Consider the following 56,557-nt stretch of genomic DNA (forward strand, 5'->3'; position numbering starts at 1 on the left):
CGCCGCTCGTCGGCGCCGACCTGTCGGTGATGGAATCCGACACGCAGCGGATGCGCGGCACCCGGCCGTACGTGTTCGCGTCCCTGCGCGAGGGCGCGGGCGCGGACGCGGTGGCGCGTTTCGTGGAGGAGGCGGGCGGCCTGGGCCGCTGAGTCGACGCGCCGGTCCGGGCGACCGGCGCGTCACGTTTCCTAGCGGCCGGCCTCGGCCGAGCGCGCGCGGACCGACGACCTGCTCGGGGTGCCCATGAGCGCGTCCAGGCGGCTCATCCGCGCGTTGAAATCGTTCAGGACGGTCTGGCGCGCCTTGATCGCGGCGCTGGGCTGCGCCTTGGCGGGGGTGTGCCGCGGGCGGGCCTCCGCTTGGACCGCCGGAACGGCGAGGAGCGCGGCCAGCGCCGCGAAGGTCAGAGTGCGGGTCATCGTGAAATCCTTCGGCGCCCGCCGCGTCGGACGGCGCGACGCTGCGCTGAGGATATGCGCGCCCGGAGCGCGGCCGCGTGCGCGAGCGCACAGCACGCAGACGTGATCGGGATGAGCGCCGTTGGGCCATCGCGGCGTTGACAGCGGTCCGTGACTGATTCAACCCGCGATATCGGGGCCTTCTGAACGGTATCGCGCATGCGAAATCTGCGGTGGCTGGCCGCCCTTCCCTTCCTCGGCATCCTGGTCGGCCCGTTCTTCCTGAACCGGGTCGAGCCCTTCGTGTTCGGCTTGCCGCTGCTCCTCGCCTGGCTGGTGTTCTGCGTGATCGGAACCTCGATCGTGATGGGGGTGATCTACCTGACCGACCCTCAGAACCGCGCGCCGGAGGATCCCCGATGAGCATCGCGCTCGTTATCGTGGCCGCCGGCTTCGCGCTGGCGATCGGCCTCGGACTCTACGCGCGGGTCGGCCGCGAGATGGGGCTGGAGCAGTGGACCGTCGGCGGCCGCGGCTTCGGCACCGCCCTGGTCTTCCTGCTGATGGCCGGGGAGATCTACACGACCTTCACGTTCCTCGGCGGCTCCGGCATCGCCTACGGCAAGGGCGGCCCCGCCTACTACATCCTCTGCTACCTGACGCTCGCCTACGTGACCTCGTACTGGTTGCTGCCGCCGGTCTGGCGCTACGCCAAGCAGCACAACCTCTACACGCAGCCCGACTTCTTCGCGCGCAAGTACGGCAGCCGCGCGCTCGGCATGCTGGTGGCGCTCGTGGGGATCGTCGCCCTCGTTCCCTACCTCGTGCTGCAGTTCAAGGGCCTCGGGATCATCGTCTCGACGGCGTCCTACGGCGCGATCTCGTCGACGACCGCGGTCTGGATCGGCGCGGCCGCGCTCACCGCCTACGTCGTGGTGTCGGGCGTGCACGGCTCCGCCTGGACGGCCGTGATCAAGGACACCAGCATCCTGTTCGTGGTGGTGTTCCTCGGGATCTACCTGCCGGTCCACTATTACGGCGGCTACGAGGGCCTGTTCACGGCGATCGAGGCGGCGAAGCCCGGCTTCCTGGCCCTGCCCGACCGCGGCCAGAGCCCGACCTGGTTCACCACCACGGTCCTGCTGACCGCGCTCGGCGGCTACATGTGGCCCCACACCTTCGCGTCGCTCTACACGGCGCGGGAGCCGGGCGCCTTCCGCCGAAACGCCGTGATCCTGCCGATCTACCAGCTGATCAACCTGTTCGTGTTCGTGATCGGCTTCACCGCCGTGATGCAGGTGCCGGGGCTGACGGGGCCCGACGTCGACCTCTCGCTGTTCAAGCTCTCCCTCGCGACCTTCCCGCCCTGGGTCATCGGGCTGATCGGCGCCACGGGGGTGCTGACCGCCCTCGTCCCGGGCTCCATGATCCTGATCGCGGGCGTCACGCTGGTGGCGAACAACCTCGTCCGGCCGCTGCGCCCCGGCATGGACGACGCCGCGACCGCGCGGCTGTGCAAGATCCTCGTGCCGGTGCTGGCGCTGGTCTGCGTCGGCTTCACCCTGTCGGGCGGCGACACGATCGTGCAGCTCTTGCTCATGGGCTACAACTTCGTGACGCAGCTCTTCCCCTGCTTCATCACCAGCCTGATGCGCCGCAATCCCCTCGACCGCCGCGCCGCCATCGCCGGGATCGTCGAGGGCGTGGCCACCGTGGCGGCGACCGTCCTCTCCGGGTTCAGCTTGGCGAAGCTGCCGCTCCTGGGACCGCTCCAGGACGTGAATGTCGGCATCGTGGCGCTGGTGGTGAACGTCGTCGTGACGGTCGCCGTGGCGCAGATGGTGCGCGCGGGCGCGACCGCCGCGCAGGCCGCGGAGTGATGCCCGCTCAACCCTGTCCGCGGCGGGCGGTCAGCCAGGACGCCAGCAGCACCGCGACGCTCACCAGCCCGACGAGGAGGGTCGAGGCCGCGTTGATCTCCGGATTCACGCCGAGACGGACCTGGCTGTAGAGCCGCATCGGCAGGGTGGTGGAGCCCGGGCCGGAGACGAAGCTCGCGATCACCAGGTCGTCGAGCGACAGGGTGAAGGCGAGGAGCGCGCCGGCCGCGAGGGCGGGCGCGAGCAGCGGCAGCGTCACGGTCATCAGCACGCGCGCCGGCGCCGCGCCGAGATCGGCCGCGGCCTCCTCGAGGGACCGGTCGAGGCCGCGCAGGCGCGCGCCGACCACCACCGCCACGAAGCCGGTGCAGAAGGTTGTGTGCGCGATGACGATCGTCAGGAGGCCGCGGTCTAGCCCGATCCCGATGAACATGAGCAGGAGCGACAGCCCGATAATCACCTCGGGCATCACGATCGGCCCGAAGACGAGACCCGTGAACAGGGCGCGACCGCGGAAGCGGCCCTGCCGCTCCAGGGCGAGCGCGGCCAGCGTCCCCAGGATCGTGGCGAGCAGGCTCGCGAGGAAAGCGACCTTCAGGGAGACCCAGGCGGCCGACAGGAGCGGCGCGTCGGCGAGTAGGGCGCCGTACCAGCGCGTCGAGAACCCGCCCCAGACCGTCACCATCGGCGAGGCGTTGAACGAGTACACGATCAGCACCGCGATCGGCCCGTAGAGGAAGCCCAGGCCGGCCACCAGGGCGGTGCGGGTCACCCAGCTCACGGCGCCTCGCCCTCGCCCGCGCGCAGGCTGTCCCGGAACAGGACCACCGGTCCGATGACGATGGCGAGGATCAGCACGGCGACAGCCGCGGCGAGCGGCCAGTCGCGGTTCGAGAAGAACTCGCTCCAGAGCACCCGGCCGAGCATCAGCGTCTCCGACCCGCCGAGCAGGTCCGGGATCACGAACTCGCCGACCATCGGGATGAAGCAGAGCCCCGCGCCGGCCGCGATCCCGGGCAGGCTGAGCGGCACGGTCACGGTCCAGAACACCCGGCTCGGCGAGGCGCCGAGATCCGCCGCGGCCTCGCGCAGGGTCGGGTCGAGGCGGTTCATCACCGCGTAGAGCGGCAGCACCATGAAGGGCAGGTAGGCGTAGACGAGACCGACGATCACCGCCGCGTCGGTGTTGAGGATCGTCAGCGGCGCGTCGATCAGGCCGAGCCGGCGCAGGGCGAGATTGAGCAGGCCCTCGGGCTTCAGGATCGCGATCCAGGCGTAGATCCGGATCAGGAAGCTCGTCCAGAACGGCACGATCACCAGCGCCACGAGGAGCGGCTGCCAGCGGGCCGGCGCCCGCGCCAGGGCGTAGGCGAGCGGCGTCCCGAGGGCGACGAGGATCAGGCTGGCGACGCCCGCGTAGGTCAGGGAGCCCAGGGCGGCGTCGCGGTAGAGGGGGTCGGCGGCGAGCGTAAGGTAATTGTCGAAGTTCAGGGCCTCGAGGAAGGCCGACCAGCCGTCGAGCCCGCCGCGCCAGTCGAGCAGCGGCAGGTAGGGCGGGATCGCCGTCGCCGGCTCCGAGAGGCTGATCTTCAGGGTGATGACGAAGGGCAGCAGGAAGAACGCCGCCAGCCACAGGAAGGGCGGCAGGCGCGCCAGGCGGTCGAACATCCGGCCGCGCTTGCGGGGGCGCGCGGACCCGGCCTCCGTTCGCCCGGTCGCGCGGTCGGCCTCCGCTCCGGCGGCCCTCATGCCGGCAGGATCACGGCGACGTCGGCGGGGAAGCTGGCCCGTGCGTCCGAGCCCGGCGCCGCGGCGGCCTCCGCGGGCCGCCCGCTCGCCCGCAGCGTGGCGCCGTCGGGCAGGCGCAGCGTCCGGCGCACCCGGTCGCCCAGGAACACGGCGTCGGCGACGACCACCGGCAGCCCTTCCGCGCCCAGCACCACGTCCTCGGGCCGCACCGCCACCACGACCGCGGCCCCTTCCGCGAGCGCGGCCTCCGCGACGCCCCGCACGGGACCGTGCGCGGTCTCGACCGTGCGGACCGTGTCGGCGCCTCCGGCGCCGACACGACCGGGGATGAGGTTCACGTCGCCGAGCAGGCCGGCGACGAAGCGGCTCGCCGGGCGCCGGTAGAGATCGGCCGGCGGCCCGACCTGGATCAGGCGGCCCGCTTCCATGACGCCGATCCGGTCGGCGAGCATCATCGCCTCCTCGGGATCGTGCGTGACGACGACGAAGGCGGTGCCGAGGCGGCGCTGGACCGCGCGCAGCTCGCCCTGGGTCTCCTCGCGCAGGCCGCGGTCGAGCGCGCCGAGCGGCTCGTCGAGTAGCAGCAGCTTCGGCTCCCGGGCGAGCGCCCGGGCCAGGGCGACCCGCTGGCGCTGGCCGCCCGAGAGCGTCTCCGGTCGACGGTCGCCGAACCCGTCCAGGCGCACGAGCTTGAGCAGTTCCGACACGCGCTCCGCCGAGGCGGAGCGGCCGAGGCCCTTCAGCCCGTAGCCGATATTGCCGGCCACGCTCATGTGCGGGAACAGCGCGTAGGACTGGAACATCATATTGACCGGCCGCCGATGGGGCGGCAGCGCGGTCAGGTCCTGTGCGCCCAGCAGGATCCGTCCCGAGGTCGGGCTCTCAAAGCCCGCGATCATGCGCAGGAGTGTGCTCTTGCCGCATCCGGACGGGCCGAGCAGGCAGAAGAACTCCCCCGCCTCGAGGTCGAGGGACACGGCGTCGACGGCCCGATGGGTGCCGAAGCGCTTGGTCAGCTCCTCCAGCCGCAGGCGCGGCGCAGGCCCCTCGGACAACGGATCAGGAATCCTCGCGCAGCGCCTCGGCCACGCGCGCTTCCAGGAGGTCCGGCCGGCGCAGGACCAGGGCGCCGCGGGTGCGGTCGACCAGTCCCTCCGCCGCCATCGCGGTAAACTCCCGGGTCACCTGCTCGCGGCGGCAGCCGATCCGCGCGGCGAGGACGTGGTGGTAGGGCGGCGGCGAGACCACCCGCTCGCCCGCCGTGCCGGCCCGGGGCACGGAGAGACGGAGCAGCTCGGCGTAGAGCCGGTGCTTCAGGTCGAGCAGGGCGTGCTCCATGAGCCGCGTGTTCAGCTCGCGCACGCGCTTGGCCAGGAGCCGGAACAGCCGGTCGGCGATCGCCTCGGAGGCGAACACGATCTGCCGGAAGACCGGCGCCGGCACCACGCAGACCTCGCCGCGGGTCAGCGCCGTGACGTTGGCCGAGCGGCCGATCCCGTCGATGGCGGCGAGCTCGCCGAAGAAGGCCCCGCCCCGCATCTCGCCCAGGATGACTTCCTTGCCGGACTGGGTCCGGTTCAGGATGCGGACCTCGCCGGAGGCGATGAAGTACACGTCGGTGGAGATATCGTCGAAGTCGACGAGGACCTCGTTCTCGTCGAAGCGGCGCCAGTGGCAGCGGGGCTCGTAGGGGCTGAGCTCGATGCCGGGATCCTTGAAGAAAGGTATTGTCCCCAACCGCGCCATCGATCGTGTTCCCTCAACTCCGGCCTCCGTCCCTGCCCTGACGGGGGCCGGCCAGCAGATCTGGGGACGGGAGCAGCCCGCACAGTGAAGCCGCGCCCCGCCGGGGCGGTGCTGGATCAATCGGGCGCCGCAATCGTGACGGTCGCGGGCGGGGCGGTCAAGCCGCGTCCCGATGAACAGGAGTTTATTAGCGTGGATCAGGTATCAGGGCTAAATTCCTGGCCCGCCGAGGCGGGCAGTATCGATGCATCAAGACGTACCTTTCCCGCGCTCGACATCCTCCACCGGTCCCCGCCAGCAGGCGACACTCGCGCGCCCCTTCGAGCGTTCGGGCCGCAGCCTCCATTCCGGGCGGCACGCCACGGTCCGCGTCAGCCCCGCCCCGGCCGGCCACGGCATCGTCTTCCGCCGCCACCTGAAGGACGGACGGGCGGTCGACGTGCCCGCCCACTGGCACTATCGGGAATCGCAGCCGCTCTCCTCGGCGCTGCGACGCGACGGCGTCCTCGTGCGCACGATCGAGCACCTGATGGCGTCGCTCAGCGCGCTGCGGATCGACAACGTGCTGGCCGAGATCGACGCCGACGAGTTGCCGATCTTCGACGGGAGCGCGACGCCCTGGTGTGAGGCGATACGGATCGCCGGCCGGCGCGAGCAGAGCCTGCCCTGCCGTGTGATCCGGCTGCTGCGCACGGTGGCGGTCGAGAACGGGCGGCGCCGCCTCGAGATCGAGCCCGGCCCGGGCCTGCACATCACCGGCCACGTCGCGCTGGCGCATTTCGGATCGATCGACTGGTCGGGCGCGATCACGGCGGACAGCTTCGAGCGGGAGATCGCGCCGGCGCGCAGCTTCGGCCGCTACGCGCGGGCCATGGCGGGCCGCGCCTACGGCTACCTGATGCGGAACGACTTCCTGCAGGGCGTCTCGCCCCACTCGGCAGCGCTGCTGGTGCGCGGGCACGTCCTGGGCGGGATGCGCGTCCCCGGCGAGCCGGTTCGCCACCGGATCCTCGACCTCGTCGGCGACCTCGCGCTGGCGGGCCACCCGGTCGAGGGCCGGATCTCGGCGTTCCACACGGGGCACGAGCTGAACCACGCCCTCGTCACCGCCCTGATGCGGGACGGCAAGGCCTGGGAACTCGTCTGAGGGTCGGGTTCAGGCGAAGGCGCGGCGGGGCGTCTCGCAGGCGACCGCGACCGCTCCGAAGGCGCGGACGAGGTCGGCATCGAGCTTCGCCCTCATCGACTCGAGGATGGCGTAGGCCTCGCGCGGGGCCTTCGGCGCCTTGTAGGGGCGCGCCTCGATCAGCGCGGCGAAGATGTCGGCGATGGTGATCAGGCGGACGAGGTCGGGGATCTGCTGCCCGCGCAGCCCGTCCGGATAGCCCGACCCGTCGAGATACTCGTGGTGCGAGCGGACCACCGACAGGGTCAGCGCGTCGTAGTCGCCCGTGAGCAGCATCTCGTGTCCGAGCGCCGGGTGGCGAGCCATCTCGGCGCGCTCTGTCGGCGTCAGCGGCGCGGGCTTGTTCAGGATCGCGAGGGGGATCTTGGCCTTCCCGATGTCGTGGAGCAGCGCGCCTTTGACGAGGTAGCGGGAATCCGCCTCGTTGAGCCCCAGGACGCGCGCGAACTCGGCCGCGATCCCGGCCACGCTCAGGCAGTGGCGGTGCGTGACGTCGTCGAAGCTCGCCACGACCCTGAGCCATTCGCGCACCTTGGCCTCGCGGATCGCCTGGTTGACCAAGTCGGCGCCGTTCTCGACCAGCGCGGCCGGGGGCGCCTGATCGGCGCGGAACAGGCTGACGAAGGCCGAGCGGGCCTCGTTCACCTGCTCCTGCCAGTTGCCGGTCTGCGGCGGGGCCTTGGCGGTGCCGATCAGGGTCGCGACCGCGTTCAGCAGCATGGCGCTGACCGCGGCGGCCGGCATCGCGCGGGTCGCGCCGAGGGCGGTGGCCTGGATCTCGCCGCGGCCGAGGTTGCCGTGGATCAGGGCCAGGAACGGGATGCCGGGCCCGCGCGCGGTGGACAGCGCCTGGCGCAGCCGGCGCACGGATTCGGAGGTCAGCGCGCTGACGTCGCTGATGATCAGCCCCGCCCCCCGCGGCGGGACGGCGTCGCCGTAGAGGTCGTGCAGCACAACGGGCGTGACGCCGCCGAGATTGCGCGCGAGCCTCTCGGCGCGCTCGACATCGTCGGTCAGGATCAGGGTCTGGCCCAAGATTCCCCCCTGTGGCTCGCCCCCGCCCGGGCGCTTTTCCGGCTCACGCGACGACGTTCTAGAGCCGATGAACGCACTATCAGCGTCTATTTGCGCAGCACTCGCCACAGGTTTGACGGCATTCCGTTAAAAATCCGACAGCCGAAGCTGATGTTTCAAGCTTAAAATAGGCGTCGCGTTGTGTCGGAGGGCGACACGGGGATGCCGGCCTGCCCGCGCGACGGCGGCGCTTGCCTCGCGGCGTCCGGACCGCCAGAACGCCGGCATGCTGCGCGTCAACGACCTCACCTACCGCATCGGCGACCGTCTGATTCTCGATTCCGCGAGCTTCACGATCCCGGAAGGCGCCCGCGTCGGGCTGGTCGGGCGCAACGGGGCCGGCAAGACCACCCTGTTCAAGGCCATTCTCGGCGACCTGCCGGTCGACGCGAAGTCGGTGGCGCTGCCCAAGGGCATGCGGATCGGCGCCGTCGCCCAGGAGGCGCCGGCAGGACCGGAGACGCTGCATGCGGTCGTGCTCGCCGCCGACACGGAGCGCGCCCGCTTGATGGCGGAGGCCGAGCACGCGGACGGTCTGCGCCGGGCCGAGATCGAGACGCGGCTCGTGGATATCGGCGCCCACTCGGCGCCGGCCCGGGCCGCCGCGATCCTGCACGGGCTGGGCTTCGACGCGGCGGCCCAGGCGCGGCCCTGCGCGGACTTCTCCGGCGGCTGGCGGATGCGCGTGGCGCTCGCCGCCGTCCTGTTCTCGGAGCCGGACCTGCTGCTCCTCGACGAGCCGACCAACTACCTCGACATCGAGGGCACGCTCTGGCTGTACGATTACCTGGAACGCTACCCGCGCACCGCGATCATCATCAGCCACGACCGCGACCTGCTCGACACCAGCGTCGACCACATCCTGCACCTCGACCGCGGCAAGCTGGCGATCTACCGCGGCGGCTACACCAGCTTCGCCAAGCAGCTCTCGGAGAAGCGCGTTCTCCAGGCCAAGGCGAAGGCCAAGCAGGATGCCGAGCGCGCGCACCTGCAGAGCTTCATCGACCGCTTCAAGGCCAAGGCCACCAAGGCGCGGCAGGCCCAGTCGCGGATGAAGCGGCTCGCCAAGATGGAGCCGATCGCCGCGCTCCTCGAGGACGACGTGCCGGTGATCCACCTGCCGAGCCCGGAGAAGCCGCTGTCGCCGCCGATCGTCGCCATGGAGCGCGTCAAGGCCGGCTACGGGGACCGGATCGTCCTGACCGGCCTCGACCTCAGCCTCGCGCCGGACGACCGGGTCGCGCTGCTGGGCGCCAACGGCAACGGCAAGTCGACCTTCTGCAAGCTGATCGGCGGCCGGCTCGGGCCGGTCGCCGGCGAGGTGAAGCGCTCCTCCAAGATGGAGGTCGCCTACTTCGCCCAGCACCAGCTCGACGAGCTGCGCCCCGCCGAGAGCGCCTACGCGCATGTCCGGACCCTGATGCCGGATGTCCCCGAGGCGAAGGTCCGCAGCGCGACGGCGCGGCTCGGATTCGGCGCCAACAAGGCCGACACGCCGGTCGAGAAGCTGTCGGGTGGCGAGAAGGCGCGCCTGCTCATGGGGCTCGCCGCCTTCCACGGCCCGCACCTCCTGATCCTCGACGAGCCGACCAATCACCTCGACATCGAGAGCCGGCAGGCCCTCGTGGAGGCGATCAACGACTACGAGGGCGCCGTCATCCTCGTCTCGCACGACCGGTTCCTCGTCGAGGCCTGCGCAGACCGGCTCTGGCTGGTCGCGGACGGCACGGTGAAGACCTTCGACGGCGACATGGACGATTACCGGCGCTTCGTCCTGTCGGGGCCCGAGCGCGAGGTCGAGCGCGAGTCCGAGCCCTCCGGCGGGCAGAAGGCCGAGGCGCGCCGCGCCGGCGTCGAGCGCCGCGCGGCCCTCGCGCCCCTGCGCAAGCGGCTTGAGGCGATCGAGGCACGGATGGCCAAGCTGACCGCGGCGATCCAGAAGATCGACGCCGCCCTGGAGGACGGGTCCGCGTTCCGGGAGAACGCCGCCAAGGCCGGCGAGATCGCCAAGATGCGGTCGGACGCCGCGACCGCGCTCGCCGCCGCCGAGGAGGAGTGGCTGACGGTCAGCGCGGAGATCGAGGCGGCCTGACGGGGCCGCCTCACACCGAGCCTTCGATCGCCCGCTCCAGGATGTCGACCCCGAGGTCGATCTCCGCGTCCGTGGCGGTGAGCGGCGGGGCGATGCGGAACACGCCGCCCATGCCGGGCAGCTGCACGATGTTCATGCTCAGCCCGAGTTCGAGGCAGCGCCGCGTGATCGCGTCGCCCAGCTCCGGGGCTGGCACCTTCGTGTCCCGGTCGGCCACGATCTCCACGCCCTGCAGGAGGCCGCGCCCGCGCACGTCGCCGATGCAGGCGAAGCGCTGCTGCAGCGCCCGCAGCCGCGCCGCGAGCCGCGCGCCGGCCGCCTCGGCCCGGCCGACCAGGGCGTCGCGCCGGACGATCTCCAGCACCTTGAGCCCGACCGCGGCTGGCAGCGGGTCGGAGACGTGCGTCGTGTAGAACAGGAAGCCGCGGGCGTGGCAGAGATCCTCGATCTCCGGCGTGGTCAGGACCGCCGCGAGGGGCAGGCCGGCGCCCAGGGTCTTCGACAGGGTCAGGATGTCGGGCACCACGCCGTCGCGCTCGCAGGCGAACATCAGGCCGGTGCGGCCGATGCCTGTCTGGGCCTCGTCGAGGATCAGCAGCATGCCCCGCTCGGTGCATTTGCGCTTCAGCGCCGCGAGGTAGCCGGGCGGGAGTTCGAGGATGCCGCCGGAACTGAGGATCGGCTCGGCCAGGAAGGCGGCGAGGTTGCCGGTCGACTGCCGGTCCACCAGCGCGAAGGCGTAGTCGAGCTCGGTCTGCCAGTCGTCGGCCCCGTCCCGCGCGAAGGTCGGGCGGTAGGCGTTCGGGGCGGGAATCGCGAAGGATCCGACCGGGGCCGGGCCGTAGCCCTTGCGGCCGGCGCTGTAGGTGGCCGAAGCGGCGCCCGCCGTCATGCCGTGCCACGACTGCGCGAAGCTCACGATCTCCCAGCCGCCTGTGGCGAGCTTGGCCATGCGCAGGGCGGCCTCGTTGGCCTCGGCGCCGGTGGTCAGGAGAAGCGCGCGCTCCAGCCCGCCGGGGGCGAGTCCGGCCAGCGCGGTCGCGAGGTCGACCACCGGCCGGCTCAGCATGCCGCTGAACAGGTGATCCAGGCGCCCGACGTGGTCGGCGACGACGGCGGCGATCTCGGGATGCCCGTGACCCAGGATCGCGCTCATCTGGCCGGAGGTGAAGTCGAGGATCTTCCGGCCGTCCGCGTCGTAGACGAAGCTGCCCTCCGCGCGCTCGATGATGACCGGCGCGAAGGCGCCGCCGTAGCGCACGAGGTGCCGGCGCGCGCGCGTCCAGAAGTCGGGGTCGTCGTTCCGCGTCGTCATCGATCCGGGTCCCGTGGCAGGCCCCGCCATGCTAGGACCGCCCGCAACCCCAGAGAAGCTTATAGTTCTGAACCGAGGGTTCAGCGATCCTGATGGCCCAGAGCCTCGACATCGACCTCCTGCGCAGCTTCGCCACGGTCGCGGAGACGGGCGCGCTGAGCCGGGCCGCGGAGCGGGTCGGGCGCAGCCAAGCCGCCCTCAGCATGCAGATGAAGCGGCTGGAGGATCTGGTCGCGCAGCCGCTGCTGCGACGGACCGGGCGCGGGGTGGTGCTCACGGTGCAGGGCGAGCGCCTCCTCGTCCACGCGCGCCGGATCCTGGCCTCGCACGACGACGCGGTGGCGGAACTGTCCGGCGGCCGCCTCAACGGCACGCTCAGGTTCGGCTGCCCGGACGATTACGCGCAGGCCTTCCTCCCCACCCTGCTGCGCGGCTTCGCGCACCTGCATCCCGACGCGGCGATCGAGGTGGTCTGCGGCGCGACGCCCCGTCTGGAGGAGCGGCTCGCCCGCGGCGGGCTCGATCTGGCCCTCGTCTCGGTCCCGCTGGCGGCCGGGCGGGAGATCCTGCGGCGCGAGGACCTCGTCTGGGTGGCGCCGCGCGGCGCCGAAGCGCCATGGCCCGACCCGTTGCCGCTGGCGCTCGGCGATCCCGACACGCTGGACCACCGGGCGGCGCGGGCCGCCCTCGACGCGGGCGGGCGCGCGTACCGGATCGCCTACGCGAGCGGCAGCCTGTCCGGACTGCTGGCGGTGGCGCGCTCTGCCCAGGCGGTCGCGGTCCTCACCCGCGCCGCGGTCCCGCCCGACCTGCGCATCCTGAACCGCGGCAGCGGCCTGCCCGCGCTGCCGCGGATCGGCCTGACGATCCGCCTGGACGAGGCGCACGCCGCGCCGCTGACCCGCGCCTTCGCCGCCCACCTGCGCGCGGTACTGCCGACGCTCTGATCGGGCGGTCCCGCCGGGCTCCCGTTCGTCCGGGCGGGGTAGCCCTGGTCCGGTCGCGATCGCGGCCGCCCCGAGCCGGTCGGGCCTGTCGCTAGCCCGCCTCGGACGGCTTCCGCCAGACGACGACGATCTCGTCGTTGTCGACGTTGATCCAGTTGATGTGGGTGCGCGGATGGGCTTGGCGGATCGTCTCGAAATGCGCGCTGTTGCAGAGCAGGTAGATGTCGCTCCCCGTGTCGTCCAAACCGGCCTCTGCCTCGCGCAGGACGGAGCGGAGGCTCGGACCCGGCAATTGCACGGCCCGGAACCGCCGGCCGGGCACGTCCGGAAAGGCCAGGCTCCAGGTCGCCGTGACCCGCGGGCTGTCGTACGCCACGACCGTGTCGGCGCCGACGAGCCGGGACGGGCTGTGATCCAATCGGACATCCTCGCTCCAATTGCGATTGGCGGCGCCGATCGTCTTCGTCGTCTCCGGCGACACGACCGGGGTCGTCGCCGTGGCCGTCGCCATCGCGGCGGCAGCGACCTGCGTGCCCCGCCGGTCGGTCACGTCGAGCGCGGCGTCGATCACCTGGATGCGGTTCTCGACGAGCGCGAAGACGGCCCCGGCCGCCTCCGGCGTGAGCGTGTAGATCGACCGCGGATCCGGCGCCGCGACGGGATTCACGTCGCGCGCCGGGGTAAGCACGGTCGCCTCGCCGGGCGGCGCCTTCTGTGCGGCCGCCGCGATCGCGGCCATCGGAGGTACGTAATCCATCGCGCAGTCTCCAGCTTTCGACCCGATGCGGAACCCGGCCTCCGACCCGCGCAGCGCCGTCGCCCGCGCATCGACCGTTTGCCGACGGCCATGCGGGCGTGGATCGACGACCGTCGCGGCGATGCGGAGGGGCGCCACCGCGGGCATGCCGCGGCTGCGCCGTCCGAGCGGCTCGGACCGTGGCCGGTGGTCCAGGCAGGTCGGTCGGAAATGCCCCGCGCCCGTCGGAGCGGCCGCTGACGCGGAAACACGGCGAGAGAGGGGATCCACCTCGGTCATCGGGGGCCTGCCGGTCCTCATGACCGCGAGCGCCCAGTCCGCGAGCTTCATGCTTCGTTGAATCGGATTTGTATCCAACGACTTGACTCTGTCAACAGCGCGCAAGTTGAATCGTCTCCGTGACGGACTTTCTTGGACTTTATATCGTGGCGACATCGTAGGAATTCGGCGGTCCGCTGTACGCGTTGCTTCCGCTCTTCTCAGAAATGGCGGGCGGTGCTCCGAATAATCGGAGATCCCCGAGCGCGTGCTTTCAAGCCTGGGCGATTGACAGGCGGCGCGCGTCGCCGTGTGCTGCGGTTCCGCCGCGCGGGTCGCGCAGTCCGTCCGACGGTCAGCACCGCGAGGGGGCTCCTCCCGATGGGCGCGATCGGCGGTCCCGGCCCGCGGGATCCGCACGGGTGCGGTGTTTGCCCGCGGCCCGCGGACATGCGAGAGAGGCCGGATGTTGACCGTCGATAGCCTCTGGCGCGCGCGGCACCGGCTCGCGCAGTTCGGGAAGAAGCGGACCGGATCGCCGCGCATCCTCGTGATCGGGGTCTGCCAGGCCGGATCCATCGCCAAGACGATGCGCTACCTGCTGCCGCACGCGCAGGTGGATTTCGTCTCGGCCTTCACGGCGTCCCGCCGGTTCCCGCGGCTCGCCGACCTGATGGCGCACGCGGACGGGTACGACCACGTCTTCACCAGCATCTACCTGCCCAAGTTCAAGGGCGGCGGCTCGATCGACACGCTTCGGACGCACCCGAAGGTCCGACTGATCCCGACCATCGTGTTCAGCGCCTACCATCCCGACCTCGTCCACGTGGGCGTTCAGGATCACGTCACGCTGAACGGCCTGATCTCGGGTCCGATGGGGCACTCGCACTCGGCGATCACGCTGTTCGCCTACCTGTCGGGCTTCTCGCAGGCGCAGGCGCTTCGGCTGTTCTCCGAGCCGGTCTTCGAGCGCCTCGGATACTTCAATCTCTGGGACGAGTCGGTCGCGTACCTGCGCGGCCTCGGCGTCCAGGCCGGGTACGATCTCGACACGCACCTCACGCGCTGGGCGCGTCGGGGCTGCTTCATGCACTCGATCAACCACACGAAGCTCTACGTGGTGGCCGACCTCGCCCGCGGCCTGCTGACCCGGGCCGGCGTGCCCTTCGAGGAATGCGACCTCGACGCGTTCCTCCCGGACGATCTCGGCGGCCAGGGCAGCTGGCCGGTCTATCCGGAGATCGCCCAGCATTACGGCGTGCCCGGCAGCGCCCTGTTCTTCAAGGCGGAGACGCGCCGGTCCGGCCCCGCGCGCACGATGAGCCGGCCCGAATTCGTCGCCGCCTCCTACGCGAACTACGACCGGCGCGAGCGGAAGCTCCTGATCTCGCAGCGCGTCCAGGGCTGGCTCAACGACGCGCCGACGGTGGATTTCCTGCGCGAGGCCGCGGGCCGGGGCGACGCGCCGGCGCGGCCGGCGAGCCGGGCCCCGGCGGTGAATGCCGGCAGCCTCGCCGGCCACGCCTCGTAGCGTCCGGAAGGGCACTTCCCCGCGGGCCCGGCGTTGTCGGCCACGGCCCGCCGCCGCGGGAAGGACGTCGAGGTGTTCCGATGAGTTCCGTGTCCCGCCATCGCACCGGTCGCGCCGCGACCGCGGCGGCCCTGACGCTCGCCGGATCGGCGGCGGCGCTGGTCGGCTGGAGCGCGCTGGCCGTGGACCGGCGGATGACCCTGCCGCCTGCCCTGCCGGGCCGCCACGAGCGGATCCGAACCCGCCGCGCCGGCGCGCTGTCGCTCTACGGCTCCGCTGAGGCCGAGGGCGTGCCGCTCCTGCTCATCCACTCGATCAACGCGGCGGCCAACGCCTACGAGGTCCGGCCGCTGTACCTGCGCTACCGCGGCACGCGCCCGGTCTACGCCCTGGAACTCCCGGGTTTCGGCTTCTCGGAGCGCTCGCGCCGCCGCTATACGCCGCGCCTGATGGTGGAGGCGATCCACGCGGCGGTCGACGAGATCCGGAGCCGGCACGGCGGCTGGGCGATCGACGCCCTCGCCCTGTCGCTCTCGTGCTCGTTCCTGGCGCGGGCGAGCCTGGAGCGGTCCGACGCCTATCGCAGCCTCGCGCTGGTGAGCCCGACGGGGTTCGACGCCCGGCTCTCCGGGGAGGGACCGCCGGACGGCCATCGCGGCCGCGACTGGCTGCTCCGCGTCCTCGACCGCCCTCCGCTCGGCCGGCCGCTCTTCGACGCGCTGGTCACGCGGCCGAGCATGCGGTTCTTCCTGGAGAAGACCTTCGGTTCCTCCGAGATCGACGAGGGTCTGCTCGCCTACGATCACGCCTCGGCTCACCAGCCCGGCGCCGAGCACGCCCCGTTCTGCTTCATCGCGGGCCACCTGTTCCCCACCGATGCGACCCGCCTCTACGAGCGCCTGCGCCTCCCGGTCTGGATGGTGCACGGGGAGCGCGGCGACTTCGTCGACTACCGTCGGGTGCCGCGGGTCGCCGACCGGCCGAACTGGCGCGTCGACATCCTGCCGACCGGCGCGTTCCCGCATTTCGAGCGGCCGGAGGCGGTGGCGGCCGGCTACGACGCGTTCCTGGCGAGCATCATCCGCCTGCCGGCCGCGCGACCGGCGTGATCCGTTAGCGGGCCCGCGGGACACCGGCGCGCAGGCGCTCGCAGACCGGCGGGTCGAGCTCGCGCCGGCCGCCGAACGTCGAAGTCGTGTGTCGGAGGCCGCAGCGATCCGCGTCGGTGGACCCGGCGCGCCCCCGTCCGTAAGGATGGAGACGCCGCCCGGAGCGGCGTCCGTGTTGGAATCCGATGATCGACCTGACCCTCGAGGCCGCCCGCACCATCGTCGACACCGCCCTGCGGGAGGCGCGAACCCGCAACCTCAAGCCCCTCGCCGTCGTCGTCTACGATGCCCGCGGCGCGCTCAAGGCGGTCTCGGTCGAGGACGGCACGTCCCTGCGCCGGGCCGAGATCGCGAGCGGCAAGGCCAACGGTGCCCTGGCGCTGGGCCTCGGCTCCCGGGCGATCCACGCGCGGGCCGAGCAGCAGCCCTACTTCGTCGCCGCTGTGACGCACCTCGCCGGGCCCGACGCCCTCGTGCCGGTGCCGGGCGGCGTGCTGATCCGCTCCGGCGAGGGACGCCTTCTCGGCGCGGTCGGCATCTCCGGGGACACCTCCGACAACGACGAGATCTGCGCGGTGGCGGGGATCGAGGCGGCCGGCCTGAAGCCGGATACCGGCGCCTGACCGTGCGCCCGCGCCGGCGCGACTGGCTGGCCGGCGCGTTCGCCCTCGCGGCCGTGCGGCCCGCCCGCGCGGCCGACGCGCTCTACCGCCGCGGCAACGACGCCGATCCCGAGACGCTGGACCCGCACCGCTCGTCCACGGTCGCGGAGGCGCACATCCTGCGCGACCTCTGCGACGGGCTGCTCACCTACGACAACCGGGGCACGATCATCCCGGGCGCGGCGCGCGCCTGGTCGATCTCCGAGGACGGGGTGAGCCTGCATTTCGACCTGCGCCCCGACGGCCGCTGGTCGAACGGCGAGCCGGTCACAGCGAACGACTTCGTCTACGCGTTCCGCCGGATGCTCGACCCGGCCACGGCGGCGAAATACGCCGAGATCCTGTTCCCGATCCGCAACGCCGCCGCCGTGAACCGCGGCGAGCGGCCGGCCGACGCCCTCGGCGTCGCCGCCGAGGCGCCGCTCCGGCTCGCGATCACGCTGGAACAGCCGACGCCCTACATCCTGGAACTCCTGACCCACCAGACCGCGCTTCCGGTCCACCGCGCCTCGGTCGAGCGCTACGGCGACAGCTTCACCCGGCCGGGAAACCTCGTGACCAACGGACCCTACCGGCTCGCCGACCGCGTGCCGGGCGGCGCGATCACGCTGGAGGCCAACCCGCACCATCCGGACGCCGCGAGCCTCGCGATCCGGCGCGTCGCCTTCCTGCCGACGCCCGACATCGCCGCCGCGGTGCGCCGCTACGCCGCCGGGGAGATCGACTCCCTCTCCGACCTGCCCGTCGACCAGATCACCGACCTGCGCCGGCGGTTCGGGCCGCAGGTGGTGCTCGGCCCCTCGCTGGGGCTCGCGGCGCTGGTGGTGAACACTCGCAAGGCGCCGTTCTCGGACCGCCGCGTCCGCCGGGCGCTGTCGCTCGTCATCGACCGTGAGTACCTCGCCGACGGCCTCAACGGCGGCACCATGAGCCCGGCCTACTCCCTGTGCCCACCCGGCCTCGACAATTACCGCACGCCCCCCGAGACCGAGGGCCGCCTCGGCCTGCCGATCGACCACGAGGCGGAGGCGCGCCGGCTCCTCGCGGAGGCGGGGTTCGGCCCGGACCGGCCACTCACCGTGGAGTACCGGTTCAATATCAGCGACAACAACCGCACCATCGCGGTGGCGCTCGGCGAGATGTGGCGCGACCTCGGAATCGTGACGCGCTACGTCTACACGGACGCGAAGACGCATTTCGCCTACCTGCGCGACGGCGGCGACTTCGACGTCGCCCGCTACAGCTGGATCGCCGACTATTCCGATCCGCAGAACTTCCTGTTCCTGCTTCAGAGCGGGAATGACGGCATGAACGCCGGCCACTGGTCGGACGCCGCCTACGACGCCCTGATGGCGCGGGCCGCCACCGAGCGCGACCTCACCCGCCGGGCCGGCCTGCTCTACGACGCCGAGGCGATCGCCCTGCGCGAGCTGCCCTGGATCCCGCTGATGCACTACCGCTCCAAAGCCCTGATCGCGCCGCGGCTGCACGGCTACCACCCGAACCTGCGCAACGCCGCGCCGACCCGCTTCATGAGGCTCGACGCGTGATCCGCTTCATCCTGCGCCGCCTCCTCCAGGCGGTGCCGACGCTGCTCGCCGTGGTGACCGTCAGCTTCTTCCTGATGCGGCTCGCCCCTGGCGGCCCCTTCGATCTGGAGCGGCCGCTGGCGCCCGCCGCCATGGAGAACCTGCGCCGGGTCTACGGCCTCGACCGGCCTCTGATCGCGCAGTTCGGCAGCTACCTCGCGGCGCTGGCGCGGGGCGACCTCGGTCCGTCCTTCTCGTTCCGCGACCAGAGCGTCCTCGGCCTGATCGCGCGGGGCCTGCCGGTCTCGGCGACGCTGGGCGCCCTCGCCCTCGCGCTGGCCACCGCGCTCGGCGTCGGGATCGGGATCGCGGCGGCGCTCCGGCGCGGCGGGCTCGTCGACCGGCTGCTCGGCGTCGGGGCCGCCCTGACCCTCTCGCTGCCGAGCTTCGTCGTCGCGCCCCTGCTGCAGATCGCCTTCGGCCTGACCCTGCGCTGGCTGCCGCTCGGCGGCTGGAACGACGGCGCCCCGAGCCACCTCGTCCTGCCGGTGGTGACCCTGGCCCTGCCGCAGGTCGGTGCCCTGGCCCGGCTGACCCGGACCTCGCTCGCCGAGGCGCTGCTGACGCAGCCCGTCCGCACCATGCGCAGCCTCGGCCTGCCGCCGGCCCGCGTCACCCGGCACGCCCTGCGGGGGGCGCTGCTGCCGGTGGTGGCCTATCTCGGACCGCTGGCGGCGGCCCTGCTCACCGGCTCGGTGGTGGTTGAGACGATCTTCGGGCTTCCGGGGATCGGCCGGTACTTCGTCGAGGGTGCGCTCAACCGCGACTACACGCTGGTGATGGGCACGGTCCTGCTCGTCGCCGGGCTGGTGATCCTGCTCAACCTTGCCGCCGACCTCGCCTGCGCGTGGCTCGACCCGCGCCTCCGGGTGGCGGCGTGACGGCGGTTTCCACGGCGCCGGCCCGGCGCGCCGTCCTCCGGTTCGCGCGGGAGCGGACCGCCGTGGCGGCGCTCGCCGTGCTGGTCCTGATCGCCCTCGCCTGCCTGGTCGGCCCGAACCTCACCGGCCACGACCCCGAGCGCGCCTATCCGGACCTGCGCCAGCTCCCGGCCGGTGTCTCCGCGCAGCCCGACGCCGCGCGTCTCCGGCCGGCGCTCGAGCGTCTGGCCTTCCGCATGCGCGCGCGGCTCGACGCCGTCGAGCGCGACGGCGACACGTTGCGGCTCACCCTCGGCTCCGATGCCGGCGTCGACCGGCGTAGCCTCGTCTACCTGCCGCGCTCGGCCCAGTTCGGGACGCCCGTCGTCGTGGACGAGCGGGACGGCGGCCGCGGCCTCGTCGTGGCGGTGCCGGTCCGGCGCCTGCACTTCCCCCTCGGCACCGACATCCAGGGCCGCGACCTGCTGACCCGCTGCCTCGTCGCCGGCCGGATCTCGCTGGCGATCGGGCTCGCGGCCAGCCTCGTCGCCCTGCTCATCGGCGTCGCCTACGGGGCGATTGCGGGCTTCGTCGGGGGCGCCGTCGACGCCGTGATGATGCGCGCCGTCGACGTGCTCTACGCGCTCCCCTTCGTGTTCTTCGTGATCCTGCTGCTGGTCTTCTTCCGCCCGAGCCTGCTGCTCATGCTGGTGGCGATCGCCGCGGTGGAGTGGCTCGACATGGCCCGGGTGGTGCGCGCCGTGACCCTGTCGCTGCGCGAGCGCGACTTCGTCCGCGCCGCGCGGGCACTCGGCCTCGGGACACCCCGGATCATCCTCCGGCACATCGTGCCGAACACCCTCGGCCCGGTGGCCGTGACCGCGACGCTGCTGGTGCCGCAGGTGATCCTGCTGGAGAGCTTCCTGTCGTTCCTCGGGCTCGGCGTTCAGGAGCCGCAGACCAGTTGGGGCGTCCTGATCGCTGAGGGCGCCCGCTCCATCGAGGCGGCGCCGCACCTGCTCGCGGCCCCGGCCGCGTTCCTGATCGCGACCCTGGTGGCGCTCAACCTGATCGGCGACGGCCTCGCGGACGCGCTGGACCCGCGCCGGGACTGAGCCCGGGTCCGGCAAGCTCCGCGACGTCAGCCCAGTTGCCGGATCGGGGCGCCGGCGAGCCAGGCCTCGATGTCCTCCACCGCCTGGGTGAAGAAGGTCCGGTAGTTGTTGCGCGACACGTAGCCGAGATGCGGCAGCGCCAGCACGTTCGGCAGGCGCCGGAACGGGCTGTCGGCCGGCAGCGGCTCGGTCTCGAACACGTCGAGGCCCGCGCCGGCGATCCAGCCCTCCTCCAGCGCCTGGACCAGCGCGGCCTGATCGATGATCGGCGCGCGCGAGGTGTTCACGAGAAAAGCGTTGCGGCGCATGCGGCGCAGCTCGGCCGCGCCCAGGAGGCCGCGGGTCCGGTCGCCCAGCACGAGGTGGATCGTGACGACGTCGCTCGCCTCCAGCAGGGCTTCCTTCGAGGTCGCCCGCTCCACCCCGGCGGCGGCGGCGCGACCATCGTCGAGGTTCGGGCTCCAGGCGATCACCCGCATGCCGAAGGCGCGCCCGATCTCGGCCACCCGCGTCCCGATCTTCCCCAGGCCCAGAACGCCGAGGGTCGCGCCGGCGAGATCGGTCCCGATCGTGCTCTGCCAGGGGCCGCCCGCGCGCAGGGTCAGGCTCTCCGGCGCCACGTGGCGCGCCAGTCCGAGGATCAGCGCCCAGGTCAGCTCCGTCGGCGGCGTCGGCCTGGAATCGGTGCCGCAGACGACGACGTTGCGCGCGCGGGCCGCCGCGAGGTCGATGGCGAGGTTGCGCATGCCGCTGGTGACGAGGAGCTCCAGCCGTGGCAGCCGTTCCAGCAGAGCCGCCGGGAACGGCGTCCGCTCCCGCATGATCACGAGGATCTCGGCCTGCGCGATCCGCGCCACGAGGTCGTCCGGGTTCGGGATGTGCTGGCTGATCGCGGAGATCGCGACGCGGTCGGAGAGGCGCGCCCAGTCCGCGAGCGCGAGGGCCGCCTGCTGGTAATCGTCGAGGATCAGGCCGGTGCGCATGGGGATGGGGTAGGCCTCGACGGGTGGAGCGTCAACGGATGCCGGGTGACGGCGCGCGGCGCCCAGTTCCTACGCCCCGGCTAGGGCCCCGAACGCCGCCGCGACGCCGGCGGCGCCGGGATCCTGGACACCGGCGAGATCCCCGGCCGCGAGGTAGCTGGAGCGGCCCGCGCCGGCGCGATCCATGCCGGCCGTGGCCTCGGCGCCGGCCCGGGCCGCCGTCGCGGCGGCCGCGAGATCGCCGCCCGTCAGGGCCTCGACGGCGGGGATCAAGGCGTCGAGTAGGGTGCGGTCGCCCGCCCGGGCGCCGCCGTACCCCTGGACGCGCGCCACGCCCTGCCCGAGAGCCTCGGGCCACGCGGCGCCGTCGGCGAGGGCCGAGGCCGTCGCGGCGAAGAAGATCGATCCGAGCACGCCGCTCGATCCGCCGACCGCGCGCCCGATCCGCTCGGCGAGCGCCCGGCACAGGGCCGCGGGCTCCGCCTGCGGCAGCCGGTCGAGATCGGCCAGGACGGCGCGGGCCGCGCCCGCGAAGGTCGTGCCGGCGTCGCCGTCCCCGACCTTGGCATCGAGGCCGTTCAGGGTGTCCTCGGCCCCGATCAGGGCCTCGGCGACGGCCCGGATCCGGCCGGCGGTGACGGCGTCGTGCGACGGCGCGAAGGCCTCGCCCGCGAGTCCCTCGGGCACCGGCCGCAGGATCGGCGGCGCGACCCGCACCGCCGCGGGCCAGGCCGGGACCGGGACTGGCTCCGACAGGGCGCGCTCCAGCGCGTCGTCGAGCGGCAGGACCGACAGCGAGGCACCGTGCATGTCGAGCGCCGTCATCAGCGGCGCGGGCCCGAGCAGCAGGCCGACGCGCCGCCCCAGGTCGGTGGCGAGCACGGCGCGGGTGAGAACCTGCATCTCGAGCGCGGAGGCGGAGCCGAGATTGTTCACGAGCAGCGCCAGCCGGTCCGCACCTTCGACGGCCCGCGCGAGACGATCGGCCATCAGCTCGGCGAGGTCGCTGGCCTTCGGCAGCGCGATGCGCTCCGCGCCGGGCTCGCCGTGGATGCCGAGGCCGAGCTCGGCCTCTCCCTCCGCCAGCCGCTCGCTGCGCGGCGAGCCGGGGATCGTGCAGGTGGAGACCGCGATGCCGAGCGACTTCGCCGCCCCGGCCGCCCGGCGGGCGAGCGACGCCACGGTCTCGAGCGGTTCCCCGGCCTCCGCGGCGTGACCCGCCACCTTGTGGACGAACAGCGTCCCGGCGACGCCGCGCGGCTGCTTGGCGTCCGGCAGCGCGATGTCGTCCGCGACGATCACGGTCTCGACCCTGTGGCCCAGCGCCCGGGCGCGCTCGGCGGCGAGCCCGAAATTCAGCCGGTCACCCGCGTAGTTCTTGATGACGAGCAGGCACCCCGCCGGCCCCGTCACCGCGAGGATCCCGGCCAACACCGCGTCGACGCTCGGCGAGGCGAAGACGTCGCCGCAGACAGCGGCGCTGAGCAGGCCCGGTCCCACGAAGCCCGCATGGGCCGGCTCGTGGCCGGAGCCGCCGCCGGAGATGACCGCGACCTTCCCGGGATCCGGAGCGGCGCGGAGGACGACGCGGATGCCCGGGTCGCCGTCGAGCCGTGCCAGGCGTCCGCCGCTCGCGGCGACGAGGCCGTCGACGGCGTCGTTGACCAGGGTGGAGCGGGCGTCGATGAAGTGGGCCATGGCGTGACCTTAGATGGGGCCGGTCCGCGATTCGGCGCCGGCGGATCCGCGCGCATTCTCGGCGTCGTCGAGCTCTGCTGGCAACGGTCTCCGTCCTCGCGAGCACAGCGCAGCGATCCGGCCCGCGCCACGCCGACCGAGGTCCCGCCGCCCCGGCGCGCTTCGCTGCGCGCGCGACGACGACGGTCCTGCCCGTCCCCTATTCCTTCACGGCGCCGGTGAGCGCGGAGACGTAGTACTCGACGAAGAACGAGTAGAGGATCACCAGCGGCAGAGAGCCGAGCAGCGCGCCGGCCATCAGCGACCCCCACTTGTAGACGTCGCCATCCACGAACTCGCTCACCACGGCGATGGGCACCGTCTTGTTCTGCGTCGAGGACAGGAAGGTTAGCGCGTAGATGAACTCGTTCCAGCACAGGGTCAGCGAGAAGATCCCCGCCGAGATCAGCCCCGGGAAGGCGAGCGGCAGGATGATCTTGGTGAGGATCTGCCACCGGCTGGCGCCGTCCATCAGCGCGCATTCCTCCAGCTCGTAGGGAATGGTCTTGAAGTAGCCCATCAGGAGCCACGTCGAGAACGGGATCAAGATCGTCGGGTAGGCGAGGATCAGGGCGATCGGCGAGTCGAACAGGCCGTAGGCCTGGATGATCGTGGCGAGCGGGATGAACAGGATCGAGGGCGGCACGAGGTAGGCGAGGAAGATCGCCGCCCCGACCCAGCCGGCGCCCCGGTAGCGCACGCGGACGCAGGCGTAGGCGGCGAGCACGCTCGCGAACAGCGACAGCACGGTCGCCGCCACCGACACGTACATCGTGTTCCAGAGCCAGCGCGGATACTGCGTCTCGAAGAGGAGCTTGTTGATGTGCTTGAGCGTCGGATCCACGACCCAGAACGGGTTGAACCGCTCCATGTCGATCAGCTGTTCGTCCGGTTTGATGGCCGTCAGCGCCATCCAGTAGAACGGGAACAGCAGCACGGCGAGGATGAGGAGGAGCGGCAGGTAGGTCGTCACGAGCCGCCGGGGCAGGCGCTCGAGATAGGCCATGCCCTCCGAATTGTCCGTGAGCCCGGCGGGCCGCGCCTCCAGCACGGAGTTGAGATGCGGATCGGCGTGGGCCGGCGGTGCGGGCGCGCTCATCGGTCGTTCCCCCCGGATTGCCAGGCCCTGCGCTGCAGGCCGAACCACGAGATGCCGATGGCCGCGAGCAGGAACGGCACCATGGCGGTGGCGATGGCTGCGCCCTCGCCGAGCGTCCCCGAGAGGATGCCGCGCTGGTACGACAGGGTCGCCATCAGGTGGGTGGCGTTCACCGGGCCGCCGCGCGTCATGGCCCAGATCAGCTGGAAATCGGTGAAGGTGAACAGCACCGAGAAGGTCATCACGACCGCGATGATCGGGGTCAGCAGCGGCAGGGTGATCCGCGAGAAGATCTGCCAGTTGGAGGCGCCGTCCAGCGTCGCGGCCTCGTAGAGCGAGGGCGAGACCGTCTGGAGACCGGCGAGCAGCGTGATGGCGATGAACGGCACGCCCCGCCAGATGTTGGCGAAGATCACGCAGGCCCGCGCCATGGCGGGATCGCCGAGGAAGTCGATGTTGCCGTCGATCACCCCGAGATGGCGCAGCGACCAGGAGATGATCGAGAACTGGCTGTCGAAGATCCACCAGAACGCGATGGCCGACAGCACGGTCGGCACAACGAACGGGATCAGCACGATCGACCGGATGATCGACTTGAACGGCATGTTCTTGTTGAGCAGCAACGCGAGGTAGAGCCCGACCCCGAACTTCACCACGGACGCCACCGCCGTGTAGAGGCAGGTGTTGAACACCGAGAGCCAGAAGACGTCGTCGTCCCAGAGCCACTCGTAGTTCTCCAGGCCGACGAAGACCCCGTCTCGGCCGATCCGCGCGTTGGTGAAGGACAGCCAGATGCCCTTCAGGAGCGGGTAGGCCAGGAACAGGCCGAGGATCAGCGCCGTCGGCAGCATGAACCAGAACCCCGCCCAGCCCCGGCTGGCGCGGACGCGCTGCCAGGCCGAGCGGGTGGGGATTGCGGCCGGGGCGGGCTGCGTCAGGGCCGTGTGCGCCATCGTCTCGCCTCCGGCGGGTGCGGTCAGGTGTTCCGGAAGATGCGGGTGGCGGCGCGCTCGGCGTTCTTGATGGCGCCCTTCACGTCCTCGCGGCCGGTGCAGTGACTGGCGAACATGTCGACGATCACGAAGTCGGCCAGCACCGCGGCGATCCGCTCGCTCACCGGCGCGAGGCCGCCCGCCGCCAGGGAGCGCCGTCCCGCCTCGGCGAAGACCGCGTTCTTCGGGTCGCTCGTCCAGATCGGGTTCTTCGGATAGTTCGACAGCGGCTCGCAGAGGTAGCCCTGGGCCGCCTCCAGCCAGGGATTGTAGTTCGCCGCCTCCATCATGAAGGCGATGAAGGCCTTACAGGCGTTCGGCGCCTTGGAGTACTTGAAGGCCAGGATCGGGAAGGCGAGCTGGAACTCGGTGGGCTTGCCGACCGGGCCGATCGGCCAGACCGCGTGGTCCATGTCTTCGGCGAGCTTCGGGTTGTCCTTCTTGGCCGCCGCGTAGATCGAGATGCCGTTGTTGGTCAGGTACAGGTCGCCGGCCAGGAACGCCTTGTTGTTCGACGAGTCGTTCCACGACACCGTGCCGGGCACGAAGGTCTCGTACAGGGACTTGACGTATTCGAGCGCCTTGGCGGTCTCGGGCGAGTTGATGACGATCTTCTCGTTGGCGTCGACGAGGTTGCCGCCGTGCGACCAGAGCGCCCAGTGGCACCACGTGTTGCCGTCGCCGGTCGCATGGCCGAGGGCGAAGCCGGCGGGCGTGTTGTTCTTCTTCAAGCCGCGGCAGAGTTCGAGGAAGCCCGCCGTGTCGGTGGGGAACTTGTCGAACCCGGCCTTCTTCATCGCCGAGATGCGGTAGTTCGGATAGCCGCCGTTGAACGCCACGGGGATCGCGATCCACTTGCCCTTGACCTTGCCGTAGGCCTCGGCCGACGGGAACCAGGGGCCGTACTTCTTGCCGAGGGATTCCGCCACGTCCTCGAGCGGCAGGCACTTGTCGGGGAAGAGCGCCGGGAACGAGAACAGACCCCAGACCATGTCGGGCCCTTGGCCCGTGTTGGCGGCGACGGACGCCTTGGGCTGGATGTCGTCGAACGACTCGTTGGTCACCGTGACCTTGACGCCCGTCGCCTTGGTGAAGGCGTCGACGAGCTTCATGAAGGCCTCGTCCTCGGCCGGCACGAAGCGCTTCCAGCGCAGGAGCGACAGGCTCGCCCCCGGCTCGGGCTTCCACTCCGCGTTCTGCGCCCAGGCCTTGGCGAAGCCGAGGAGGTCGCCGCCGGCGGCGAGGCCTGTCGCTGCGGCGCCCGCGAGGAGGGACCGGCGATCGAGAACGGACATCGTTTCTTCTCCCTCGGTGATCGTGATCCTGGAGGCGCCGCGCGCCTCGAATCCGCGTCGGATCCGACGCGGGTCAGTTCGGCAGGCGACGGCCGGTCTCGGCGTCGAAGAAGTGCACGCGGTTCGGCCGCAGGGAGATCGTCTCGCCCGGCCGCTCGCGCACGCGCTCGCGCAGCACGCAGGTGAGGTCCTGGCCCCCGGCCCGCACCGCCAGCATGGTCTCGGAGCCGGTCGGCTCCACGACGACGACCTCCGCGGCGATCCCCTCGGGCGCGAGGTCGAAATGCTCGGGGCGGACGCCCAGGATGAGCGGCCGACCGTCGACCCCAGAGGGCGCGTCGGCGAGCGGGATCGACAGGCCGGTCTCGGTGGTGAAGGTCAGACGCCCGTTCGCCCGGACCTTGCCGGGCATGAAATTCATGGCCGGCGAGCCGATGAAGCCGGCGACGAACAGGTTGTCGGGCCGGTCGTAGAGCTCGAGGGGCGGCCCGATCTGCTCCACGACCCCGTCGTGCATCACCACGATCCGGTCGGCCATGGTCATGGCCTCGATCTGGTCGTGGGTGACGTAGATCGTCGTCGTCTTCAGGCGCTGGTGCAGCTCCTTGATCTCGGTGCGCATCGCCACGCGGAGCTTGGCGTCGAGGTTGGACAGCGGCTCGTCGAACAGGAAGACCTGCGGGTCGCGCACGATCGCCCGGCCCATGGCGACGCGCTGGCGCTGGCCGCCCGAGAGCTGGCGCGGGTAGCGGTCCAGCAGGGGAGCCAGCCCGAGGATCTGGGCGGCCTTGTTGACCCGGAGATCGATCTCGGAGGCCGGCGCCTTCCGGATCCGCATCGAGAACGCCATGTTCTCGCGGACGGTGAGATGCGGATAGAGGGCGTAGTTCTGGAACACCATGGCGATGTCCCGCTCCTTGGGCGGCACATCGTTCACCACGCGCTCGCCGATGCGGATCTCGCCGCCGGAGATGTTCTCGAGCCCGGCGATCATCCGCAGGAGCGTTGATTTCCCGCAGCCCGACGGGCCGACCAGGATCACGAATTCACCGTCCCGGATATCCACCGACACGCCGTGCAGGACATTCGTCGATCCGAAAGCCTTGCGAACCTCGCGGATTCCCACCGAGGCCATGCTTCCTCCCGATCAAGGCCGCTCTGTCGGCGGCTCTAGGGCAGTAGTACAAATGAGGGTTCGCGGGAAAGCAAGCCGGCCTCCTGGCAAAGCTGCAGATAATCTTGGATCTGTCAGGCGAGCCCCCCGGCGCCCGTGACGAGCGCGGCCCGGTGAAACTTCCGGCGGGATGACGGGCGGCGCGGAATGCTATGGGATCGCGCGCCGGCCGCGGTCCCGGAACCGGGCCCGTCGCGCGCGGACATCTCGGGGTCACACATTCAGGGGCATGAGCACATGTCGTTATCGGGCCTGACCGCGCGGGAGATCCTGCCCGCCGACGGATGCCGGGGCGCCCTCGTGGGCCGGGTGTGGCGGCCGGACGTGGCCGGTCCGAGCGTCGTGGCGATCCGCGCCGACGCGGACGGTGCGGCCCGAATCGTCGACGTTACCGCCGCCTTCCCCACCGTCAGCGACCTGTGCGAGGCCCGAGACCCCGCCGCCGCCCTGCGCGGCGCCCAGGGCGAGGACCTCGGCAGCCTCGACGCGGTGCTGGCCAACACGCCGCCGGACGCGCGCGACGCCACCAAGCCCTGGCTCCTGGCCCCGGTCGACCTCCAGGCCCTGAAGGCGGCGGGCGTGACCTTCGCCACCTCGATGCTGGAGCGGGTGATCGAGGAGCGCGCACGCGGCGATCTCGCCGCCGCGGCGGCGATCCGCGCCGAGGTCGAGCGCCTGGTCGGGCACGACCTGCGCCGGTTGAAGCCCGGCTCGCCCGAGGCCATGGCCCTCAAGGAGGTGCTGGTCGCGCAGGGCGCCTGGAGCCAGTATCTGGAGGTGGGCATCGGCCCGGACGCCGAGATCTTCACCAAGGCGCAGCCGCTCTCGGCCGTCGGCTGCGGCGCGGATGCGGGCCTGCACCCGGACTCGCACTGGAACAACCCCGAGCCCGAGGTGGCGCTCGCGGTCGCCTCCGACCAGCGGATCATCGGGGCGACGCTCGCCAACGACGTGAACCTGCGCGACTTCGAGGGCCGGTCGGCGCTGCTCCTCGGGAAGGCCAAGGACAACAACGCCTCCTGCGCCGTGGGGCCGTTCCTGCGCCTGTTCGACGGGACATTCGGCCTCGACGACGTGCGCCGCACGACCGTGACCCTCGAGGTGACCGGCACGGACGGCTTCCGGCTGGAGGGCACCTCGCCGCTCTCCGAGATCAGCCGCGACCCGGAGGAGCTGGCGGAGGCGCTGATGGGGCGGACGCACGACTACCCCGACGGCGCCCTCCTCCTTCTCGGCACCATGTTCGCGCCGATCCAGGACCGGCACGGGCCGGGCCTCGGCTTCACCCACGCCGACGGCGACCGCGTCGTGGTGGCGAGCCCGGAACTCGGCAGCCTCGTCAACCGCATGCGCCGCTGCGACGCCTGCGAGCCCTGGACCTTCGGCGCCCGCGCGCTCATGCGGAACCTCGCCGCGCGCGGGATTCTGTGACAGAGCGGCCACCGGACCGAGCCCCGAGATGATGCCGATGACCGACACCGCCTTCCTCGACCGCCTCGCCGCGATCGTCGGACCGTCCGGTCTCGTCACCGGCGCGGAGCTGCGGGGACGCTCGGCTAATTGGACGCGCCCGACCGAGCCCTGCGCCGCGCTGGCGCTGGTCCGCCCGCGCAGCACGGAGGAGACCGGCGCCGTCATGGCCGCCTGCCACGCGGCGGGCGTCGCGGTGGTCCCGCGGGGCGGCGCCACCGGCCTCGTCGACGGCACGCTCTGCCAGCCCGACGAGATCACCCTGTCGACCGAGCGCATGACCGGCATCGAGCCGGTGGACCCGCTCGGCATGACGGTGGTGGTCGGCACCGGCGCGACCCTCGAGAGCGTGCAGGACGCCGCGTCCGCGGCGGGCCTGTTCTTCCCCCTCGATCTCGGGGCCCGCGGCTCGGCGACGATCGGCGGCGCGATCTCCACCAACGCGGGCGGCCTGCGGGTGCTGCGCTACGGCATGATGCGCGAGATGGTGCTCGGCCTGGAGGCGGTGCTCGCCGACGGCACGGTCGTGTCGTCGATGCGGCCGCTCATCAAGAACAATACCGGGCTCGACCTCAAGCAGCTCTTCCTCGGCACCGAGGGCACGATGGGCATCGTCACGCGGGCGGTCATCCGCCTGCGGCCGGAGCCCGCCGGCTACGCGACGGCGCTGATCGCGTGCCCCGGGGTCGACGACGGCGCGCGGGTGCTGCGGGCGGCGCAGAGCGCCTTCCAGGGGCGTGTCTCCTCGTTCGAAGGCCTGTGGCCGGACTTCTACCGGCTGATGACGGCACCCGGGCGCGCGACCCCGCCGCTGGGACCGGACTACCCGTTCTACGCGATCATCGAGGTCGAGTGCGTCCCCGAGGAATCGGACCGGTTCCTCGGCCTGCTGGAAGGGCTGATGGGAGACGGCACGATCCTCGACGCCGTGGTCGCCGCCTCGGAGGAGCAGCGCCGTGGCATGTGGCGGATCCGCGACCGCGTCGAGCACCTGAACGCCGACGCGATCGACCGGGCCTTCGACGTGAGCGTGCCGCTCGCGCGGATGGACGGCTACGTCCGCGGCGCGCTCGACCGGCTCGCGGCGATCCCGGGCTGCCGGGCGGTCGTCTACGGGCATATCGGCGACAACAACCTCCACTGGAACACCACCCGCCTCGACGCCGCCGGCAACGCGGCGATCGATGCGGCGATCTACGAGCCGCTGGCGGAGCTGAACGGCTCCGTCTCGGCGGAGCACGGGATCGGGCTCGAGAAGCGGGCCAAGCTGAAGCTGTCACGCTCGCCCGAGGAGATCGCCGTCATGCGGCTCGTGAAGCGGGCGCTCGATCCGGACAACCGGCTGAACCCGGGCAAGATCTTCTGAGGGCTCCGCCGTGGCGATCCGTCTGGCGGTGCGCCTGACGCCGCGCGGGGGGCGCGACGCCGCTGAGGGCTGGGCCCGGGACGAGAAGGGGCAGCCCTACCTGAAGGTCCGCGTCGCCGCCCCGCCGGTCGAGGGCGCGGCCAATGAGGCGCTCGTCGCGCTGATCGCCAAGGCGCTGAAGGTCAGCCGCGGCTCGGTCCGCATCGTGACCGGCGAGCAGAGCCGGCTGAAGATCCTGGAGATCGACGGCGTCGCGCAGGCGGATCTGGATCGCGTGTTCGGTTCGCCGTGAGCGCTCGCCTACGTCTTTGCGAGCGCAGCGAAGCAATCCAGTGTTGCGCGCGATCGGAGGCCTGAGGCGCGCCTGGATTGCTTCGCTGCGCTCGCAAGGACGGAAGAGCCTGAACGTCAGCCGCTCTCGGACGATGCGTCCCACCTTCCGCGACGCATCGTCCATCGACTGATCGATCAGAACGCGACCTTGTCGCCGCCCTTCAGCGCCAGCATCTCGCGCGCCTCGTCGGGCGAGGCGACCGCGAGGCCCAGCCCCTCGATGATCGCGCGCACCCGCCGGACCTGCGCGGCGTTGGTCTCGGCGAGCTTGCCCGGACCGTCCCAGAGGCTGTCCTCGAGGCCGACGCGGACGTTGCCGCCCATCGCGGCCGCCATGGCGGCGATGTTCATCTGGTTGCGGCCCGCGCCCAGCACCGACCAGCGGTACTGATCGCCGAATAGACGGTCGGCGGTGCGCTTCATGTGCATCACGTCGTCCGGATGCGCGCCGATCCCGCCCTGCAGGCCGAAGACCGTCTGGATGAACAGCGGCGCCTGCACCAGCCCGCGGTCGAAGAAGTATTTCAGGTTGTAGAGATGCGCGGTGTCGTAGCACTCGAACTCGAACTTCGTCCCGTTCGGGCCGCAGGTCGTCAGGATGTGCTCGATCTGGCCGAACGTGTTGCGGAAGATGATGTCCTTGTTGCCGAGATAGTCCCGCTCCCACTGGTGCTTCAGGTCCTTGAATCGGTCGAGCATGCCGAACAGGCCGAAATTCATCGAGCCGAGGTTCAGCGAGGCGACCTCCGGCTGGAAGGTCGCGGCCGGGCGCACACGCTCCTCGATCGACATGGTCGGCGCGCCGCCGGTGGTGATGTTCACCACGCAGTTCGTGCGCTGCTTGATCACCGGCAGGAACTTGGCGAAGGCCTCGGGTGTCTGGTCGGGCTGGCCGTTCTCCGGGTTGCGGGCGTGCAGGTGGACGATGGCGGCGCCGGCCTCGGCGGCACCGATGGCCGCGTCGGCGATCTCCTCGGGCGTCACGGGCAGGTGCGGCGACATGCTGGGCGTGTGGATCGCGCCCGTCACCGCGCAGGTGATGATGACTTTCCGCTGTGAGGCCATGCTCAGTCCTTCCGTGAAGCCTTGTGGGCGCGGAGCGCCGCCAGCCGCGCGTCGCGGCGGTTCATGCGTGCGGGCAGATCGGTCGGCGGTTGCCACTTGGCCAGGATCGCCTCGGTGGCCGGCGCCTCGTAGACCGAGGGTGGCGCCGGGTCGGCGGCGAGGCTCTTGTAGAAACCGGTGTAGCGCGCGCAGTAATCGGCGATGCCGCCGGGCGCGTTGAGCTCGATCGTCTCGAACGGACCCATGAAGCTCCAGCGCAGGCCGAGGCCGTCCGCGACGGTCTTGTCGAGGTCCTGCGGGGTGACGTAGCCCTCCGAGGCGAGGCGGAACGCCTCCGCCAACAAGGCGCCCTGGAGCCGGTTCAGGATGAAGCCCTCGATCTCCTTCAACACGGTGATCGGGACCTGCCCGATCTGCTCGTAAACCTGACGGGCCCGCGCCAGTACCTCGGGCGCCGTCCACGGCGCGCCGGAGATCTCCACCAGCGGGATCAGGTGCGGCGGGTTCACCGGATGGCCGACGAGGCACCGGGCCCGACCGGGCAGATCCTCGGTGAACAGGGAGCAGCGGATCGCCGAGGAGGACGAGGCGATGACGGCCTCCCGCGGCGTCGCGGCGTCGAGGTCCGCGAAGAGGCTCCGCTTCACCTCCAGCCGCTCCGGTCCGTTCTCCTGCACGAAGGCGACGCCGTCGAGGGCGGCCGCGAGCGTGCCGGCCGCGCGGATGCGCGCCGCGGCACCCGCGGGATCCGCGCAGAGGTCATTCGCCGCCAGGGTCCGCAGCCCCTCGGCGCAGAGCGGGATCGCGGCCTCGGCGACGCCCGCCGCGGGATCGAACAGGCGCACGTCCCAGCCGGCACGGGCGAAGATCATCGCCCAGGCCCGGCCGATCAGGCCGGCGCCGACGATCGCGACGCTCTCGGTCATAGCCACAGCACCTTCCGCCTCAACTCCTGATCCTCGCGCAGGAGACGCGACTCGCCCGTCCACTGCACGCTGCCGCGCTCCAGGGCGACGGTGCGGTCGGACAGCGCCAGGGCGAGGTCGAGGTGGTGGTCCACCAGGATGATCGCGATCTCCCGGCGGAGCCGGTCGAAGGCCTCGAACAGCTCTTCCGTCACGGCCGGCGACAGGCCCTCGAAGGGCTCGTCGAGGAGGAGGAGCCGCGTGTCCCCCGAGAGGGCGCGGGCCACCGCCACCATCTGCTGCTCGCCGCCGGACAGGCGGGCCGCGTCGACGGTCCAGCGCTCCTTCAGGCGAGGGAAGAACTCGAGGACCTTCTCCTCGTCCCAGTGGATGCCGGCGCCGGTGAGCCGCCGCAGCCGGCCGAGGCCCAGATTCTCCGCGACGGTCATGCCGGCGAACAGCGCCCGCCCCTGCGGGACGTAGCCGATCCCGAGCCGGGCGATCCGGTCGGGCGACAGGCCGGCGATGTCCTTGCCGGCGAGGACGATCCGGCCGGCGGCCGGCGGCGCGGTGCCGATCAGGGTCTTGAGCAGTGTCGACTTGCCGGCCCCGTTGCGTCCGAGGAGCGCCACGACCTCGCCCCGGCGCACCGCCAGGTTCACCCCGTTCAGGATGTGCGATTTGCCGTAGAAGGTGTCGACGCCCTCCATGGCGAGCAGCGTCTCGGCCTCGGCGGCGCTGGCGCGCGGCTTCGCGGCGATCGCCGCCGTGCCCGAGCCGAGATAGACCGCCTGCACCCGATCGTCGTCCCGGGCGTCCGCGACCGAGCCGTCGACCAGCACGGCGCCGTCGGCCATCACGGTGACGCGGTCGGCGAGGCGGAAGACGCGGTCGATGTCGTGCTCGACGAGGAGCACCGGGATGTCGGCCGAGAGCGCCTTGATCAGGTCGCCGACCCGCTCGCGCTCGGCCGCCGCGAGCCCGGCGAGGGGCTCGTCGAGCAGCAGCACGCGCGGCCGCGTGGCCAGGGCCAGCCCCATGTCGAGCAGCCGCTGGCCGCCGTAGGACAGGCTGCCGGCCTCGGCCCGCTCGATGCCGGACAGGCCGGTCCAGCGCAGCAGCTCGGCGGTGTCGTCGGCGATCTCGCGGACGGCCAGCGCGTCCCGCCAGGGACTGAAATGCGCGGCGTGCCGGGCCTGCACCGCGAGGCGAACGTTCTCCTCCACGGAGAGGCCCGGGAACAGGTTGGTGATCTGGAACGAGCGGCCGATCCCGGCGCGGGTGATGGCGTGCGGCTCCAAGCCGGCAATCTCGCTTCCGTCGAGTCGGATGCTGCCGCCGCTCGGGCGGAACATCCCGGACAGCAGGTTGAAGGCGGTGGTCTTGCCGGCGCCGTTCGGTCCGATCAGGGCGTGGAGCGTCCGGTCGGCCACCGCGAAGGACACGCCGCGCACCGCCTTCACGGGCCCGAAGCTCTTCCGGATCTCGTCGGCGACCAGCACCGGGCCGTCGCCGCGCCCCTCCGCGATGAAGCGGGCCGGGACGCGGCCCGAGGCGCCGGCACGGCGGGCCGACATGGCCGCGCCCTCGGTCGGGACGCGCCGGAACGGCTTGAGCAGCCGCGCCGCGATGCCGACGAGGCCGTCCGGCGAGAACACGATGAAGGCGACGAACAGCAGGCCGAAATACAGCAGCCAATCGGCGGTGTAGATCGACAGGAACTCGCGGAAGAGGATGTAGAACAGCGCCCCGAGCGCCGGCCCGAGGAACGAGCGCATCCCGCCGATCACCACCATGGCGAGCAGCTCTCCCGAGAAGGCGATGGAGATCGGGTCGGCCGAGGTGAAGCGGTGGCTGTAGGCCGCGAGCGCCCCCGCCAGCCCGGTGATCGTCGCCGAGATCACGAAGGCCGCGAGCTTGTAGCGGTTGGTGGCGTAGCCGAGGAATCCCGCGCGCTGCTCGTTCTCGCGGATCGCCACCAGGACGGTGCCCATGGGCGAGCGCCGGAAGCGCCACAGGGCGATCAGGACCGCGAAGGCGATACCGGACACCGCGGCGTAGTAGGCGCCGGGCTCCTGCAGCGCCGCCCAGCGGTGCAGGTTTCCGATGCCGTTCTCGCCACCGGTGAGGTCGGTCCAGCGGAACGCGATGGCGTAGAGCATCGCCGTGAACGCGAGGGTCAGGAGCGAGAAGTAGACGCCCCGCCGCCGGAGGATCAGGCCGCCGGCGGCGAGGGCCGCGAGCCCGGTGATCGCCAGGGCGCCGAGGAGCGGCAGGGCCATGTCGCCGGGGAAGAGGCGCATCTGGAGGATCGCCACCGCGTAGGCGCCGATCCCGAACCACGCCCCGTGGCCGAACGACGTGAGCCCGGTCCAGCCGACCAGGATGTTGAGGCCGAGCACCGCCAGGGCGAAGATCACCACGTCGGTGGCGGTGATCAGCGTCAGGCCGATCGCGTCGAGGGCGAAGGGCAGGACGATCAGGGCGGCGAGCGCCGCCCAGAGCTGGCGGCTCTCGCGCAGGATTAGGCCGCGCTGCGGCAGGGCGAGCGGCAGCGGCTCGGCGGTTCCGGACATGGGACGCTCTCCGCTCACTCGAACCGGGCGATGTGCTCGCCGAACAGGCCGCGCGGGCGCAGCAGCAGGACGAGCACCATGAGGGCGTAGACGGCGGCCTCGGTGGCCGGCGGGTAGGCGTAGGCGGTGAGGCCCCGGACCACGCCGACGATCAGCGCGGCGAGCACCACGCCCCAGAAGGAGCCGAGACCGCCGATCACCACGACCACGAAGGCGAAGGTCAGGATCTCGGCGCCCATGGCGGGCTGCACGCCCGTGACCGGCGCCATCATGGTCCCGGCGAGCGCCGCGAGCCCGACCGCGATCGTCACCACGGCGGTCATGTAGGGCCGGAGCGAGATGCCGAGCGCCGCGACCATGTCGGGGTTCTGCACGCCGGCCCGGACCACCCGCCCGAAGCTGGTGCGGGTCAGGAGCAGCCACAGGCCGGTGACGCAGGCGAGGGCCACGACGAGGATCGAGAGCCGGTAGCGCGAGTAGATCAGGTCGCCGATGAAGATCTGTCCGCGCAGCCAGCTCGGGATCCCGAACGGCACCGGCGCCGCCCCGAAGGCCATGCGCAGCGCCTGCTCCGCCACCATCGCGAGCCCGAAGGTGAGGAGCAGGCCGAGCGTCGGGTCGCCGCGGTAGAAGCGCCGGAGCAGGAACCGCTCGATCAGGAGGCCGAGCACCGCCACCGCGAGCGGCGAGGCGATGAGGGCGCCGCCGAAGCCGATGGTCGGCGTCAGCAGCACGGTCATGTAGGCGCCGATCGCGTAGAAGGCGCCGTGGGCAAGGTTCACGATCCCGCCGAGGCTGAAGATCAGCGACAGGCCCAGCGCGATCAGCAGGTATTGGACGCCAATCAGCAGGCCGTTGAGCACCTGCTCCAGGATGAAGACGAGCTGCATGGACGCCTCACGCCGGGAAGGTGCAGGCGTTCTCGTCGCGGGTCGTGGCGAGCACTTCCAGGCTCTCGCCGGGACCGGGCAGCGGGCCGGTCGAGGTGAAGATGTCGTAGGGGTTCTTGACCTGGTCCGCCGGCAGGGCGGTGATCGCGAACATCTCCTGCATCAGCTCGTGGTCCCAGGGGCGGAAATAGCCCTCGCGGACCTTGGCGATGTCGAACTTCGCGCCCGATTCCAGGTGCTCCACGACCTTGATCGACTCGGTCGATTTGAGCTCGTTCATCGATTGCGCGACGATCTTCATCGCCGTGTAGTCGCCCCAGCCCTGGTTCTCAGGCGGCTTCTTGTACTTGGCCTTGAAGGCGGCGACGAACTTCTTCGCCGAGGGCGAGTCGATCTGGTGGTGCCAGATCACCGGCCAGGTGCCGAGGAAGTTCCCCGGCCCGGCGCCCCAGGCCAGCGCCGTGTCGAAGCCGAAGCCGGCGACCGGGAACGGCAGGCCGAACTCGCTGTACTGTTTCAGGAAGTTGGTGATCTGCGCGCCCGCGAGGTTGCAGATCACGAGGTCCGGCTTGGCCTGACGGAGCTTGAGCAGGAACGGTGAGAAGTCGGTGAGCTCGGTCGGGATCAGATCCTCGCCGACGAGGGTGGCGTCGTTGGCGGCGAAGTACTTCTTGGCCTGCTTCAGGAGATCGTGGCCGAAGGCGTAGTCGGCGGTGAGCGCGTAGACCTTGCGCCCCTTGATCAGGCCCCGGTCGAGCAGTGCTCGGCCGCAGGCCCGCACCATCATGGTGTTCTGCGATTCGACGTGGAACATGAACCGCTTGCAGTCGGAGCCGCGCAGCGCGTCCGAGTTGGCGCCGGTGTTGATGAACAGGATCTTCTCGCGCTGGGCGACCTGGCTGATCGCCAGCGCGGAGGCCGAGTTGATCTCGCCGACGAGGCACGCCACGCGGTCGCGCTGGACCATGCGCTCGGCCTTGGCCGAGGCGGTCTGCGGGTTGACGCTGTCCTCCGACAGGAGCTCGACCTTCCGGCCCGCGATGCCGCCGGCGGCGTTGATCTCCTCCACCGCGAGCTGGGCCGCCTGCACGGCGAACTCGCCGAGCGGCCCGAGGAAGCCGGTCCGCGGCGTGAGGTGACCGATCCGGATCACCTCGGACTGCCCCTGGGAGAGCGCCGGGCTCGCGAGGGCCGGCGCGAGGAGCGCCGCGCCGCCGGCGCGCAGGAGGCTGCGGCGAGAAAGGGAATCCCCGTACCGGTCCGTCATCGTTCCGCTCCCGTGCGTGTCCTCCAGCCGGGTTGTTGTGGCGGGCTCTGACGGCCCTCACCCGAACTGTGATCACAGATCACTAGCGCGATAGTGTCGGATCCGTCTAGTGTCGGCATATGAATTCCACTTCGGCGCTGGCCGACCTGCCCCAGCTCGAGCGGCGGACCCTGTCCGACACCGTCTACGAGGCCCTGTCGGACCTGCTCGCCTCGGGGCGGCTGGCGCCGGGCGACCGGTTGTCCCTTCGGCAGAGCGCCGCGGCCCTCGGCGTCTCGGTCATGCCGGTGCGCGAGGCGGTGAGCCGGCTCGCGGCGGACGGCGTGCTGGAGGTGGCGCCGAATCGCGTGATCCGGGTGCCGGTCATGGGCGCGGCCGCGTTCCGGGCCCTGGTCGAGACCCGCATCGCGGTCGAGGGCATCGCGGTGGCGCGGGCGGCCGAGCGGCGGACGGCCGCCGAACTCGCGGCGATACGGAGCGCCGAGGCGGCCTTCCGGGCCGAGGCCGAGGCGGCGGAGCCCGACAGGGCGCGCGCCGTCCAGCTCAACCGCGACCTCCATTTCGCCATCTACGGCGCCTGCGGACTGGGACCCCTGCAGGAGATCATCGCGCGGCTCTGGTTGAAGGCGGGCCCGGTGATCAACCTGGATCTGCGCGCCCACCCGGAGCGCCTCCTCCAGGGCTTCGCTCTGCGCCGGCACGCCGAGGCCGTTTCGGCCATCGAGATCCGGGACGGCGCGGCAGCCGCGGCCGCGATCGCCGCCGACATCCGGGAAGCCGCGGAGTTCATCTTGACCCGCGGCGGATTGCGGGACGTTCAGGGAGAGGATTGATCATGGATCTGGGGATTGCCGGCCTGCGGGTCCTGGTGACGGCGGGCGCTGCCGGAATCGGTCGCGAGATCGTCGACGCCTTCCTGGACGAAGGCGCGCGCGTCTTCGCCTGCGATATCGACATAGACGCCTTGGCCGCGCTGCCGGACACCGTCGGGCGTTGCCGGACCGACGTCGCCGACCGCGACGCGGTCGCCGCGATGATGGACCAGGCGGTCGAGTTCCTCGGCGGCCTCGACGTGCTCGTCAACAATGCCGGGATCGCCGGTCCGACCGGCCGGGTCGAGGAGATCGCCCCCGAGGAGTGGGATCGCTGCCTCACGGTCTGCCTGACCAGCCAGTTCAACTGCGCGCGGCTGGCGGTGCCGCACCTCCGCCAGAGCGCCAACGCCTCGATCGTCAACCTCTCCTCGGCCGCGGGCAAGTTCGGCTTCGCGCTGCGCAGCCCCTACGCGGCCGCCAAGTGGGGGGTGATCGGCTTCACCAAGTCCCTGGCGATCGAGCTCGGCGGCGCGGGGATCCGGGTGAACGCGATCCTCCCGGGTCTCGTCGCCGGGGATCGCCAGCGCCGGGTACTCGAATCGAAGGCCCAGCAGCAGGGCACGAGCTTCGCCGACATGGAGGCGCGGGCGTTCTCGTTCGTGTCGGTGAAGGAGTACGTCACGGCGCGGCAGCTCGCCGACCAGATCCTGCTGCTCTGCTCGCCGCGTGGCCGGACGATCTCGGGGCAGGCCATTTCCATCGATGGTGACACCCGGATGCTGTCCTGAAATTAATCCAGCGCCGGAGATGCTGCGGCGGATCAATCCTCAGAGTATTGCAAGATCGAGCTCAGGGCGCCGCGACCGCGGCCGCGACGCCCGCCGCGGTAGCGGAAGACACGAGCCGGACCGCCAGCGCCGGCCCCAGGATGCGAGGAAGCGACCATGAGCGACAAACGCCGGATCACGCCCGCCGACCTGCGCTCGAAGGCCTGGTTCGACAACCCGCACAACCCGGGCATGACCGCCCTCTACTTGGAGCGCTACCTCAATTACGGGCTGACGCCGGAGGAGCTGCGGTCGGGCAAGCCCCTGATCGGCATCGCCCAGACGGGTTCCGACCTTTCGCCCTGCAACCGCCATCACGTCGAGCTCGCCAAGCGGGTGCGGGACGGCATCACGGCGGCCGGCGGCGTCGCCTTCGAGTTTCCCTGCCACCCGATCCAGGAGACCGGGAAGCGGCCGACCGCCTCGCTCGACCGGAACCTCGCCTACCTGTCGCTGGTGGAGGTGCTGTACGGCTACCCGCTCGACGGCGTCGTGCTGCTGACCGGCTGCGACAAGACCATGCCGGCCTGTCTGATGGCGGCGGCCACCGTCAACATCCCGGCGATCTCGCTGAACGTCGGGCCGATGCTCAACGGTTACTTCCAGAAGGAGCTGACCGGGTCCGGCACGATCGTCTGGAAGACGCGCGAGCGGCATGCCGCCGGCGACATCGACTTCCAGCAGTTCATGGACATCGTCGGGTCGTCGGCACCGTCCACGGGCCACTGCAACACGATGGGCACGGCCTCGACGATGAACGCCCTCGCCGAGGCGCTCGGCCTCGCGCTGCCCGGCTCGGCGGCGATCCCGGCGCCCTACCGCGAGCGCGGCCAGGCGGCCTACGCCACCGGCCAGCGGATCGTCGAGATGGTCTGGGAAGACCTCAAGCCCTCTGACATCCTGACCCGCGAAGCCTTCGAGAACGCGATCGTGGCCAACGCCGCGATCGGCGGTTCGACCAACGCGCCGATCCACATCAACGCCATCGCCAAGCATATCGGCGTGCCGCTGAGCTGCGACGACTGGGAACGGGTCGGGTTCGAGATCCCGCTGCTCGTGGACATGCAGCCCGCCGGCCGCTGGCTCGGCGAGGAGTATTTCCGCGCGGGCGGCCTGCCGGCGGTCTTCGCCGAGCTGATCGAGGCCGGGAAGGTCCACGAGGGTGCCCTGACCTGCAACGGCCGGACCGTCGGCGAGAACTACCGCGGGCGGCACAGCTGGAACCGCGACGTGATCCGCGCCTACGGCGAGCCGCTGATGGAGCGCGCCGGCTTCCTCAATCTCAAGGGGAGCCTGTTCGATTCCGCGATCATGAAGACCTGCGTGATCTCGGAGGAATTTGCCGCCCGCTACCTGCGCAATCCGAACGATCCGATGGCCTTCGAGGGGCGGGTGATCGTGTTCGACGGTCCCGAGGACTACCACACGCGGATCGACGACCCGGCGCTCGACATCGACGAGAACACCATCCTGATCATGCGCGGGGCCGGACCGATCGGCTATCCCGGCGCCGCCGAGGTGGTGAATATGCAGCCGCCCGGCGCCCTGATCCGGCGCGGCGTCACCTCGCTGCCCTGCATCGGCGACGGCCGGCAATCCGGCACCTCCGGCACGCCCGCCATCCTGAACGCGTCTCCCGAGGCGGCCGTGGGCGGCGGGCTGGCCCTGCTGCAGAGCGGCGACCGCATCCGCATCGATCTCAACCGCCGGAGCGCCGACATCCTGCTCCCGGCCGAGGAGATCGCGCGCCGGCGCTCGGATCTGGCGGCGCGCGGCGGATATCCCTACCCGGCGACGCAGACGCCCTGGCAGGAGATCTACCGCGATCAGGTCGACCAGCTCGACCAGGGCATGGTGCTGAAGGGCGCGGTGAAGTTCCAGAAGGTCGCGCAGGCCTCCGGGGTGCCGCGGGACAACCACTGAGGCCGTTACCAGAACCCGCCCGACGGGCGGACGCGGGGCTGCGACGGCCCGCGCGCCGGGCGAGGTTCGCGGCAGCCCGCGAGGCCCGGCGCAGTACAGGACTCCGGCCGCCCGCTGCCAGCGTGACACCGCGGCCGATTTGCGCCGCAGTGAATTTTGAATACATTTCCCCGCGGGTGGGCGCGTCCCATCTCGGGAGGGATCGATCGTGACGGAAGCGAGGGCGGATGCCCCGGCGCCGCGTGCAGCGGCGCGCCTCGAGGCCGGTTTGCCGCGCCGGCTGGCGGAGCAGCTCCAGGGTGAGGCGCGCTTCGACGCCTTCACGCGCGGACGCTACAGCACCGATGCGTCGATCTACCAGATCATGCCCGCCGGCGTGGTGCTGCCGCGCTCCGCCGCCGACATCGCCGCGACCCTGCGCATCGCCGCCGAGCACGGCGCCCCGGTAATCCTGCGTGGCGGCGGCACCTCGCAGAACGGCCAGCCGATCGGGTCCGGCCTCGTCGTCGACTGCTCGCGGTACTTCAACGGCGTCCTGGCCTACGACGCGGAGGCCGGAACGATCACCGTCGAGCCCGGCATGGTGCTGGAGCGCCTGAACACCCGAGTGAAGGCCGACGGCTGGTTCTTCCCGGTCGAGCCCTCGACGGCCACCCGCTGCACCATCGGCGGCATGGCGGGCAACAATTCCTGCGGGGCCCGCTCCCTGCGCTACGGGAAGATGAGCGACAACGTCCTCGCGATCGAGGCGCTGCTCCACGACGGCGAGGCCTTCGGCTTCGGCCCGACCGGAAACGCGCATCCGGGCGTGAACGGGTCGGATCGGGCCGCGGCGCTCGCCGCGCGGATGCGCGGCCTTGCCGAGGACCACCGCGCCGAGATCGAGGCGCACTACCCGAAGGTTCAGCGCCGCGTGGGCGGCTACAACCTCGATTCGCTGATCGAGGCCCAGCCGAACCTCGCGCACCTGCTCGTCGGGTCCGAGGGCACGCTGGCCGCGACCACCGCGGTGACGCTGAAGCTCTCGCGCCTGCCGACACACCGCGTGATGGGCGTGTGCCACTTCCCGTCCTTCCGGGCGGCCATGCAGACGACGCGGCACATCGTCGGCTTGGACCCGGTGGCGGTCGAGCTGGTCGACAACAACGTCCTCGTGCTCGGCGCCGATATCCCGCTGTTCCGCACGACGCTCGCCGACATCACCAAGGGCAAGCCGAACTGCCTTCTGCTGACGGAGTTCGCCGGCGACGACCTCGCGTCGCTCCGGCGCGACCTGAAGCGCCTCGACGCCTGCATGGCCGATCACGGCTTCCCAGACGCCGTCGTGGAGGTCGTCGAGCCCGCGCGCCAGAAATCCGTCTGGGAGGTGCGCGAGGCCTGCCTCAACATCATGATGTCGATGAAGGGCGACGCGAAGCCAGTCTCGTTCATCGAGGATTGCGCCGTCCCGCTGGAGCACCTCGCCGACTACACCGACGCGGTGACAGAGGTCTTCACCAAGAACGGCACCCGCGGCACGTGGTATGCCCACGCCTCTGTCGGCTGCCTGCATGTCCGCCCGATCCTCGACATGAAGGAGGCCGGTGACGTCCGGCGGATGCGGGCGATCGCGGAGGAGACCTCCGAGCTGGTGCGCCGCTACAAGGGCTCGTATTCCGGCGAGCACGGCGACGGCCTGTCGCGCTCGGAATTCGTCGAGCCGCTGTTCGGCGCGACGCTCACCCGCGCCTTCGAGACCGTGAAGGACACGTTCGACCCGGACAACCGGCTCAACCCCGGCAAGATCGTGCGGGCGCCGAAGTTCGACGATCGCAGCCTGTTCCGCTTCAAACCGGACTACGCCGTTTCGGCGCCGATGAAGACCGCCCTCGACTGGTCGGACTGGGGCGGCTTCGGCTCCGCCGTCGAGATGTGCAACAACAACGGCACCTGCCGGAAGCTCGTCGGCGGCGCCATGTGCCCCTCCTTCCGGGCAACCCGGGAGGAGCAGCACCTGACCCGGGGCCGGGCCAATTCCCTGCGGCTCGCCATCTCGGGCCAACTCGGCAAGGACGCCTTCACCAGCCCGGAGATGAAGCGCACCCTCGATCTCTGCGTCTCCTGCAAGGCCTGCCGCCGCGAGTGCCCGACCGGCGTCGACATGGCCAAGATGAAGATCGAGTTCCTGCACCATTACCACGCCCGCCACGGGCTGCCCCTGCGGGAGCGCCTCATCGCGACGATGCCGCTCTACGCCGGGGCCGCCGCGCGGCTGGCGCCGCTCCTCAACCTGCGGGACCGGTACCCGGCCCTCGCCGCCCTCTCGGAGCGCGTCGCCGGCCTCTCGGCCAAGCGCTCGCTGCCGCGCTGGCGCCGGCCCTGGAGCGAGCAGGGCGAGCCCGCCCACGCGCAGGACGTCGCGGGCGATTTCCGCGATGTGATCCTGTTCGGCGACACCTTCAACCGGGCCTTCGAGCGGGAGAACCTCGAGGCGGCCGAGCGGGTGCTTCAGGCGGCCGGCTACCGGCTGCACCGGGTCTACCCGTCCCGCGGCCGGCGCCCCCTCTGCTGCGGCCGGACCTGGCTCTCCGCCGGCCAGACCGACCGGGCGCGCCAGGAGGCGCGCCGCACCCTCGACGCGCTGCTGCCGTTCCTGCGCGCGGGGGCACGGGTCGTCGGCCTGGAGCCGTCCTGCCTGCTCACCTTCCGGGACGAGTTCGCGGCGCTCCTGCCCGGCGAAGAGGCCGCGCTGCTGGCCAAGCAGTCGTTCCTGTTCGAGGAGCTTCTGGCCGCCGACCTGACGGCCGGACGCATCGCGCTGCCGTTCGCCGATCAGGGCGGCCGGGTCGCGCACCTGCACGGCCACTGCCATCAGAAATCCTTCGGCGTCATGGGCTCGGTCGAGACGGTGCTCCGGGCGGTGCCGGGGCTCGACCTGCGGGTCATCGAGTCGAGCTGCTGCGGGATGGCGGGTGCCTTCGGCTACCGGCCGGAATCGATCGAGACGTCCTTCGCCATGGCGGAGCTGTCGCTGTTCCCGGCGCTACGCGCCGCAGGGCCCGACGACCTCGTGGTGGCCGACGGGACGAGCTGCCGTCACCAGATCCACGACGGGCTGGGTCTCCAGGCGGAACATGTGGCCCGCGTGCTGGATCGGGCCCTCGTGCCTCGACACTCCATTGCCGGGCACCTACACATAGACCACAGGTCGCACTGACCTGACGTGTGTCGGGGGACCATGAATAAAATCGAGCCCGGGATCGGCATCAGCCGCCGCTACCTCCACGACGAGGTCGCCGAGCGCATGCGCGAACTGATCCGGTCCGGTGAGATGGAGCCGAAGGCGCGGATCAACGAGAGCGAGCTGACCGAGCGCTTCGGGATCTCGCGGACGCCGCTCCGCGAGGCGATCAAGATCCTGGCGACGGAGGGGTTGCTCGAACTGCTCCCGAATCGCGGGGCGCGCGTCGCCAGCATCTCGGACGGCGAACTCGAGGAGATGATGGAGGTGATCGCCGGCCTCGAGGCGACGGCCGGTGACCTCGCCTGCCGCACGATCACCGACGCCGACATCGACGCCCTGGTGGTCGACCACGACGCGATGGTCGAGGCCTGGAAATCGGGCGACGAGGCCGGTTACTTCAGCCACAACCGGCGCATCCACGAGGGGATCATGGCGGCGAGCCGCAACACGATCCTCGCCAACATCTACGAGAGCCTGTCCGGCCGGATCCAGCGCTCGCGCTACTCCGCCCACCAGACACCCGAGCAGTGGGCCCGCGCCGTCTCCGAGCACGAGCGCATGATCGCGCTGCTGCGCGCCCGGGACGGCGCGGCGCTGGCCGTCCTGATGCGCGAGCATATCCGCGGGAAGAAGTCGGTGATCGCCGCCAATTACGGTGCGGCCGAGACCGCCTGAGCGCCTCGACCACGGTAGACCACGCCCGCGATCAGCCGGGCGTCCCGGTCATCTCGAACCAGAACGACGCGCCCGGCGTGCGGGAATCGTTCGCGTAGAGGAACGGGATGTCGGGGCCGGTGCCGCGGGCGGCGAAGACCGTCTTGACCCGAGCGCTCATCGCCGGGTCCTGGCAGATATACATCACCGGCACGGTCACCCGGAACGGCGGCGCGCCGCACAGCAGCATCGCCGCCAGAAGGTACTGCTCGTTGTACAATCGGCAGTTCCAGGCGGACGGGTAGTCGTCCGGGATGAAGATGTCGTGGATCTGCACGATCACGCCGGGTGCGAGGCGCGGCATCACCTCGAAGAAGAACACCGTCACATCCGAATTCGCGAAGGAGCGGTGCGAACCGTCGAAGAAGAGGATGTCGCCCGCCTTCAGTTCCTCGAAGATCTTCAGGTCGCAGGATTCCAGCGGGCTGCGCACGGTCCAGTTGCAGAGCGCGTCGATCTCGCGGCGGGGCATCGGATCGATCGAGGTGATCCGCGTCGGAAGGTTCAGGGTGTCGATCGCGTGCCGCGCGAAGCAGGTCGAGCAGCCCGAGCCGATCTCGAAGAACCGAGACGGGCGCTTCCAGGCCAGCATGGTCATCAGCGCGGCGCCGTCGAGGGCGGTGAACCACGTGTTGTTCCAGTGGGGCGTCGCCCCACCGGTCACGGGCGCATCATGCGGGACGCTGTGCAGCAGGTCCGCCCGCGCCTCGAGTTCCGTGAGGAAGCTGTCGTAGGCCGCGTGCGACCGGGCGAGCACCGCCTTGAGCTGGCCGTGCGGCGCCCGGCCCGGCGACCAGCGCGCGGACGGCACGACGGGGTAGTAATCGTGGACCGTGTGGCTCCAGCGGAACGCTTCCCGGCTGGCCCGGAAGATATCCACCCCCGCGCGACGGCCCGCGCTCCTGACGACGTCCTTCAGCATGATCGATCCCCGGCTCCGGATCGACAATGCCGGGACTGCAACTTATGGTCGAGTCAGGCGGAACACCTACGCAGTCCGACCTGCCGGCAGGGTTCGGGCGTGATGAAGGGACGATCCCCGGGCCGGGCCCGGATTCGGACAGGCCGCCGACACAATTTTATCGCGGGCGACGCGCCCCCCGCCGCTCAGGCAGCGCTCGGCGCCCGCAGTCCGGCCACCAGATCGGTGAAGCGGTCGCCCTGGACGATCACGTGGCCGCGGAGGGCCTCCGCGGCGCCGGCCTCGTCGCCCGCGATGATCGCGGCGACGATCGCCTCGTGCTCGGCCAGCGATTGCGGCAGGCGCTGGCGCACGCGCAGCTGCAGCCGGCGATACGGGGCCAAGCGGCGATGGAGCGACAGCGCCTGCTCCGCCAGGAAGGCGTTCCGGCTCGCCCGGTACACCACCGTGTGGAACACGTAGTTCTCGGCGTAGTAGGCCTCGGTGTCCTCGGTGGCCAGGGCGGCGCGGCAGCCTTCCAGCGCGGCGCGCAGCGCGGCGGCGTCCTCGGGGACGAGCCGGCGCGCCGCGAGACGGCCGCAGGCCGCCTCGATCTCCGCCATCGTCTCGAACATGGCGAGCAGCAGGTGCGGCTCGGGCGCGCTGACGATCGCTCCCCGCCGGGGCTTCGTCTGCACGAGGCCGGTGACGGCGAGCTGCAGCAGCGCCTCCCGGATGGGCGTGCGCGAGACCCCGAAGCGGGCCGCGAGCTGGTTCTCGTCGAGTCGCGATCCCAAGGCGAGCTCGCCGGAGACGATCTCATCCTCGATTCGCTGCCGCAGCCGCTGCGCGTGGCTCATGCCGCCGTTCCCTCCCCCGATGAACGGGTCGCGCGCCGCCCCGCCCTTGAGGCCGGCGGATGTTCGGCACGCGCGGACATTATGCTGGAGCATTGACAAAATATACAAGGCGGTTTTCCATGCATACAACGAGGCGCCGCACTATTGCAGCGCACAAAATTACGCCGCGTTGTTTGCGGTGCGGGAGAGCTCCATGACGCCAACTCGTCGATCGCTGATCGCGGCCACGCTCGCGGCACCGGCCATCCTGCGGTTCGGCTTGAACAGCGCGCAGGCGGCCACGACGCTGAAGCTGTCCCACCAGTTCCCCGGCGGCACGATCGACGAGGGCGATTTCCGCGACCGCATGTGCCGGAAGTTCGCCAAGATGGTCGGCGAGCGCTCGAAGGGCGCCCTGGACGTCCAGGTCTACCCGGGCTCCTCGCTGATGAAGACGAACGCCCAGTTCGGCGCCATGCGCAAGGGCGCGCTCGACATGTCGCTCTACCCGAGCCCCTACGCGGGCGGCGAGATTCCGGAACTCAATATCGGCCTGATGCCCGCCCTCGTGACGTCCTACGCGCAGGCCGTGGCATGGAAGGCGGCCCCGGTCGGCCGCAAGCTCACCGAGATCCTGGACGCGAAGGGCATCATCCTGGTCTCCTGGGTCTGGCAGGCCGGCGGCGTCGCGAGCCGGGAGCGCGCCCTCGTGGCGCCGGCCGATGCCAAGGGGATGAAGGTCCGCGGCGGCTCGCGCGAGATGGACATGATGATGAAGGAGGCCGGCGCGGCCACCCTCTCGATCCCGTCGAACGAGTCCTACGCGGCGATGCAGACCGGCGCCTGCGACGCGGTGATCACCTCCTCCACCAGCCTGATCTCCTTCCGCCTGGAGGAGCTGTCCAAGGCGCTGACCTCGGGGCGCGAGCGCTCCTACTGGTTCATGCTCGAGCCGATCATGATGTCCAAGATCGTGTTCTCGGGCCTGCCGAAGGAGCAGCAGGACCTGATCATGGCGGTCGGCACGGAGCTCGAGGCCTTCGGCCAGGCCGGCGCGAAGGAGGACGACACCCGCGTCGAGGAGATCTTCGCCAAGGCCGGCGCCAAGGTCGTCCAGGTCGACGAGAAGTCCCTCGGCCAGTGGCGGGATCTCGCCCGCAGCACGGCCTGGAAGGACTACGCCGCCAAGAACGCGAACTGCGCGGAACTGCTGAAGCTCGCGGAGCAGGTCGCGTGAGCCACGGCTTCGACGCGGCCACGGCCGCTCCGGAGGCGCGCGGAGCCGAGGAACCGCGCCTTCCGGGCCTCCTCGGCGCCTTCGATCGGGGCATGCGCCTCCTGAACAAGGTGATCCTGGCCGTCGGCGGCCTCTGCCTGGTGGCCGCCTGCCTCGTCCTGACCCACAGCGTCGTCGTCCGCTACCTCCTGAAGGAGCCGACGGAGTGGCAGGACGAGATGGCGGTGTACCTCATCATCGGGGCCACCTTCCTGTCGGCGGCCGGCGTGCAGGCCAAGCGCGGGCACGTGGCGATCGAGGCCCTGACCGGCCTCCTCCCGCCGGCGGCGAACCGGGTCCGGCTCCTGCTGGCCGACGTCGTCAGCCTCGCCTTCTGCCTGTTCTTCGCGTGGAAGAGCTGGTCGCTCGATCACGAGGCCTGGGTCGACGGTCAGGTCTCGCAGTCGACCTGGGGACCGCCCCTCTGGATCCCCTACACGCTCATGTCCGTCGGCATGAGCCTGCTGTGCCTCCAGTTCGTCCTGCAGATCGCCGAAGCCCTCGCCTACGGGCCGCGGGCCGCCGGCTGGGCGCAGCCCAAGATCGGGCTCGGGGCCGACGTGAATCGCGACATGCACGGGGCGGCCGAGGTCGCGCCCCGGGGACCGGACCCGATGGGTCAGACCGTTTCCGCGAAGGTTGAACGATGAGCACGGCCGCGATCGGCTTCCTGTACGCGGGCGCGACCCTCGGGGCGATGCTCTCGGGCATCCCCATCGCCTTCGCGCTGGGCTTCGTGGCGCTCGCCTTCATGGTGGCGTTCATGCCCGGGGCCTCCCTCGATACGGTGGCGCAGAACGTCTACGAGGAAATGGCCTCCATCACCCTGCTGTCGATCCCGCTCTTCATCCTGAAGGGCGCGGCCATCGGGCGGTCCAAGGCGGGCCAGGATCTCTACACGGCCATGCACGCCTGGATGCACCGCATCCCGGGCGGCCTGGGCATCGCCAACGTCTTCGCCTGCGCGCTCTTCGCCGCCATGGCGGGCTCCAGCCCGGCCACCTGCTCGGCGATCGGCTCGGCCGGCATCCCGGAGATGCGCAAGCGCGGCTACTCGCCGGGCTTCGCGGCCGGGATCATCGCGGCGGGCGGCACGCTCGGCATCCTGCTGCCGCCCTCGATCACCATGATCCTGTACGCGGTGGCGGCCGAGCAGTCGCTCGGGCGGCTGTTCCTCGCGGGCATCGGGCCGGGACTCCTGCTCGTGGGCCTGTTCGCCGCGTGGTCGATGGTGCGCTTCCGCTCGGAATACGCCGCCGCGAAGGTGGCCCTGGAGCGCGGCGGGCCGGCCTCGCCGATCCTGGCGGACGAGCAGTACAGCATGGCGCAGCGCTTCTCGACGCTGCCGCGGGTCCTGCCCTTCGTGGTCCTGCTCACCGGCGTGATGGTGGCGCTCTACGGCGGCTACGCCACGCCGTCCGAGACCGCGGGCCTCGGCGGGTTGATGGCCCTGGCGCTGATCGCCGCGATCTACGGCGTCTGGCGGTTCCGCGACGTCACGCCGATCCTGACGGCGACGCTGCGGGAATCGACCATGCTGATGCTCATCATCGGCATGTCGCTGCTCTACGCTTACGTGATGAGCTACCTGCACATCTCGCAGTCGGCCGCCGCCGCGATCGTCGCGATGCAGCTCTCGCCGTGGGTGCTGCTGGTGACCATCCTGGCGCTGGTGATCGCGCTCGGCTTCTTCCTGCCGCCGGTCTCGATCATCCTGATGACGGCGCCGATCATCCTGCCGCCGCTCAAGGCCGCCGGGTTCGACCTCGTCTGGTTCGGCGTCGTGATGACCATCACCATGGAGATGGGCCTGATCCACCCGCCGGTGGGCCTCAACATCTTCGTCATCAAGAACATCGCTCCGGACATCCCGCTCTCGGACATCATCTGGGGCACCCTGCCCTTCGTGATCCTGATGGCGGTGGCGATCCTGATCCTGTGCCTCGTGCCGGGCATCGCGATGTGGCTGCCGGACCTGCTGCTCACGACGACGCGGTAGCTCGATCCACCCGGCCCGTGCGAGGCAGGCCCCTCTCCGCCCGGAGAGGGGCCTGTCGCGCGTGGGGACGCGGTCGCGCGAGCGCCGCGTCCCGCGCAGCGTCGGCCCGCGTCGGCGCGCTGGCCGGCGCGACCGGAGCCGCCTATGGCAGCGCGCGCGCCGCCCCGCCCCGATCCCGAGCTTCGGACCGAACCATGAGCCTCGCCTCCGTGCGCGCCTTCTTCGCCGAGAAGGCGCCCGACATCGCGGTCATCGTGCTGGAGACCAGCACCGCGACCGTTGCCGAGGCGGCGGAGGGCCACGGCGTCGCCCCGGCCCAGATCGCCAAGACGCTCTCGATCCGGGTCGGCGATCAGGTCGCCCTGGTGGTGACGCGCGGCGACGCGCGGCTCGACAACCGGAAGGCCAAGGCCGCCTTCGGCGGCAAGGTGCGGATGCTCGACCTCGGCGAGGTCGAGGCGCTCACCGGCCATCCGGTGGGCGGCGTCTGCCCCTTCGGCCTGTCGACGCCGCTGCCGGTCTACTGCGACGTCTCGCTGCGGGCGTTCGACGAGGTGGTGCCGGCGGCCGGCAGCACCCACAGCTCGGTGCGGATCGCGCCGGCGCGGATGGCCGAGCTGACCGGCGCCGCCTGGGTCGATGTCTGCGCGCTGCCGGGCTGAGCGGCGCGGTCAGCGCCGTTCCCGCTCCGCACGAGGCGCGGGTCCCCGCTCCCGTGCGGGAGAGGGACAGGGTGAGGGATCAGGTCTCTCCGGACGTGGCGCGCCGTCGACGGAGGATCGCGCGCTTGATCCTGAACGTTCTCGTCCCTCACCCCAACCCTCTCCCGCCTGGGAAAGGGGGCATGGCGCCTCTGTCTCGACACCGAAGACGCCTTCTCTCCGGACCGTCGCAACACCCTCCGGTGCGGCCCTAGCGCCCGGTCCAGTTGGGCGGGCGCTTGCCGAGGAACGCCTCCATGCCCTCGCGGAAATCCTGGCTCATGTAGCACATGAGGATCAGGTCATCGCCGGGATGCGGCGCGCCCTCGGCGCCGGCCTCCTCCTCGGCGAGCCGCCGCAGCCCCTCCTTGGTCGCCTGCATGGTCAGCGGCGCGTGGTTGGCCAAGAGCTGGGCCAGCGTATCGACCCGCTCCGTGAGCGCGATCCGATCGTCGACCACCTCGCCCACGAGGCCGATGGCGAGCGCCTCCTCGGCGCCGACGAGGCGGGCGGTGAAGATGATATCCTTGACACGCGCCGGGCCGATCAGGCCGGAGAGCCGCTTGAGGTTGCCCTGGCTCAGGCAGTTGCCGAGGGTGCGGGCGATCGGGAAGCCGAAGCGGGCGTCGCGCGTGGCGATGCGCAGGTCGCAGGCCGCCGCGATGGCCGCGCCGCCGCCCGTGCAGGCGCCGGCGATCGCCGCGATGGTCGGCACCCGCAGCCGCTCCAGGGAGCCCAGCACCTTGTCCATGAAGCGCTCGTAGCCCAGCGCGTCCTCGGCGGTGCTGAAGTCGCGGAACTGGGCGATGTCGGTCCCGGCCGCGAAGGCCTTGTCGCCCGCGCCGGTGATGATCAGCGCCTTGACCGCCGGGTTCGCGGCGATCGCCTCGCAGCAGGTGATCAGGCCCTGATACATCGCGAAGGTCAGCGCGTTGCGCGCCTGCGGTCGGTTCAGGACGATGCGGGCGATGCCGGCCTCGTCAATGGTGAACAGCAACTCGTCGGTCGCGGGCTTGGCGGTCATGCGCGGGTCTCCGGGTGGCGGCGTCAGGCCGCGGTCTCGCGGACCACGCCCCGCGCGATCAGCGCGTCGATCTCGGCCGGCGCGTAGCCGGCCTCCGCCAGGATCGCGCGGGAATGCTCGCCGAGCAACGGGGCCGGCCCGTGCACGCGTCCCGGCGTCTCGGAGAACTTCACCGGCAGGCCGAGCGTCTTCATGCGGCCGACCCGCGGGTGATCGACCTCGACCACCATCTCGCGGGCGAGGGTCTGCGGGTCCCGGTGCATCGCGTTCACGTCGAGGACCGGGCCGGCCGGGACGCCGCCGGCTTCCAGCCGGGCGAGCCACTCGGCCGAGCCGTGGGCCCGGAAGATCGGCGCGAGGGTCGCGGCGAGCGCGTGCCGGTTGGCCATCCGGTCGCGGTTGAGCGCGAAGCGCGGGTCCTCGGCGAGGTCGTCGGCGCCGATGGCCTTCAGCAGGCGCAGCCAGTTGGTCTGGTTGGCCGCGCCGATCGTGATCCAGCCGTCGGCGGTCTCGAAGGCCTCGTAGGGAGCGTTCAGCGGATGGGCCGAGCCCATCGGCCCGGGCGCGATCCCGGTCGCCATGGCGATGGCCGACTGCCAGTAGGTGTGGGTGATGCCGGCCTCGAACAGCGACGTGTCGACCGCCTGGCCCCGGCCCGTGCGGAGCCGGTTCGCGTAGGCGGCGAGGATGCCCATGGCGGCCAGGATGCCGGCGGTGATGTCGGTGACCGGCGGCCCGCACTTCATCGGCGGACGCCCGGGCCCCTCCCCGGTCACCGACATGAGGCCGCTCATACCCTGCGCCACGAGGTCGAACCCGGCCCGGTCGGCGTAGGGACCGGTGCGGCCGAAGCCGGAGAGCGAGCAGTAGACCAGCTCCGGGAACTCGACCTTGAGGGTCTCGTACCCGATCCCGAGGCGCTCCATCGTGCCGCCGCGGTAGTTCTCGATCAGGGCGTCCGCGCCCTTGAGCAGGCGCCGCAGGACCGCGACGCCGTCCGGATCCTTCAGGTCGAGGCTGAGTCCGCGCTTGCCGCGGTTCATCATCATGTAGGCCGCGCTCTCGCCCTCGAGGGCGGGCGGGACGGTGCGACGGGTGTCGTCGCCCTCCCTCTTTTCGACCTTGATCACCTCCGCACCCATGTCGGCGAGCATCAGCCCGCAGACCGGCCCGGCCATGATATGGGCGAGCTCGATCACCCGCATCCCGGCGAGGGGACCCGACCGCTTCATCGTCTCCGCCATCGCGCGCTACTCCCCGGCCGGGACGGTGGCCGCGGGGCCGACCGGCGGCATGACGGGATCCACGAACTCCCGCTCGGGGTGCATCGTGAAGGCCAGCGCGGCGCCGAGCAGGCACAGGCCGATCGAGCCGACGAAGGGCAGCGTCCAGCTCCCGGTCACGTCGACGATGACGCCGAAGACGATCGGCGAGACGATCGCCGCCACCGCCGAGCCGGTGTTCATCAGCCCGCTGGCGGTGCCGGCGTATTTCGGCGCGATGTCCATCGGCACCGACCAGATCGGGCCGATCACCAACTCGGCGAAGAAGAAGCCCGAGGACAGGAGCAGCGCCACGAGGGTCAGGTCCCGGGTCATGAACACGCCCGCGAGGCTCGCCGCCGCCCCGAGGAAGCCGATCACGATCACCGACAGGCGCGCGAGCTTCACCTTGCCGGTGCGGTGCAGGATCGAGTCGCTGAGCAGGCCGCCGACCGTGTCGCCGACGACGCCGGCGAAGAACACGCCCGAGGCGAACAGGGCCGAGTTCTTCAGGTCGAGGCTGTAGTTCTCCTTGAAGAAGCTCGGCAGCCAGCCGAGGAAGAGCCACAGCGTCCAGCCGTAGCAGAAATACGTGACGGTGACCGGCAGCATCCGGCGCGTCAGGGCACCCCACGGCACGCTCTGCTTCGCGCCGACCTGGCGGGGCGGCGGCAGCGTCGCGAGCTCGGCCTCGGTGATCGCCGGATGCTCGGACGGGTCGTCGCGGAAGTACAGCCACCAGATCGCGACCCAGACGAAGCTCACCGCGCCGAGGATGACGAAGCTCGTCCGCCAGCCGAAATGGTAGATCAGGAAGGCCACGATCGGCGGCGCCACCGCGTTGCCGAGCCGCGCGAAGGCGTGGGTGATGCCCTGCGCGAAACCGCGCCGGCCGGGCGCCGTCCAGTTCTGCATGGCGCGGGTGGCGGTCGGGAAGGTCGCGCCCTCGCCGAAGCCGAGCAGCACCCGGGCCATGAACAGGCTGACGAGGCCGCCGACCATGCCGGTCAGGATGGTCGCCGAGGCCCAGATCACCCCGCAGGCGAGCAGCGTGCGTCGGGCGCCGAACTTGTCGCCGACCGAGCCGCCGATCACCTGGAAGATCGCGTAGGGGTACGCGAAGGCCGACAGGATCAGACCGAAATCGGTCTTCGACATGCCGAAATCGCGCATGATCTCCGCACCGGCCGTGGCGATGTTCACCCGGTCCAGATACGTGATGAAGTACATCAGACAGAGCAGGCCGAGCACGCCGTTCGTGGCGCTGAAGCGCTTCGACATCGACCGTTCCTCCCATGGGGGCGCCGCCTCGCGCGGTCGCCGGGCACCTCGGCTCTCGGACCGGGCGCTCTTTCGTAATGCATTATTCAAACGCGTCGCGCGGCGGAACGCAACCGCCGACGTGCATCCGGCACGTGAATTCATTCCACGGGGTGCAACTGAAAACGGGGGCCGCCCGGGCCCCCGTATCGTGTCGGTCGTCGCCGGGAGGCGCCGCGGCGCCGGTCAGGCCGTCGCGGGGCGGAGCTGACCCTGCTCGGCCTCGGTCGGGGTGCCGATCGCCTTGCCGCGCGGCCCGACCCAGCTCCCGACCCACTTGCGCTGCCAGAGGGCGAGGCAGCCGAGCACGATCGCGGTGAAGACGGCGTAGCCGACGAAGCCCAGCGAGAACGAGCCGGTATACTGCTTCGACAGGCCCATGACGTTCGGTAGGATCGCGCCGCCGAGCGCGCCGATCTCGCCGATCATCGAGCCGGCCACCGCCGTGTTGGTGGGCCAGCGCAGCGGGACGAGCTGGAACAGCGCGCCGTTGCCGGCGCCGAGCGCCGCGAAGCACAGCATGAACAGGAGCGTCGTGAGCGCGAGGGACGGGGTCGCGGTCAGCGAGAGCAGGGTCGCGATCGCCGCCAGCAGCACCACCGACAGCACCGCGATGCCGCCCATCCGGTCGGCGAAGTAGCCGCCGACGATCCGGATGCCGGAGCCCATGAAGGCCGCCAGCATCGTCAGCCGCCCGGCCTCGACCTTCGTCACCGCGAACTGCTCGTAGAAGAAGGTCGGCAGGAAGTTCGACAGGCCGATGAAGCCGCCGAAGGTGATCACGTAGATCAGCGAGAACGCCCAGCCGTCCTTCGTGAACAGGCAGGAGACGTGCTCCTTGAAGGACTGGTGCTCGCAATCCGGCGGCTCCTTGGCGAGCACGATCATGACCGCCAGCGGCAGCAGCATGACGAGGCCCGCGAAGGCGTAGGTGGTCTGCCAGCCGTAGGCCTGGGCCAGCGGCGGGGCGAACAGCACGGCCAGCACGGTGCCGGAATTGCCGGCGCCCGCGATGCCCATCGCCAGCCCCTTGTGTTCCGGCGGGAACCAGCCGGAGCCGAGGGAGAGCGCGACGCCGAAGGACGCGCCGGCGATGCCGAGCAGCACGCCCATGGCGAGCACGTCGTTGTAGGAGGAGACGAACAGATAGCCGTAGGCCATCGCCAGCATGATCACGACCATCTCGGTGATCGCGGCGTTCTTGCGGCCGATATACTGGGCCAGGACGCCGAGCGGGAAGCGCATCAGCGCACCGGCGAGGATCGGCAGCGAGATCATGAAGCCGGTCTGGGCCGGCGTCAGCTTGTAGGTCTCGGTGATGAACGGGCCCATGGCGCCGTTCAGGACCCAGATGGCGAAGCAGAAATCGAAGTAGAGGAATGCCGCGAACAGCGTCGGGGGGTGACCCGACTTCATCACCGTTTTGAAGCTGGCCATAGCTGGTGCTCGTCGTAAGTGGGCGAACCGCCGTGCGGTCGCTCATGCCGGGGATCCGGACTCACACCGTCCGCTGTTTGGAGCGTCGTTGCTCCGCCGCCGCAGCAGGCGCGGCTCACCGGGCAATGCAGCAAGCGTGCCACGCCGGGCGAAGTCCCGCCGACCGGATCGCTCGGCCGTCGCGGCGCCGCGGCCGAACCGCGTACGGCAAGTCGCTGCCGCCGAGTCGCTGCCGCTCGGCGAGGCAGGCGTGCCGAGTAAACGGGCGCTCGCCCGGCGCCCTCACGGATCGGTGAGCGGCGCGGCCGAAATCGTTGCTGCACGAGGGCAACACACGCGGCGAGAAACGATCCGGAAGACCCTGTAAGTTGCCCTTGATGACCGTCGGCAACTTGGCGGTAAAGCGTGACCTTTGCTAAGCCCCGGGATGAGCTGTGCCGCGACTTCGTGCCGGCCCGCTCGCCTGCGCGTCGCGGCAAGCCCCGGCGACGCCTCCCGAGGAATTCGAACCATGTCCGCCCCGATCCGTCGCCTTCTCCTGGCCGGCTTCACGGTCCTCGCCCTCGCCTCCGCCGCGCAAGCCCAGGGCCGCGGCCCCGTGGGCGATGCCGGGATCGACGGGTTCGGCGACGACAATCAGCTCTACCAGGATCAGAACGGCGCGCTCTACGTGCGTCGCGGCGGCCGCTACCTGCCCTATACCGGCCGCACCGACTTCGTGCGCCCGGCACCCCCGCCGCCCGCCGCGCAGGCCCCGGTCGCGCCGCCGCCGGCCGCCAACCTGGACACGGACCCGACGGTCCCGGCACGCCCGGGCAGCGCGCCTCCGGCCGAGGGGCTCTCGCCGCTGGAGGCCGCCAAGGCCAAGGCCGT

50 protein-coding genes (2 of these 50 cut by a window edge) are annotated in these 56,557 nt (G+C 71.3%); 25 read left to right on the forward strand and 25 right to left on the reverse strand.

Annotation, left to right across the window (positions count from 1 at the left end; translation table 11 throughout):
* Positions 1-152, forward strand: partial view of an urease accessory protein UreG gene (ureG, locus tag C4T42_RS05225; RefSeq protein ID WP_020091939.1) — the final stretch only. The gene continues 466 nt to the left of window position 1, outside the view; only the last 152 of its 618 coding nucleotides appear in the window; its start codon lies beyond the left edge, outside the window; the stop codon is at positions 150-152.
* 39 nt (positions 153-191) lie between these two features.
* Here the strand turns inward: ureG and C4T42_RS05230 are convergent, their stop codons facing one another.
* Complete coding sequence (locus C4T42_RS05230) at positions 192-422, reverse strand: hypothetical protein (protein WP_020091938.1); 231 nt, start codon at positions 420-422, stop codon at positions 192-194.
* Positions 423-620: 198 nt separating this feature from the next.
* On the opposite strand from C4T42_RS05230, the gene C4T42_RS05235 reads away from it, so the two are divergent.
* Positions 621-824 carry a DUF3311 domain-containing protein gene (locus tag C4T42_RS05235; protein ID WP_020091937.1) on the forward strand — a complete coding sequence of 68 codons (204 nt, stop codon included), beginning with the start codon at positions 621-623 and terminating at the stop codon, positions 822-824.
* On the forward strand, positions 821-2,281 hold the full coding sequence (locus tag C4T42_RS05240) for a sodium:solute symporter (RefSeq protein ID WP_103984789.1): 1,461 nt from the start codon (positions 821-823) through the stop codon (positions 2,279-2,281). The genes C4T42_RS05235 and C4T42_RS05240 overlap by 4 nt, the downstream gene beginning before the upstream one ends.
* Before the next feature lie 7 nt (positions 2,282-2,288).
* Here the strand turns inward: C4T42_RS05240 and C4T42_RS05245 are convergent, their stop codons facing one another.
* The 4 genes from C4T42_RS05245 to C4T42_RS05260 form a co-directional block, all read right to left on the reverse strand.
* On the reverse strand, positions 2,289-3,062 hold the full coding sequence (locus C4T42_RS05245) for an ABC transporter permease subunit (RefSeq protein ID WP_103984790.1): 774 nt from the start codon (positions 3,060-3,062) through the stop codon (positions 2,289-2,291).
* Positions 3,059-3,949 carry an ABC transporter permease subunit gene (locus C4T42_RS05250; RefSeq protein ID WP_103984835.1) on the reverse strand — a complete coding sequence of 297 codons (891 nt, stop codon included), beginning with the start codon at positions 3,947-3,949 and terminating at the stop codon, positions 3,059-3,061. The genes C4T42_RS05245 and C4T42_RS05250 overlap by 4 nt, the downstream gene beginning before the upstream one ends.
* Positions 3,950-4,026: 77 nt before the next feature.
* The gene (locus tag C4T42_RS05255; protein WP_020091933.1) at positions 4,027-5,085 is read right to left on the reverse strand and encodes an ABC transporter ATP-binding protein; all 1,059 of its coding nucleotides are present in this window, start codon (positions 5,083-5,085) and stop codon (positions 4,027-4,029) included.
* Between the two features lie 4 nt (positions 5,086-5,089).
* Positions 5,090-5,776: a Crp/Fnr family transcriptional regulator gene (locus C4T42_RS05260; RefSeq protein WP_026604752.1), complete on the reverse strand. Its 687-nt coding sequence runs from the start codon at positions 5,774-5,776 to the stop codon at positions 5,090-5,092.
* A gap of 244 nt (positions 5,777-6,020) precedes the next feature.
* Between C4T42_RS05260 and C4T42_RS05265 the strand changes: the two genes are divergently transcribed.
* The gene (locus tag C4T42_RS05265) at positions 6,021-6,923 is read left to right on the forward strand and encodes a UDP-3-O-acyl N-acetylglycosamine deacetylase (RefSeq protein ID WP_020091931.1); all 903 of its coding nucleotides are present in this window, start codon (positions 6,021-6,023) and stop codon (positions 6,921-6,923) included.
* 9 nt (positions 6,924-6,932) lie between these two features.
* Here the strand turns inward: C4T42_RS05265 and C4T42_RS05270 are convergent, their stop codons facing one another.
* A complete protein-coding gene (locus C4T42_RS05270) occupies positions 6,933-7,997 on the reverse strand; it encodes an HD domain-containing phosphohydrolase (RefSeq protein ID WP_020091930.1) in 1,065 nt (354 codons plus the stop codon).
* Positions 7,998-8,262: 265 nt separating this feature from the next.
* Between C4T42_RS05270 and C4T42_RS05275 the strand changes: the two genes are divergently transcribed.
* Positions 8,263-10,128 carry an ABC-F family ATP-binding cassette domain-containing protein gene (locus tag C4T42_RS05275; RefSeq protein ID WP_020091929.1) on the forward strand — a complete coding sequence of 622 codons (1,866 nt, stop codon included), beginning with the start codon at positions 8,263-8,265 and terminating at the stop codon, positions 10,126-10,128.
* A gap of 10 nt (positions 10,129-10,138) precedes the next feature.
* Here the strand turns inward: C4T42_RS05275 and C4T42_RS05280 are convergent, their stop codons facing one another.
* Entirely contained in the window at positions 10,139-11,443 is a 1,305-nt protein-coding gene (locus C4T42_RS05280) for an aspartate aminotransferase family protein (protein WP_020091928.1), read from the reverse strand.
* 92 nt (positions 11,444-11,535) lie between these two features.
* Between C4T42_RS05280 and C4T42_RS05285 the strand changes: the two genes are divergently transcribed.
* Complete coding sequence (locus C4T42_RS05285) at positions 11,536-12,390, forward strand: LysR substrate-binding domain-containing protein (protein WP_020091927.1); 855 nt, start codon at positions 11,536-11,538, stop codon at positions 12,388-12,390.
* Positions 12,391-12,481: 91 nt separating this feature from the next.
* Here C4T42_RS05285 and C4T42_RS05290 read toward each other — a convergent pair whose 3' ends face one another.
* Positions 12,482-13,147, reverse strand: coding sequence for a hypothetical protein (locus C4T42_RS05290; protein ID WP_244603169.1), 666 nt, complete (start codon positions 13,145-13,147; stop codon positions 12,482-12,484).
* A 724-nt stretch (positions 13,148-13,871) separates the two neighbouring features.
* On the opposite strand from C4T42_RS05290, the gene C4T42_RS05295 reads away from it, so the two are divergent.
* From C4T42_RS05295 to C4T42_RS05320, 6 genes are all read left to right on the forward strand, one after another.
* A complete protein-coding gene (locus C4T42_RS05295; RefSeq protein ID WP_020091925.1) occupies positions 13,872-14,936 on the forward strand; it encodes a WcbI family polysaccharide biosynthesis putative acetyltransferase in 1,065 nt (354 codons plus the stop codon).
* 80 nt (positions 14,937-15,016) lie between these two features.
* Entirely contained in the window at positions 15,017-16,045 is a 1,029-nt protein-coding gene (locus tag C4T42_RS05300; protein ID WP_103984792.1) for an alpha/beta hydrolase, read from the forward strand.
* Between the two features lie 185 nt (positions 16,046-16,230).
* Positions 16,231-16,668, forward strand: coding sequence for a heme-binding protein (locus C4T42_RS05305; protein ID WP_020091923.1), 438 nt, complete (start codon positions 16,231-16,233; stop codon positions 16,666-16,668).
* A gap of 2 nt (positions 16,669-16,670) precedes the next feature.
* Complete coding sequence (locus C4T42_RS05310) at positions 16,671-18,257, forward strand: peptide ABC transporter substrate-binding protein (RefSeq protein ID WP_020091922.1); 1,587 nt, start codon at positions 16,671-16,673, stop codon at positions 18,255-18,257.
* Entirely contained in the window at positions 18,254-19,177 is a 924-nt protein-coding gene (locus C4T42_RS05315) for an ABC transporter permease subunit (protein ID WP_103984793.1), read from the forward strand. Before C4T42_RS05310 ends, C4T42_RS05315 begins: the two co-directional genes overlap by 4 nt.
* Complete coding sequence (locus C4T42_RS05320; protein WP_020091920.1) at positions 19,174-20,271, forward strand: ABC transporter permease; 1,098 nt, start codon at positions 19,174-19,176, stop codon at positions 20,269-20,271. The genes C4T42_RS05315 and C4T42_RS05320 overlap by 4 nt, the downstream gene beginning before the upstream one ends.
* A 26-nt stretch (positions 20,272-20,297) precedes the next feature.
* On the opposite strand, the gene C4T42_RS05325 is transcribed toward C4T42_RS05320, so the two are convergent.
* The 6 genes from C4T42_RS05325 to ugpC all read right to left on the reverse strand — a co-directional run bounded on the left by C4T42_RS05325 (position 20,298) and on the right by ugpC (position 27,512).
* On the reverse strand, positions 20,298-21,254 hold the full coding sequence (locus C4T42_RS05325) for a D-2-hydroxyacid dehydrogenase family protein (RefSeq protein WP_020091919.1): 957 nt from the start codon (positions 21,252-21,254) through the stop codon (positions 20,298-20,300).
* Between the two features lie 69 nt (positions 21,255-21,323).
* On the reverse strand, positions 21,324-22,952 hold the full coding sequence (locus tag C4T42_RS05330) for a dihydroxyacetone kinase subunit DhaK (RefSeq protein WP_103984794.1): 1,629 nt from the start codon (positions 22,950-22,952) through the stop codon (positions 21,324-21,326).
* Positions 22,953-23,151: 199 nt separating this feature from the next.
* Positions 23,152-23,997, reverse strand: a complete 846-nt coding sequence (locus C4T42_RS05335; RefSeq protein WP_234082978.1) for a carbohydrate ABC transporter permease — start codon at positions 23,995-23,997, stop codon at positions 23,152-23,154.
* A gap of 89 nt (positions 23,998-24,086) precedes the next feature.
* Entirely contained in the window at positions 24,087-25,043 is a 957-nt protein-coding gene (locus C4T42_RS05340) for a sugar ABC transporter permease (protein WP_020091916.1), read from the reverse strand.
* Between the two features lie 23 nt (positions 25,044-25,066).
* Positions 25,067-26,377, reverse strand: coding sequence for an extracellular solute-binding protein (locus C4T42_RS05345; protein ID WP_020091915.1), 1,311 nt, complete (start codon positions 26,375-26,377; stop codon positions 25,067-25,069).
* 73 nt (positions 26,378-26,450) lie between these two features.
* Positions 26,451-27,512 carry a sn-glycerol-3-phosphate ABC transporter ATP-binding protein UgpC gene (gene ugpC / locus C4T42_RS05350; protein ID WP_020091914.1) on the reverse strand — a complete coding sequence of 354 codons (1,062 nt, stop codon included), beginning with the start codon at positions 27,510-27,512 and terminating at the stop codon, positions 26,451-26,453.
* 276 nt (positions 27,513-27,788) lie between these two features.
* Here ugpC and C4T42_RS05355 point away from each other — a divergent pair, with 276 nt between their 5' ends.
* From C4T42_RS05355 to C4T42_RS05365, 3 genes are read left to right on the forward strand one after another with little or no spacing between them, the layout of a single operon-like run.
* A complete protein-coding gene (locus tag C4T42_RS05355) occupies positions 27,789-28,982 on the forward strand; it encodes a fumarylacetoacetate hydrolase family protein (protein ID WP_020091913.1) in 1,194 nt (397 codons plus the stop codon).
* A gap of 37 nt (positions 28,983-29,019) precedes the next feature.
* The gene (locus C4T42_RS05360; RefSeq protein WP_244603170.1) at positions 29,020-30,387 is read left to right on the forward strand and encodes an FAD-binding oxidoreductase; all 1,368 of its coding nucleotides are present in this window, start codon (positions 29,020-29,022) and stop codon (positions 30,385-30,387) included.
* A 10-nt stretch (positions 30,388-30,397) separates the two neighbouring features.
* A complete protein-coding gene (locus tag C4T42_RS05365; RefSeq protein WP_020091911.1) occupies positions 30,398-30,679 on the forward strand; it encodes a DUF167 family protein in 282 nt (93 codons plus the stop codon).
* Between the two features lie 176 nt (positions 30,680-30,855).
* Here the strand turns inward: C4T42_RS05365 and C4T42_RS05370 are convergent, their stop codons facing one another.
* From C4T42_RS05370 to C4T42_RS05390, 5 genes are read right to left on the reverse strand one after another with little or no spacing between them, the layout of a single operon-like run.
* The gene (locus tag C4T42_RS05370) at positions 30,856-31,785 is read right to left on the reverse strand and encodes a 3-keto-5-aminohexanoate cleavage protein (protein WP_020091910.1); all 930 of its coding nucleotides are present in this window, start codon (positions 31,783-31,785) and stop codon (positions 30,856-30,858) included.
* Positions 31,786-31,787: 2 nt separating this feature from the next.
* Positions 31,788-32,711 (reverse strand): 3-hydroxyacyl-CoA dehydrogenase, encoded by a 924-nt coding sequence (locus C4T42_RS05375; RefSeq protein WP_103984796.1) that lies wholly within the window; start codon positions 32,709-32,711, stop codon positions 31,788-31,790.
* Positions 32,708-35,266, reverse strand: coding sequence for a branched-chain amino acid ABC transporter ATP-binding protein/permease (locus tag C4T42_RS05380; RefSeq protein WP_020091908.1), 2,559 nt, complete (start codon positions 35,264-35,266; stop codon positions 32,708-32,710). Before C4T42_RS05380 ends, C4T42_RS05375 begins: the two co-directional genes overlap by 4 nt.
* Positions 35,267-35,280: 14 nt before the next feature.
* Positions 35,281-36,156, reverse strand: coding sequence for a branched-chain amino acid ABC transporter permease (locus tag C4T42_RS05385; protein ID WP_020091907.1), 876 nt, complete (start codon positions 36,154-36,156; stop codon positions 35,281-35,283).
* Positions 36,157-36,163: 7 nt separating this feature from the next.
* Positions 36,164-37,423 (reverse strand): ABC transporter substrate-binding protein, encoded by a 1,260-nt coding sequence (locus tag C4T42_RS05390; RefSeq protein WP_020091906.1) that lies wholly within the window; start codon positions 37,421-37,423, stop codon positions 36,164-36,166.
* Positions 37,424-37,542: 119 nt separating this feature from the next.
* Here C4T42_RS05390 and C4T42_RS05395 point away from each other — a divergent pair, with 119 nt between their 5' ends.
* From C4T42_RS05395 to C4T42_RS05415, 5 genes are all read left to right on the forward strand, one after another.
* A complete protein-coding gene (locus C4T42_RS05395) occupies positions 37,543-38,256 on the forward strand; it encodes a GntR family transcriptional regulator (RefSeq protein WP_020091905.1) in 714 nt (237 codons plus the stop codon).
* Positions 38,257-38,258: 2 nt separating this feature from the next.
* Positions 38,259-39,026 carry an SDR family oxidoreductase gene (locus tag C4T42_RS05400; RefSeq protein ID WP_103984797.1) on the forward strand — a complete coding sequence of 256 codons (768 nt, stop codon included), beginning with the start codon at positions 38,259-38,261 and terminating at the stop codon, positions 39,024-39,026.
* A gap of 156 nt (positions 39,027-39,182) precedes the next feature.
* Entirely contained in the window at positions 39,183-40,988 is a 1,806-nt protein-coding gene (locus C4T42_RS05405; RefSeq protein WP_020091903.1) for an IlvD/Edd family dehydratase, read from the forward strand.
* A 208-nt stretch (positions 40,989-41,196) separates the two neighbouring features.
* Positions 41,197-44,184: an FAD-binding and (Fe-S)-binding domain-containing protein gene (locus C4T42_RS05410; RefSeq protein ID WP_026604747.1), complete on the forward strand. Its 2,988-nt coding sequence runs from the start codon at positions 41,197-41,199 to the stop codon at positions 44,182-44,184.
* Between the two features lie 21 nt (positions 44,185-44,205).
* Positions 44,206-44,886: a GntR family transcriptional regulator gene (locus tag C4T42_RS05415; RefSeq protein WP_020091901.1), complete on the forward strand. Its 681-nt coding sequence runs from the start codon at positions 44,206-44,208 to the stop codon at positions 44,884-44,886.
* A 31-nt stretch (positions 44,887-44,917) separates the two neighbouring features.
* Here the strand turns inward: C4T42_RS05415 and C4T42_RS05420 are convergent, their stop codons facing one another.
* Together C4T42_RS05420 and C4T42_RS05425 are read right to left on the reverse strand one after the other, a co-directional pair.
* Positions 44,918-45,847, reverse strand: coding sequence for a class I SAM-dependent methyltransferase (locus C4T42_RS05420; protein WP_020091900.1), 930 nt, complete (start codon positions 45,845-45,847; stop codon positions 44,918-44,920).
* Positions 45,848-46,032: 185 nt separating this feature from the next.
* Entirely contained in the window at positions 46,033-46,686 is a 654-nt protein-coding gene (locus C4T42_RS05425; RefSeq protein ID WP_020091899.1) for a GntR family transcriptional regulator, read from the reverse strand.
* 193 nt (positions 46,687-46,879) lie between these two features.
* On the opposite strand from C4T42_RS05425, the gene dctP reads away from it, so the two are divergent.
* The 4 genes from dctP (at position 46,880) to C4T42_RS05445 (ending at position 50,602) form a co-directional block, all read left to right on the forward strand.
* Positions 46,880-47,902 carry a TRAP transporter substrate-binding protein DctP gene (gene dctP, locus C4T42_RS05430; RefSeq protein WP_020091898.1) on the forward strand — a complete coding sequence of 341 codons (1,023 nt, stop codon included), beginning with the start codon at positions 46,880-46,882 and terminating at the stop codon, positions 47,900-47,902.
* Complete coding sequence (locus C4T42_RS05435; RefSeq protein ID WP_103984798.1) at positions 47,899-48,591, forward strand: TRAP transporter small permease; 693 nt, start codon at positions 47,899-47,901, stop codon at positions 48,589-48,591. The genes dctP and C4T42_RS05435 overlap by 4 nt, the downstream gene beginning before the upstream one ends.
* On the forward strand, positions 48,588-49,940 hold the full coding sequence (locus C4T42_RS05440) for a TRAP transporter large permease (protein WP_020091896.1): 1,353 nt from the start codon (positions 48,588-48,590) through the stop codon (positions 49,938-49,940). The genes C4T42_RS05435 and C4T42_RS05440 overlap by 4 nt, the downstream gene beginning before the upstream one ends.
* Before the next feature lie 194 nt (positions 49,941-50,134).
* Positions 50,135-50,602 carry a YbaK/EbsC family protein gene (locus C4T42_RS05445; protein ID WP_103984799.1) on the forward strand — a complete coding sequence of 156 codons (468 nt, stop codon included), beginning with the start codon at positions 50,135-50,137 and terminating at the stop codon, positions 50,600-50,602.
* Positions 50,603-50,852: 250 nt separating this feature from the next.
* Here C4T42_RS05445 and C4T42_RS05450 read toward each other — a convergent pair whose 3' ends face one another.
* The 4 genes from C4T42_RS05450 to C4T42_RS05465 all read right to left on the reverse strand — a co-directional run bounded on the left by C4T42_RS05450 (position 50,853) and on the right by C4T42_RS05465 (position 55,684).
* Complete coding sequence (locus tag C4T42_RS05450) at positions 50,853-51,665, reverse strand: enoyl-CoA hydratase/isomerase family protein (RefSeq protein WP_103984800.1); 813 nt, start codon at positions 51,663-51,665, stop codon at positions 50,853-50,855.
* Between the two features lie 23 nt (positions 51,666-51,688).
* On the reverse strand, positions 51,689-52,909 hold the full coding sequence (locus C4T42_RS05455; RefSeq protein ID WP_181049145.1) for a CoA transferase: 1,221 nt from the start codon (positions 52,907-52,909) through the stop codon (positions 51,689-51,691).
* Between the two features lie 6 nt (positions 52,910-52,915).
* A complete protein-coding gene (locus C4T42_RS05460) occupies positions 52,916-54,208 on the reverse strand; it encodes an MFS transporter (RefSeq protein WP_103984801.1) in 1,293 nt (430 codons plus the stop codon).
* Positions 54,209-54,433: 225 nt separating this feature from the next.
* On the reverse strand, positions 54,434-55,684 hold the full coding sequence (locus C4T42_RS05465; protein WP_103984802.1) for an MFS transporter: 1,251 nt from the start codon (positions 55,682-55,684) through the stop codon (positions 54,434-54,436).
* Between the two features lie 511 nt (positions 55,685-56,195).
* Here C4T42_RS05465 and C4T42_RS05470 point away from each other — a divergent pair.
* Positions 56,196-56,557 carry the 5' end (the start) of a L,D-transpeptidase gene (locus tag C4T42_RS05470; RefSeq protein ID WP_103984803.1) on the forward strand. Its footprint extends 586 nt past the window's final position, so only the first 362 of its 948 coding nucleotides appear in the window; its start codon is at positions 56,196-56,198; its stop codon lies beyond the right edge, outside the window.

The sequence above is a fragment of the Methylobacterium sp. 190mf genome, from assembly GCF_900107945.1.
Lineage (GTDB): Bacteria > Pseudomonadota > Alphaproteobacteria > Rhizobiales > Beijerinckiaceae > Methylobacterium.

Excerpts from the sequence above, each read along its gene's own strand:
- C4T42_RS05240 (WP_103984789.1), top strand. The coding sequence starts at position 821 with ATGAGCATCGCGCTCGTTATCGTGGCCGCCGGCTTCGCGCTGGCGATC.
- C4T42_RS05440 (WP_020091896.1), top strand. The coding sequence starts at position 48,588 with ATGAGCACGGCCGCGATCGGCTTCCTGTACGCGGGCGCGACCCTCGGG.
- C4T42_RS05450 (WP_103984800.1), bottom strand. The coding sequence starts at position 51,665 with ATGACCGCCAAGCCCGCGACCGACGAGTTGCTGTTCACCATTGACGAG.
- C4T42_RS05460 (WP_103984801.1), bottom strand. The coding sequence starts at position 54,208 with ATGTCGAAGCGCTTCAGCGCCACGAACGGCGTGCTCGGCCTGCTCTGT.
- C4T42_RS05330 (WP_103984794.1), bottom strand. The coding sequence starts at position 22,952 with ATGGCCCACTTCATCGACGCCCGCTCCACCCTGGTCAACGACGCCGTC.
- C4T42_RS05455 (WP_181049145.1), bottom strand. The coding sequence starts at position 52,909 with ATGGCGGAGACGATGAAGCGGTCGGGTCCCCTCGCCGGGATGCGGGTG.
- C4T42_RS05375 (WP_103984796.1), bottom strand. The coding sequence starts at position 32,711 with ATGACCGAGAGCGTCGCGATCGTCGGCGCCGGCCTGATCGGCCGGGCC.
- C4T42_RS05420 (WP_020091900.1), bottom strand. The coding sequence starts at position 45,847 with ATGCTGAAGGACGTCGTCAGGAGCGCGGGCCGTCGCGCGGGGGTGGAT.
- C4T42_RS05280 (WP_020091928.1), bottom strand. The coding sequence starts at position 11,443 with ATGACGACGCGGAACGACGACCCCGACTTCTGGACGCGCGCGCGCCGG.
- C4T42_RS05405 (WP_020091903.1), top strand. The coding sequence starts at position 39,183 with ATGAGCGACAAACGCCGGATCACGCCCGCCGACCTGCGCTCGAAGGCC.
- C4T42_RS05305 (WP_020091923.1), top strand. The coding sequence starts at position 16,231 with ATGATCGACCTGACCCTCGAGGCCGCCCGCACCATCGTCGACACCGCC.
- C4T42_RS05370 (WP_020091910.1), bottom strand. The coding sequence starts at position 31,785 with ATGGCCTCACAGCGGAAAGTCATCATCACCTGCGCGGTGACGGGCGCG.
- C4T42_RS05395 (WP_020091905.1), top strand. The coding sequence starts at position 37,543 with ATGAATTCCACTTCGGCGCTGGCCGACCTGCCCCAGCTCGAGCGGCGG.
- C4T42_RS05345 (WP_020091915.1), bottom strand. The coding sequence starts at position 26,377 with ATGTCCGTTCTCGATCGCCGGTCCCTCCTCGCGGGCGCCGCAGCGACA.
- C4T42_RS05385 (WP_020091907.1), bottom strand. The coding sequence starts at position 36,156 with ATGCAGCTCGTCTTCATCCTGGAGCAGGTGCTCAACGGCCTGCTGATT.
- C4T42_RS05275 (WP_020091929.1), top strand. The coding sequence starts at position 8,263 with ATGCTGCGCGTCAACGACCTCACCTACCGCATCGGCGACCGTCTGATT.
- C4T42_RS05425 (WP_020091899.1), bottom strand. The coding sequence starts at position 46,686 with ATGAGCCACGCGCAGCGGCTGCGGCAGCGAATCGAGGATGAGATCGTC.
- C4T42_RS05300 (WP_103984792.1), top strand. The coding sequence starts at position 15,017 with ATGAGTTCCGTGTCCCGCCATCGCACCGGTCGCGCCGCGACCGCGGCG.
- C4T42_RS05325 (WP_020091919.1), bottom strand. The coding sequence starts at position 21,254 with ATGCGCACCGGCCTGATCCTCGACGATTACCAGCAGGCGGCCCTCGCG.
- C4T42_RS05380 (WP_020091908.1), bottom strand. The coding sequence starts at position 35,266 with ATGTCCGGAACCGCCGAGCCGCTGCCGCTCGCCCTGCCGCAGCGCGGC.
- C4T42_RS05265 (WP_020091931.1), top strand. The coding sequence starts at position 6,021 with ATGCATCAAGACGTACCTTTCCCGCGCTCGACATCCTCCACCGGTCCC.
- C4T42_RS05250 (WP_103984835.1), bottom strand. The coding sequence starts at position 3,949 with ATGTTCGACCGCCTGGCGCGCCTGCCGCCCTTCCTGTGGCTGGCGGCG.
- C4T42_RS05465 (WP_103984802.1), bottom strand. The coding sequence starts at position 55,684 with ATGGCCAGCTTCAAAACGGTGATGAAGTCGGGTCACCCCCCGACGCTG.
- dctP (WP_020091898.1), top strand. The coding sequence starts at position 46,880 with ATGACGCCAACTCGTCGATCGCTGATCGCGGCCACGCTCGCGGCACCG.
- C4T42_RS05290 (WP_244603169.1), bottom strand. The coding sequence starts at position 13,147 with ATGGATTACGTACCTCCGATGGCCGCGATCGCGGCGGCCGCACAGAAG.
- C4T42_RS05295 (WP_020091925.1), top strand. The coding sequence starts at position 13,872 with ATGTTGACCGTCGATAGCCTCTGGCGCGCGCGGCACCGGCTCGCGCAG.
- C4T42_RS05360 (WP_244603170.1), top strand. The coding sequence starts at position 29,020 with ATGACCGACACCGCCTTCCTCGACCGCCTCGCCGCGATCGTCGGACCG.
- C4T42_RS05415 (WP_020091901.1), top strand. The coding sequence starts at position 44,206 with ATGAATAAAATCGAGCCCGGGATCGGCATCAGCCGCCGCTACCTCCAC.
- C4T42_RS05260 (WP_026604752.1), bottom strand. The coding sequence starts at position 5,776 with ATGGCGCGGTTGGGGACAATACCTTTCTTCAAGGATCCCGGCATCGAG.
- C4T42_RS05390 (WP_020091906.1), bottom strand. The coding sequence starts at position 37,423 with ATGACGGACCGGTACGGGGATTCCCTTTCTCGCCGCAGCCTCCTGCGC.
- C4T42_RS05400 (WP_103984797.1), top strand. The coding sequence starts at position 38,259 with ATGGATCTGGGGATTGCCGGCCTGCGGGTCCTGGTGACGGCGGGCGCT.
- C4T42_RS05340 (WP_020091916.1), bottom strand. The coding sequence starts at position 25,043 with ATGGCGCACACGGCCCTGACGCAGCCCGCCCCGGCCGCAATCCCCACC.
- C4T42_RS05235 (WP_020091937.1), top strand. The coding sequence starts at position 621 with ATGCGAAATCTGCGGTGGCTGGCCGCCCTTCCCTTCCTCGGCATCCTG.
- C4T42_RS05285 (WP_020091927.1), top strand. The coding sequence starts at position 11,536 with ATGGCCCAGAGCCTCGACATCGACCTCCTGCGCAGCTTCGCCACGGTC.
- C4T42_RS05335 (WP_234082978.1), bottom strand. The coding sequence starts at position 23,997 with ATGGCCTATCTCGAGCGCCTGCCCCGGCGGCTCGTGACGACCTACCTG.
- C4T42_RS05445 (WP_103984799.1), top strand. The coding sequence starts at position 50,135 with ATGAGCCTCGCCTCCGTGCGCGCCTTCTTCGCCGAGAAGGCGCCCGAC.
- ugpC (WP_020091914.1), bottom strand. The coding sequence starts at position 27,512 with ATGGCCTCGGTGGGAATCCGCGAGGTTCGCAAGGCTTTCGGATCGACG.
- C4T42_RS05355 (WP_020091913.1), top strand. The coding sequence starts at position 27,789 with ATGTCGTTATCGGGCCTGACCGCGCGGGAGATCCTGCCCGCCGACGGA.
- C4T42_RS05230 (WP_020091938.1), bottom strand. The coding sequence starts at position 422 with ATGACCCGCACTCTGACCTTCGCGGCGCTGGCCGCGCTCCTCGCCGTT.